The following is a 57,671-nucleotide window of genomic DNA, read 5'->3' on the forward strand; positions in this document are numbered from 1 at the left end:
ACGAGTCGGCCGTGTTCGGTGGCGACGCGTTGGAGTCCGCGGGTGATTTCGGCGAAGTAGGGGTCGGAGACGTCGTGGACGATGACGCCGACGGCAGAGCGGTGGTTGCGGGCGAGTAGTTGGGCGTGTGCGTTCGGGACGTATTGGAGTTCCTCGACCGCCGCCAGCACCCGGTCGCGCAGTTCGGGTGCGACCCGGCGGGAACTGCGGCTGACGATCCGGGACACGGTCGCGGGTGAGACCCCGGCGAGCCGGGCCACGTCGGCGAGGGTGGTCATCGGCGGCCTCCGTCCGGACCAGCTCCGGCACGCGTACGCGTTGACGGTCGTCAACGCCGGAGACTAGCGTCAGACGGGCCGCAGGAAAACCCTTTCCCATGAACGGTGGTCCCCATGACCGGCCAGTCAGCCCCGTATCCCCTGCCCCTGCCCGGTGGAGTCGGCGTCTCCCGGTTGTGCGTGTACGACAGCGTCGCCCCGGACGGCGCCGTCGGCGGTACGCCACACCTGCACCTGTGCTGCGCGGAGGCGTACGTGGTGGCGGCCGGGGCGGGGCTGGTGCAGACCCTGACCCTGGACGGGTACGCCGAGACGCCGCTGCGTCCGGGTGCGGTGGTCTGGTTCGCCCCGGGGACGATCCACCGCCTGGTCAACCACGGCGGGCTGGAGATTGTCGTACTGATGCAGAACAGCGGGCTGCCGGAGGCCGGGGACGCGGTACTGACCCTGCCACCGGAGGTGCTCGCCGACCCGGCCCGGTACGCCGCCGCCGTCGCCCTGCCCGGTGGCGGTGCGCCCGGCGGTGACCTGGCTGCCGCGTACCGCCGCCGTGACCTGGCGGTGCGCGGCTTCGAGGCGCTCCGCGACAGCGCGACCGGCGGTGATCTCGCGCCGTTGCGGGAGTTCCACGCCGCGGCGATCCGGCTGGTCCAGCCGCAGCTCGACGCCTGGCGGGGGCGTTGGCGCGATGGTGCCCTGCGGGCTGCCGAGCAGACCGGCCGGCAGTTGGACGCGTTGGCCCGGGGTGAGGCGCCGCACCTGGCGGACGCCGCCGTGTACGCGTTCGCCGAGCCGCGCGAGCAGGGCCGCCAGGGCATGTGCGGGTTGCTGAACACCTATCCGGTGCACTGACCACGGGGTGTGGTTCCCACCCCGCTCTTGCCGGGGAGCGGGGTGGGAACACACGTCTCAGGCCGGTCGCCGCCGACGACCCGGGGGCGGGTCGGGAATCCAGCCGAAGAAGCGGGCGTCCAACTGTCTGGTCGACAGCTCGGGCAGTTGCGTGGCCGCGCGGTCCTGGAAGTGGCGCAGGTAGACGCGCAGCTTCACCGGCTCCCGCCGGTAGAGCACCAGCAGGCGGCGCCGGATCACCGGGCAGGGCCACTCCCTGCGGCAGTCCACGCAGCGCCACCGCTCGTCGTTACGGTGCACGGCGGTCAGGTCGTCGCTGTCACTACAGGTGTGGGCGACGTCCACAGTCGACGGACTCGTCATCCACTGTCACCTCCCGATGCCCATACCAACATCGGGACGGGTGTGGGCGACGCACCCGAGGTGCGTCGCCCACGACGGAATCAGGCGAGCAGGGCGCGGAGCGCGTCGGCGTCGACGGGTACGCCCGACACCTGCCAGAAGTCGGTGCTCCCACCGGCATACGTCCCGCCGTACGCCTTGCTGCCGGGCTCGAAGCGACGGCCTTCGGCGAGCGGCCCGGCGTCGACGGTGTCGTAGCCGATCGCGTCGAAGAACGCGGTCACGGTCGCCTTCGCGGCCGGGTCGTCACCGGCGATGGCCAGTGCGCTGCGGTCGGCGGCGCCTACGGGCCGGGCCAGCTCGCGCAGGTGGGTGTAGAAGATGTTGTTGAAGCCCTTCACCACCTTGGCCGCCGGCAGGTGCTGTTGCAGCAGCTCGCTGCTGGTGGTCGAGCCGTTGTCGAGTTCCGGGAACTTCCCGTCGCGGTCCGGGTAGTAGTTGTTCGTGTCGATCACTACCTTGCCCGCCAGCGGTTCGACCGGCACGTTCCGGTACGCCTTCAGCGGGATGGTGACCACCACCAGGTCGCCGGCCTCGGCCGCCTCGGCCGGCGTCGCGGCACGGGCCGCCGGCCCGAGTTCGTCGACGAGTTCCCGGAGCGTTTCCGGCCCGCGCGAGTTGCTCAGCACCACGTCGTAGCCGGCGTCGACCGCCAGCCGGGCCACCGTGCCGCCGATAAGTCCGCTGCCGATAAGTCCAACAGTTGTCATGTCTTGGGCCAACCCCGGCCCCGGCGGCGACATTCCCCGAGGCGAGTGTCCCGCCCGTCGCTCCCAGTGCTGGACCCGGCACGCCCCCTCCGGCCCGAGCCCTCGGCATTGATAACGATCGCATCGATGATCGTTATGGGAAAGGCCTTGCCCAAAGCAGGACAAGCCTTCTACTGTCCCGAGAAAGCGCTTGCCCGCCCCGAGCGCCGACACCGCCCGTACACCCCACACCGCCCTCGTACAGCCCGACGGGACACCCGACCACCGAGGAGGAGTGCCCGTGTCCGACCGCACCCTGGACGACGGCATCGACGTGGCCGCCCCGGTCCAGCAGACCGGCGACGCCGCCAAGGTCGGTGCCGACCCGGCGGCCGAGCACCGGACCGGATCCGCCACCCGCACCGGCGCACAGTCACCGCCGGAACACCGTCCCCGCACCCGCCCCAGCCTCGGCAGCCGGCTCGCCCGGCTGGCCGACGCGCTCTGGCGCCCCGCCCTGCTGCTGGCCGCGCTGTTCGCCGTCTGGTGGTTCGTCGCCGCCCGCGAGTACGTGGCGAACTACCTGGTCCCGACGCCGGGTCAGGTCTGGACCACGATGGTCGACCAGTGGTCGTTCCTGCTCCGCAACACCTACGTCACGCTCTACGAGACGGTCATTGGCTTCGTCCTGGCCGCCCTGCTCGGGCTCGGCACCGCGATCCTGATCGCCTACTCCCGCACCATGGAGAAGGCGCTCTACCCGATCGTGCTCTTCGCCCAGGTCATCCCCAAGATCGCGATCGCTCCGCTGCTGGTGGTCTGGTTCGGGGTCGGCTTCACCCCGAAGATCGTGCTGGCCGTACTGATCGCGTTCTTCCCGGTGGTGATCTCCGGCGTGGCCGGTCTGCGCTCGACCGACCCGGAGCTGATCGACCTCGCCGCCACCATGGGCGCCGGACCGTGGAAGACGTTCCGCCGGATCCGCTTCCCGAACGCCCTGCCGCACCTGATGTCCGGACTCAAGGTCGCGGTGACGCTGGCCGTGGTCGGCGCGGTGGTCGGTGAGTTCGTCGGCGCCGACGAGGGCCTCGGGTACGTGCTGCTGCTGGCCAACGGCAACCTCGACTCGGCCCTGCTCTTCGCCGACCTGTTCCTGATGTCGCTGATCGGCATCGTGCTCTTCCTCGTGGTCGAGGTGGCCGAGGCGCTGCTCATCCCCTGGCACGCCAGCCGTCGCTCCGCCGTACCGCTGACCACGTCCTGACCCGCCCACGGACCACCCACCACCGCATCGCACCGTCCCGCGACCCGCACAGGAGGCGCACCACCATGAGACGTCTCGCGTTCACCGCCGCCGCGTTCCTGCTGCTCGGATCGGTAGCCGCCTGCGGCGGCGCCGACGACGACCAGCCCACCACCGCCGACGGCCGAAAGCAGGTCACGCTCACCCTGAACTGGGTGCCGTACGGCGAGCACGCGCCGTTCTACTACGGGCTGAAGAAGGGCTTCTACGAGGCCGAGGGGATCGAACTGGAGATCAAGCCCGGCGGCGGGTCGGGCAAGACCATCCAGGCGGTGGCCCAGCAGCAGACCGACTTCGGCTGGGCCGACACCCCGCCGATGCTCAAGGCGATCGCCACCGGCATGAAGGTGAAGAGCGTCGGGGTGTTCCTCCAGAAGGGACCGACCTCGATCGAGTTCCTGGCCGACAAGGGGATCAGCAAGCCGGCCGATCTGAAGGGCAAGACCGTCGGCGGCACGCCCGGCGACGCCATCTACGCCACCTTCCCGGCCTGGCTCAAGGCGAACGGGCTGGCCGAGAACGACGTCAAGGTGGTCAACCTGGACGCCGCCGGCAAGGTCGCGGCGCTGGCCGAGGGCCGGGTCGACGCGATCCAGGGCTTCTTCCACGACCAGGCCCCGACGATCGAGGCGAAGACCGGCAAGAAGGTCGACTACCTGCTCTACGCCGACTGGGGCATGAACATGCTCGGCACCGGGGTGGTGGTCAACGAGGCCACCCTGGGCAAGGACCCGGAGCTGGTCAAGGCATTCGTCCGGGCCACCCAGAAGTCGTGGGCCGAGGCGGCGAAGGACATCCCGGCGGCGACCGACGCGATGGTGGAACTGGCGGAGAACGAGCCGGCCAAGGACGTACTGGTCAAGCAGCTCACGCTGGCCGTACCGCTGCTGGAGCTGACCGGGGGCGCACCCGGGGTGAACCCGCCGGCCAAGTGGACCGAGACGATCGACCTGATGACCCGGTACGCCGAACTCAAGGACGCCGGTGGGCCGGAGAAGTACTGGGACAGCAGCTACACCAGCCAGGGATGAGCCGAGGATGACCAGCGCCCCGAGCACCACCGCCACCGGCACCGCGGTCGAGCTGACCGGGCTGACCGTACGGTTCCGGTCGAAGCGGTCGCAGACCACCGCGGTCGAGGACGTGACCCTGCGGGCGGAGCCCGGCGAGTTCGTCACCATCGTCGGCCCCTCCGGCTGTGGCAAGTCCACCCTGCTCAAGATCGTGGCCGGGTTGGTCCGGCCGACCAGCGGCTCGGTGTCGCTGCTCGGCCGGCCGGTGAGCAAGCCGCAGCGGGACATCGGCTTCGTGTTCCAGCGCGCGGCCCTGCTGGAGTGGCGCGGCGCCCGCCGCAACATCCTGCTCCAGGCCGAGATGCGCGGGCTGGACCGCAAACAGGCCGCCCGCCGGGCCGACGAGCTGATCGAGCTGACCGGGCTCACCGGCTTCGAGGACGCGCTGCCGCACGAACTCTCCGGCGGCATGCAGCAGCGGGTGGCGCTGTGCCGGGCGCTGCTGCACCAGCCCAGGGTGCTGCTGATGGACGAGCCGTTCGGTGCGCTCGACGCGCTCACCCGCGAGCAGCTCAACACCGAGCTGAACCGGATCTGGCGGGAGACCGGCACCACCATCCTGCTGGTCACCCACTCCATCGCCGAGGCGGTCTTCCTCGGCACCCGGGTCGAGGTGATGAGCCCCAGACCCGGCCGGATCGTCCGTACGCTGCCGGTCGACCTGCCGGCGGAACGCAACTACGCGGCGGTGATGTCCGACCCTCGGTTCGACCGGTTGTCGACCGAGATCCGGGAACTGCTGGGGGCGGGAGCCAACCACTGATCGCGCCGCTGGGCGGGCAGTCCGCCCAACTCGACCCGCCCCGGCGGTGGCCCGCCGCCGCCGGGGCCTGGCTGGGGCTGGGTGCCGCCCCGGCCGCCCTCATCCTGGGCGCGGGCATGGCCGACCGGCATCACGGTGCGGTGCCCGTACTGGCGTTCGTGGGTGGCGCGGCGCTGATGGCGTTGCTGCTGTTCGGGCAGGGCGCGCTCGGGGTCCGGCCGCCCTACGGGGAGGGCGGCACGCTGACCGAGGTGGCGCCGCGTTACCTGCCGCCGGCCGGGCGGACCGTGCTGAGCGTGGTGCTCGGGGTCGCCATGATCGGCTGGTTCGGCTTCAACGTCGGGTTGGGTGGGGCGTCGCTGTCCACCGTGCTCCGGCTGCCCGGACCGGTCGGCGCGCTGCTGCTGGCCGGGGCGGTGATGGCGGTGTCGTACGCCTCGCCCCGGCTGGGCAACCGGATCGCGGTGGCCACCACGCTGGCCGCCCTCGGCCTGGTCGCGGTCTGCGTGGCCCAACTGCGCCCGGCGTCCGCGCCGGTCACCCTGGCAGCCGGCGGTTGGGCGACCGCCGCCGACGTCGCCGCCATGACCGGGTACGTCTCCGTGTTCGCGCTGCGCGCACCGGACTTCAGCCGGGGGCTTGCCAGCCGGCGTGACCTGGGCTGGTGTGTGCTGCTGCTGGTGCTGCCCGCGGTGGCGGTCGGAGTGGCCGGGGCGGGCGTGTGGCTGCGTACCGGCTCGACCGACGTGGTGGCGGTGCTGGCCGGCACCTCCGGCGTGGCCGCGTACGGCAATCTCTTCGTCACCGCGGCGGTCTTCGCACCGGCGCTGACCACCACGTACTCCGGTGCCCTGGCACTGCGTGGCGGCTGGCCGGCGCTGTCGTCGACGGCCGGGATGCTCATCGTGGCGGTGCCCGGCGCGGTGCTCGCCGCCGCCCGGTTCGACCGGCTGCTGCTGCCCTGGCTGGCGGTGCTCGCTGCGACGCTGCCGCCGCTGATCGTGCCGATGGCCACCGAGGCGTGGCGGCGCCGACGGGGGCGTCCGCCGAGGACCGTGCCGGTCTGGACCTGGCTGCCGGCGGGCCTGGTCGCGACCGGGCTGACCGCCGCCGGGCTGACCATCGCCGCGGTCACCGGATTGGCGATCGCGGCGCTGGCCACCGCCGTGCACGTGGGAGCCGGCCGACCTCCGAGGCCATGATCGATTACGGCAATGCCAGAAAGGGCTTTCCCGTTTCTTTGCCGGTACGCGAAAACGCCCGGACCCGTTGCCAGACCTTTACACATTGACCATTTCGGATTGGTTACGTACGCTTGATCCGTCGGCGGCAGGAAAGCGCTTTCCATTTATCCGTCCCTATTACCGGGAGCGCCTGCATGAGACGCTTACGATCCATCCCCATCGCCCTGCTCGCGATCATCGCCCTCGTCCTGACCATTGCCCCGGCTCCCGCATCGGCAGCGGCCCGGTTCCGGGTACTGGTCTTCTCGAAGACCACGAACTTCTACCACGACTCGATCCCGGCCGGTGTCGCCGCGATCCAGCAACTCGGCCTCACCCACGACTTCGAGGTCGAGGCGACCACCGACGCGGCCGCGTTCACCGACGCGAACCTGGCCCGGTTCGACGCCCTGGTGTTCAACAACACCAACTCCACCCCGGAGGCCGGTAACCTGCTCAACGCCGCCCAGCGGACCGCCTTCCAGAACTTCGTACGGCAGGGCGGCGGCTGGGTCGGGCTGCACGCGGCGACCGCGAGCGAGCGCGACTGGACCTGGTACGAGGGCCTGGTCGGCACCATCTTCGACTACCACCCGGACTTCAGCTCCACCGGTGGCGTCTTCCCCGGTCGGATCAAGGTGCTGGACAAGGCGCACCCCTCCACCGCGTCCCTACCGGAACTCTGGGAACGCAGCGAGGAATGGTACAACTGGCGGACCAACCCCACCGGCAAGGTGCACACCCTCGCCCAGATCAAGGTCCGCGACGGGATCAACGGGTTGGACGAGGGTGTCGACCACGCCTATTCCTGGTGCCAGAACTATGACGGCGGTCGATCCTGGTACACCGCTGGCGGGCACGCCTCGTCGTCGTTCAGCGAGCCGAACTTCCTCAATCACCTGCGCGGCGGGATCGAATGGGCGGCCGGCGCGGTGCCCGGTGACTGCGGCGCCACCAAGAGCAGCAACTTCCAACGGGTGCCGCTGGTCAGCGCCGATCTCGCCGACCCGTTCGAACTGGCCGTGGCCGCGGACCGGCGGGTGTTCTACATCCAGCGCACCGGCGCGGTGAAGGTGATCAACCAGAGCACGCTCGGCGTCACCACCCTGGTCGACTTCGCCTACACCCCGGCCCAGACCAGCCAGTCCGACGGGTTGATCGGCATGACCCTGGACAACAACTTCGCCACCAACAACTGGATCTACCTGCTCTGGTCGGACAAGACGCTCAACCAGCTCAACCTGTCCCGGTTCACCGTCACCGGCAACACGATCGCCCTGACCAGCGAGAAACGGCTGCTCGTCATCCCCACGTACCGGGGTGAGGGGCGGGCGAACTCGCACATGGGCGGCTCGCTGACCATGGACCGCCAGGGCAACCTGTACGCGGCCACCGGCGACAACACCGACCCGTTCGACTCCAGCGGCTTCACCCCGATCGACGAGCGCAGCGGACGCCGGGCCTGGGACGCGCAGGCCACCGCCGGCAACACCAACGACCTGCGGGGCAAGATCCTGCGGATCAAACCGCAGGCCGACGGTACGTACACCGTGCCGACCGGCAACCTGTTCGCGCCCGGGACCGCCCGTACCCGCTCCGAGATCTACGCGATGGGCATGCGCAACCCGTTCCGGATCACCGTCGACCCGATCACCAACGCGGTACTGGTCGCCGACTACGGCCCGGACGCGACGGCCGCGAACCCGAACCGGGGGCCGGAGGGCACGGTCGAGTTCAACCGGATCACCTCCGCCGGCAACTACGGTTGGCCGTACTGCGTCGGCAACAACATCCCGTTCAACGACTACAACTTCGCCACCTCGACCTCCGGGGCGAAGTTCAACTGCTCCGCGCTGGTCAACAACTCGCCGAACAACACCGGCCTGACCAACCTGCCGGCCGCCCGCTCCGCGCTGGTCTGGTACGCGTACTCGGCGTCGGCGCAGTTCCCGGAGGTCGGCACCGGCGGCGGTGGGCCGATGGGCGGCCCGTCGTACGACTTCGACCCGGCCAACACCCGGACCACGAAGTTCCCGCAGTACTACGAGGGCAAGTGGATCGTCTACGAGCTGACCCGCAAGTGGTTCAAGACGCTCTCCACGCACACCACCGCGCAGACCTTCAGCAACTCCAGGTTCGGTCCGACCTCCGTCGGCGACCTCCAGTCGATCAACGGCGTACTCGGTGACTTCTCCTGGATCCAGCCCTTCGACGCCGAGTTCGGCCCGGACGGTTCGCTCTACGTGATCGACTTCGGCGCCGGTACCGGCAGCGGCCGGGGCGGCACCAACGAGGGCGCCGGCATCTACCGGATCGACTACGTGGCCAGCGGACGGCCGCCGGTGGCGAAGGCGAGCGTCAACCGGGACAGCGGCCCGGCGCCGCTGACCGTCAACTTCTCCAGCACGGGTTCGGCCTCCGGCGACGGAAACCCCATCAGCTACGCCTGGGACTTCGACGGCAACGGCAGCACCGACTCCACCGCCGCCAACCCGACGTACACGTACGCCACCCGGGGCAAGTTCACCGCCAGGCTGACGGTCACCGGCACGGGCGGTACGACCGCGGTGGCGACCACCGAGGTCACCGTCGGCAACACCCGGCCGGTGGTCACCCTGAGCGTGCCGAACGGCGGCTTCTTCGAGTTCGGGGACCGGGTGCCGTACACGGTGACGGTCACCGACCCGGAGGAGGGCACGATCGACTGCTCGCGGGTGATCGTGCAGACCCAACTCGGACACGACTCGCACGCCCACCCGCTGGACAACTACACCGGTTGCTCCGGGGTGGCGGTCACCGACAGCAGCGCCGGTGACGGGCACGGGCCGGGGCAGAACCTGTTCACCCTGCTCACCGCCCAGTACACCGACGGCGGCGCGACCGGCGGGGTGCCGGCACTGGTCGGCTCGACCCTGGTCGAATTGCAGGTGAAGCCCAAGGAGGCCGAGCACTTCGACGGTGCGCACGCCGGCATCCAGGTCCTCGACCGGGCGACCGCCCGCGCCGGCAAGCGCCTCGGCGACATCGACCACAACGAGTGGGTCAGCTACGGTCCGGTGAACCTCCAGGGGATCAGCTCGGTGACGGTCGGCGCCAGTTCCGGCAGCACCGGCGGGAACATCGAGTTCCGGTCCGGCTCGCCGACCGGGCCGCTACTCGGCACCGCCGCCATCCCCAGCACGGGCGGTTGGGACAATGTCATCTCCCCCACCGTCAACCTGACCAACCCCGGCGGGACCATCGACCTCTACGCCGTCTTCGTCAACCCGGCCCAGGTCGGCGGCACACCGGACCTGATGTCCGTGGACTGGTTGCGGTTCAACGGGGCCGGCGTCAAACAGGAGAGCGGTACGACGGTGAGCATCACCGCCACCCCGACCTCGGGAACCGCACCTCGGGCGGTCGCGTTCACCGGTAACGCGGTTGTCGCACCCGGTCGCACCATCAGCGACTACGCCTGGGACTTCGGCAACAACGCGGCGGTCGTGCACACCGCCAACGCCAGCCACACGTTCACCCGCAAGGGCAGCTACACCGCCCGGTTCACCGTGACCGACAGCAGCGGCGCCACCACATCGGCGCAGGTCGTCATCACCGTCACCTGACGCACCTGCGGTCGTGACGCCGGATCGGAACGGAGCAACCCGTCGAGATCCGGCGTCACCACCGCGAGCCGTCGGCCTCCCTTGATCGTCGGACGCCCAGTGGCCCGACACCGGGAACCGGGGCTGCCGAGGGTTTGATCATCGTGGCGGGGTCGACGGGTAGCACCCTTGCCGAGCGCCGCCCACGGCTGCGGGAGTGATAATTGTCGTTCCCTTCGCCGTGACCGACGCTTGACAAGCAGCCGGGTCCGGAGTGGACGATCAAGGCGTGAGAATTCTCGTGGTGGGTGGAAGTGGCCTGATCGGTGCCCATGTGGCGAACGTGCTGCGCGAGCGGGGCCACGTTGCGACAACGCTGGCGCGCACCGCCCAGCCGGGCATCGACCACCTGCTCGACCTCGACTCCGCGTCGATCGAGGACCTGCGACCACTGCTCGCCGGCCACGACGGTGTCGTCTACGCCACGCGTACGGACGAGCAGCGGCCGCTGCCCAAGCCGATCCACCCGGTGTTCCGCCGGGACATCGTCGAGCCCGTGGTGCGCCTGTTCACCGCCGCCCGCCTCGAAGGTCTCAGCCGTGGCGTGATCATGGGCTCGTACTACACCTACTTCGATCGGCTACACCCGCAGTGGCACCTCGCGGACCGGCACACCTACGTCCGATGCCGTTTGGAGCAGGCCCTGGAGGGGCGAGCGGCCGCTGGTCCGGACCTGCCGGTTGCCGTACTCGAACTGCCCTTCATCTTCGGTCGGGCCGGCGACCGGCTGCCGAACTGGGCCGGTCCGCTGGACCGCTGGGCAAAGTCCCGTTCGCCGCTGGTAGCGCCCGTCGGCGGGAGTGCGGCGGCGTCGGCGCGCAGCGTGGCCGAGATCGCGGTCGACGCCCTGGAGCAGGCCAGTGGCGCGGACATTCCGGTGGCCGACGAGAACCTCACCTGGAGCGACATGATCACGCGGATCGCCGAAGCGGTCGGTCGGCGCCGCCGGGTCGGTCGCCTGCCCGCCGGAGCCGTACGGGCGTTCCTGCGATTCGGCGGCCGGCTGCAGTCCCTCGGCGGCAAGGAGTCGGGCATCAACCCCAGCTACTTCGGCGACCTGCTGACCACCGAGCTGTTCATCGAACCGACGACCGGCCGCCCACTGGACCCGGCGCTCCGCGAAACCTTCTCCGAGACAGCGCCGGCGACGCAGCACGATCGGGTGCCCCCATCGGCCTAGACGTGTAATTTCTAACTTCCGCCGATGCCCGCACCACCGATTCCCTCGACGATCTTGCACTTGTGGCGCCCGGATCAGGGCACTCATCCGGATTTGTGTCCCACCAGAAGTGCAAGATCGTTGCGCCGCGCGGTTTGGGGTGTATGGGAGTGGTTCGATCTGCGGGTTTTGGGACTTTCGAGGGCGGCGTGTGCACGACCAGCCAGAGTTTAGGAATTACTCGTTTAGTGGCGCAACGGAAGCCCAGTGGCGGGCCATGACTGGGGCGCGATGTAGCGTCACCAGCCTCGGCCATTCCTCGGCAGTGCAACGCACCGGTTCGGCCCAGACTTAGTTCCGTGGCCGCCTGGGGGTCCCTCGTCCGATGCCTCGATCATCCGCAGGTAGATGCCTCGATCCGGAGCCGACAGTGATCCCGTTCAGGCTGATGTTGTCCCGCCGCCGAGGGCAACTGTCAAACGTTCCGACCCACCGTCATGGTTGAACGCCAGCGTCAGCGTGCGCGCCTCGTCCGGAGCGCCGGGTTCGAAGACCACGGTTTCCATGAACAGCCCTCCGCGCCGTTCTACGCTGCCGCTGCGGGACCGATACTGCGTTCCCGCATCGTCCCACCCGCGCCACCGCTTCAATCGGACATGCATGCTGTCCAGCGCACCCGGATCGCGGGCGTCGGTGCCGGCATACGCCAGCCTCACCACGAACATCGTCGACCAGCGTTCCAAGCTGATCAGATTGGCGGTCACCGCATCAGGCATTGGCGTGCGACCGGCCAGCGAGATCACCTCCCGCAACTGAGCAGGGTCAACAACCGGCTCCTGCCACTGCGCGCGTTCACGACCGTGCTGTAACACCAACTGTTGCCGGGCCTCGACCGACAGAGGCGCCCAATGAGCGGGCGATACGCGAGCCTCGGCCGACGTGCGCGTCTCTACGCGGATCAACCGGCCACGTCGCTCCAGCTCCTGATCCAGACCGGCGAGAATGCGTTCCATCTCCTCCTGAGCCAGGGCACCGGCCGCCACCAACCCGATCGCCACTCCGCGGACCTCCGAACGGTCCAACGTCAGGCGACGCCCTTCCGGCGGCTGACCATGGCCGGCCGCCAGTCGATCGGCAACGTACTTCTCCAGGTACGCTCGTCCCTCCATCCGCCCATCATTACGCGCATCCCAGCCGACTGGACACAGGGCACCTGGCCCAGCCCTTGGAAGGACGGGGACCACCACATCGGCCACGGCAGCCAGCACCACAGGGACCACAACCAACTGCCCGACCGACCGGTAGCGATATGAGCCACGCGTCTCGATCAATTCGCGGAGGGCGCCGGCGGCGGTCCCGGCATCGCAGGGAAGACAACCGCCTCAACCAACATCAGGCGCACACACATGTCGTGACCTGCGCGCATCCCTCCATCGCCGAACCGTGATCGCCGCGCCTACGGCGGTGCGCCACCCGTATTCACGCCACTGCCAGGATCGGCGCTGCGTAGAGTACGGGTCGTGCAAACCACGGCCGGCGTGCCGCCGATTCGCGACGCCGACGCCGACAACCGTCGCCCCACGGAACCGGGGCACGGCTACCGGGCACTGGCTCGGAACTCGGCGATCGCGGCCGGAGCCGTCATCGCCAACGGACTGCTGAGCGCGGTGATCCTGGCGCTGTGCGCGGCGTTCGGGCAGACGGACGAGATCGCGGCGTACACGGTGATGACCTCGGCCCTGTCGTTCGTACTCATCGTCGCCAGCGGCGGGTCGGCCCTGCTCTACCTCAACGGCACCGAGGAGCAGCGCACCCTCGTACGCAGCCAGTGGACGCTGGTGGTCGTACCCGGCATGTTGCTCGGCGCGGTGGTCATCGCCGAGTTCTACGCCCGCCGGGGCTACAGCGCGACCGCGCTGGCGGCGGCGGGTGTGGTGACACTCGGCAATGGCCTCGCCCAGCTCCAGATCGCCGACTTCAGTCGACGGATGCGGTTCCTTGCCACTGCCGTGCTGATGTCCGCCAGCAAGGCCGCGTCGCTGGTGATGGTGCTGTTCGGCGCTCCGCTCACCATCGCGCTCGCCAGCGCCGGCCTGGCGCAGCTTGTCGTCGGCGAAGTCGTCCTCGGCAGGAATGGTTCCTTGCGGCCCGCGCGGTTCCGGGAAATCTCGCTGCGGCGTGCCTTCGCGGGGTACCGCTCCAGCCGGCATCTCTTCGGCTTCGCCCTCGGCGACCTGTACGTGACCCGGCTCGCCACGCTCGTACTGTCGCTGTTCGCGACGCCAGCGGTGATGGGCAGCTACGGGGCGCTCGTCACCGCCTACCAGGCCATCGGCGGCGTCGTACAGTCGGCATTGCAGGTGCCCATGGTGGCGCGGACCCGCAGCCGGCTGGGCCTCGACGACTCGACACATCCGGCGCATTTCTCGGTGGTGGTCGCACTGGTCTGCGCGATTCCGATGGCGGCGGCCGTCGCCGTGCTCGCGCCCTGGCTCACCGGCACGGTGCTCTCCCTGCCGCACCCGGAGGCTGCCGGCTGGCTGGCGCTGTTCATGCTGGCGCTGCCGTTCATGGCGGTCAGTCGGGCACTGATGTTCGACTGGATCGGGGACGGCGACTACGGCCGGGCGACGAAGGCCATGGGCGTACTCGCGGTGCTGTTGAGCGTCGCCGTCGCGCTCGGCGTACCCCGGTTCGGCCCGCTCGGCGCGGCGTCCGCCACGGCGGTGGCGGAGGTGTCCGCCACCGTCTTGATTTTGCTGGTCAGTCGCCGTTTCAGGAGCCCGGGACCGCGCGATGTCGGGTGATTTCATGGCGGTGGTGCTCGACAGGTTCGGTGTCGTCGGCCAGGCGTCCGCGGCGCGGATCGAGTCCCGGTCCGGCGCCGGGGTCGGTGCCGTACGCACAGCCGACGGGCAGGACGCCTACCTCAAGGTCACCCCCGCCGCGCTGGGGCGGCAGGCACTGGCAGCAGCTCGGCGGGAACTCTCCTTCTACCGGTACGTCGCACCGGTAGCGCCGCTACGCACACCGAAACTCCTCGACTGGGTGGGGACCGGAGACGGTGTGGCCGTGCTGCTCGAGGCGGCCGGCGAGACCCGGGCGGCTGCATCATGGACTGAGGGCATGTGGGCAAATCTTGGTCGGGAGCTGGCCACCCTGCACAGCATGCCGCTACCGGAAGGGGCGGGCTGGAACCGCCCCGACGCGCTGCACGAAGCTCTGCTCGATCCGGACCTGGACGGGATCCACGCCTTCTGGGCCGGTGTGCTTCCGCAGCTTGCCGACCTGCTCGCCCGACGCGTCGAACTCGAAGAGCACATGGCAGCATTGCCGCCGGTCTTCGTCCACGGCGACTGCCACACCGACAACATCGTGCACTCCGCCGGCTCGCTGGTCTTCTGTGACTGGCAGGCGGCGGGTATCGGTCGGGCCGTATCCGACCTGGCCTTCCTCAACGTCCGTGCGACACCCGCCGGGGTGACCGTCCCGCAGTCCCTGGTCGACGCCTACCTGCAACATCGGCCGTACGAGCGGCACCCGTTGCAGCATGCGCTGTTGGCGGAGGAACTCGCCATCCTCGTCTTCCTGTGGCCGCCCTTCGCCGCCTTCAACAGCCTGTCGGGGATCAACCGGGTCCGCCGGAGAGCACGCGAGCTAGCGGAGCAGTGGTTCGAGACACTGGCTTGAGGAACCGACGCTGGCCCTCAGGCTCGTTGACGAGCCTCGTAGGCCTCGATGACCCTGGCCGTGGGGTCGGCGCTTTCCGGCGTACGCAGACGGTCGGTCAGCAGGAAGCCGGGCAAGGAAAAACCGGCAGCATGTTCACGCTCGGACAGTAGGAACGTCCCGCCCCGCAGGTCTGGCTGCCAGCCGTGTTCCAGCCCGTAGCTGATGATCGTCCGTACGTCGGCGGAGGTGGGATAGGAGCCGTCCGTCGCACACATGCTCCACGGTGACGGCCAGGCGTCCGACAGCAGATCCGCGTCGAGTGCCCGGCTGGTCTTGCCGGCGCCCCAGACTCGAACACGGATACATCGGTGGCAGTCACCAGCGCCCGGCACGTGATGGATCTGCGCCCGCCACACGTAGGTCCGTGCCCCGACTCGTATCTCCCGCAGTCGATTCCGCATGTGACTCACCCCCGACGGATCTTGCCCGATCCCCCTGTGCACCCGCCAACGTATTTACCGACGGCGCCGTGACCGGTCGTCGTAAAGACCGGCCCGAGCCCGGTCGAGTACGTCATCACCCACTCCATCGCGCGCCTGTCCCCCGGCTTCACCTACCAGATGCAGGCACCCACCGATGAGTGAGTTTTGAACGACCAGATCCCCGATCGACAACAACAGATCGCGGCGGACCTGCGTCCAGTACCTACGAGAACCCAAGAAGAGTCACAAGATCCTCCGTGCCCAACCCCACGCTCGTACTCCTACAGCGGTTCGACGCCCGGTGGCAGTGCGCCCTGTTCGGCGGCGGTACGCACGTAGTTGAGCAGGATTCCGCGCAGCGCCCGCGCGGCGTGCGTCGGTACGGCCTCCCGGCGCCGGGCCAGTGCGATGGTCCGGCGTACGCCGGGCGGGGCGAGTTGGGTGACCCGGATCCGGGGCCGTCGGGCGACCACGATCCCCGGCACCAGCGCCACCCCCAGTCCCGCCTCGACGAAGCTGAGCACGGCGTCCATCTCGCCCCCGTCCACGGCCAGGGTCGGTTCGAAGCCTGCGTCCCGGCACGCCTGGAGGGTGACGTCACGCAGGTCGTAGCCCTCGCGGAACATGACCAACGGGTAGTCGCGCAGGTCCGGTAGGCGCAGGGTGCCCATCGGGGTGGCCGCCGGCAGCGGGTCGAGGGAGGCGACGACCAGGCTTTCCCGCAGGATCGGTTCGACCCGTAGGGCGGGGTCGGGTCCGGGTGCCGGCTGGATGATCAGTGCCAGGTCGAGTTCGCCGCGCAGCAGGTCGCGTACCAGGTCCTGGGAGCCGCCCTCCTGGACCGACAGGTCGACGCCCGGGTGGGCGTCGCGGAATCGGCGCAGTATCTGCGGTGCCAGCGAGGTGACCAGGCTCGGCGTCGCGCCGAGCCGGACCCGACCCCGGCGTACGCCGACCAGCTCCTGCACCTCGCGGCCGGCGGTCTCGACGTCGGCCAGGATCCGCTTCGCGAGGGGCAGTAGCACCTCGCCGGCGGCGGTGAGAGTGATGTTTCCCCTAATCCGGTCGAACAGCGGGGCCCCTAGGTCAACTTCGAGGGCGTGAATTTGCTTACTCAACGAGGGCTGGCTGATGCCGACATTGTCGGCCGCATGGGTGAAATGCCGGGTTTCGGCGACCGCTACGAAGGACCGTAACTGGTGTAGCTGCACCTGCATAGCCTACCGCTATCGACACTGCGCCTTTGATGCATTGGACGACTAATCACAGCTCCTCCTAGCGTCGTCCAGGTGGCAGTAGAGACGCGTTCGCCGGTCCGTTCGTCGGTCGGCAAGAAGGCAGTGATGGCGGTGACGGGCATCCTCCTGGTGCTCTTCCTCATCGCGCACATGCTCGGCAACCTCAAGATCTTCTTCGGCGCGTCCTCGTTCGACCACTATGCGCACTGGTTGCGGACGATCGGTACGCCGCTGCTGCCCGAGGTCTGGTACCTCTGGCTCCAGCGCGGCGCCCTGACGATCGCCCTGGTGCTGCACATCTGGGCGGCGACCTCACTCGCCATCGCGGCCCGCAAGGCCCGCCCGGTCCGGTACGCCCACCGCAAGCCCGTACAGGCCAGCTACGCCGCCCGGACCATGCGCTGGGGCGGGGTGCTGATCCTGCTCTTCGTGATCTACCACCTGCTCGATTTGACCACCGGCACGGTCAACCCGATCGGCGACCCGCGCCGGCCGTACGCGAACGTGGTGGCCGACTTCGCCCCGGAACGCTGGTACGTGACGCTGTTCTACACCCTGGCCATCGTCGCGCTCGGCTTCCACCTGCGGCACGGCATGTTCAGCGCGTTCCGCAGCCTCGGTCAGCAGTCGCCCCGGGGCGAGCGCCGGGCCCGCGCCATCGCCCTCGTCTTCGCCGTCGCGCTCTGCGGCGGCTACCTGCTGGTCCCCTTCGCCGTACTAGCCGGATGGGTGTCATGACCATGGAGATGTTCAGCCTCGGCGAGCCGATCGCCGACCAGAAGGCACCGGAAGGGCCGATCGAGACCCGCTGGGAGCGGCGCCGGTTCGACGCCAAGCTGGTCAACCCGGCCAACCGCCGCAAACTGACCGTGCTGGTGGTCGGCACCGGGCTGGCCGGCGGTTCGGCCGCCGCCACGCTGGCCGAGCAGGGCTACCGGGTGAAGTCCTACTGCTACCAGGACAGCCCGCGCCGGGCGCACTCGATCGCCGCCCAGGGCGGTATCAACGCGGCGAAGAACTACCGCAACGACGGGGACTCCGTACACCGGTTGTTCTACGACACGGTCAAGGGCGGCGACTTCCGCGCCCGGGAGTCGAACGTGCACCGGCTCGCCGAGGTCTCGGTGAACATCATCGACCAGGCGGTGGCCCAGGGGGTGCCGTTCGCCCGCGAGTACGGCGGACTGCTCGACACCCGCTCGTTCGGCGGCGCGCAGGTGCAACGGACCTTCTACGCCCGGGGCCAGACGGGTCAGCAGCTCCTGCTCGGGGCGTACCAGGCGTTGGAGCGGCAGATCGCGCTCGGCCGGGTCGAGATGCACACCCGGCACGAGATGCTGGAGCTGATCGTGGTCGACGACCGGGCCCGGGGCATTGTGGTCCGCGACCTGGTCACCGGCGAGATAACCACCGAGTACGCCGACGCCGTGGTGCTCGCCTCCGGCGGGTACGGCAACGTCTTCTACCTCTCCACCAACGCCAAGGGCTGCAACGTCACCGCCACCTGGCGGGCGCACCGCAAGGGCGCGTACTTCGGCAACCCCTGCTACACGCAGATCCACCCGACCTGCATCCCGGTCTCCGGCGACCACCAGTCGAAGCTGACCCTGATGAGCGAGTCGTTGCGCAACGACGGCCGGGTCTGGGTGCCGAAGCAGGCCGGCGACGACCGGAACCCGGCCGACATCCCGGACGACGAGCGGGACTACTTCCTGGAGCGGATGTACCCGGCCTTCGGCAACCTGGTCCCCCGCGACATCGCCTCCCGGGCGGCGAAGAACGTCTGCGACTCGGGGCACGGCGTCGGCCCGACCGGGCTCGGCGTGTACCTCGACTTCGCCGACGCGATCAACCGGCTCGGCCGGCACACCGTCGAGGAGCGGTACGGCAACCTCTTCGAGATGTACGAGCGGATCACCGGCGAGGACCCGTACCGGGTGCCGATGCGGATCTACCCGGCGGTGCACTACACGATGGGCGGGCTCTGGGTCGACTACGACCTCCAGGCCACCATCCCCGGCCTGTTCGTCATCGGCGAGGCGAACTTCTCCGACCACGGCGCCAACCGGCTGGGTGCCTCGGCGCTGATGCAGGGCCTGGCCGACGGCTACTTCGTGCTGCCGAACACGATCGCCAACTACCTGGCCGCCGGCCCGTTCGGCCCGATCGACGACAACCACCCCGAGGTGGTCGCCGCCCGCGCCGACGTCGAGGACCGGCTGGCACGGCTGCTGGCGGTCAACGGGGACCGTACGGTCGACTCGTTCCACCGCGAGCTGGGTCAGATCATGTGGGAGCACTGCGGGATGGAACGCAGTGACGCGGGGCTGCGTAAGGCGATCGAGCAGATCCGGGCCCTGCGGGAGCAGTACTGGCGCCGGGTCAAGGTGTCCGGTGACGCCGACGGCATCAACCAGTCGCTGGAGAAGGCCGGCCGGGTCGCCGACTTCTTCGAGCTGGCCGAGCTGATGTGCATCGACGCGCTGCACCGTACCGAGTCCTGCGGCGGGCACTTCCGGGCCGAGAGCCAGACCCCGGAGGGTGAGGCGCAGCGCGACGACGAGCACTTCAGCTACGTCGCGGCGTGGGAGTTCACCGGCGCCGACCGCCCGCCGGTGCTGCACAAGGAAGACCTGAACTTCGAGTACGTCCACCCCAGCCAGCGGAGTTACAAGTGAATCTGACCCTGCGCATCTGGCGTCAGTCCGGTCCGACCGACCGTGGCCGGATGGTCTCCTACCAGGTCGCCGACGTTTCCCCCGACATGTCGTTCCTGGAGATGCTCGACGTACTCAACGAGCGGCTGATCCTCGACGGCGACGACCCGGTGGCGTTCGACCACGACTGTCGGGAGGGGATCTGCGGCGCCTGCGGCATGGTGGTCAACGGCGTACCGCACGGACCGGAGCGGGCGACCACCATCTGCCAGTTGCACATGCGGCACTTCTCCGACGGGCAGACGATCGACATCGAACCGTGGCGGGCGCGGGCCTTCCCGGTGATGAAGGACCTGGTGGTGAACCGGAGCGCGTTCGACCGGATCATCGCCGCGGGTGGTTACATCTCGGTGCCGACCGGCAGCGCCCCGGACGCGCACGCGCAACCGGTGCCGAAGGTGGACGCGGACGCGGCCTTCGAGTCGGCCGCCTGCATCGGCTGCGGTGCCTGCGTCGCGGCCTGCCCGAACGGATCGTCGATGCTGTTCACCGCCGCAAAGGTGACCCACCTGAGCATGCTGCCGCAGGGGCAGCCGGAGCGGGCCAGCCGGGTGCTCGACATGGTCGCCCAGCAGGACGCGGAGGGCTTCGGCGGCTGCACCAACATGGGCGAGTGCACCGCCGTCTGTCCGAAGGTGATCCCGCTGTCGACCATCGGGCGGCTGAACCGCGACTTCCTCAAGGCCGCCAGCACCCGCGGCGGCGCGCCGGGCACGGACTAGCCCACCGCGTACGCCGGAACTCCGCCGCGCGGGCGGAGCCGGCGCACGCGCAGCGGTTCGACGGGCTGGTCAGGACTCGGTACGCTGACCGGCGGATCAGGCGATCATGAGGTGACGGCGGGGGCGACGACATGCTCATCACGGCGGACCAGGTGGTACCCGAACACCTTGCCGAGGCGACGTGGCGGCTCTACAACAACGCGTTCGAGGAGTTGCGGGCCGCGGCCGTACAGCGACACGTGATGGTCCGCGACGAGTTCGACACGGTGCTCGCCGACCCTCGGGTGACGAAGTATCTCGGGCTCGACCCGCAGCGCCCGGACGACGTACTGGCGCTGGCGACGTTCACCAACGACCTGGACGCCGTACCGCTGATCTCGCCGGACTATTTCGCGCGCCGCTGGCCGGAGCTCTACGCCGAGCAGCGGATCTGGTACATCGGCTTCTTCGCGATCGACCCGGAGGTCCGCGGCGACGGGGTCTTCGAGACGGTGATCGAGCGGATGTGGGAGCGGGTGCTGGCCAGCCGGGGCATCGCCGCCCTGGACATCTGCCGACGTAACAACGACATCGGCCTGCCGAAGGCGATCCACCAGACCCTGGACCAGCTCACCACCGGGGTCCGGACCACCCCGCTCGACGAGCAGGTCTACTGGCTGTTCGAGCCGCCCGAGTCGGCCTGACCGGCGTCCGGCCCGCCGGTCAGCCGGGACCCGTCCGGGCCGACGGCCACACCTGACCCGTCCGGCGCGACGGCCAGTCCGGCGCCGTCCGGGCCGACGGCCAGGGCGGACCAGCGTTCGGCGAAGGGGTGTGGGCGTACCGGGCCGCCCCAGAGCCGGCCCTGGCCGAGCACCACGCCGAGGGTTTCCAGCACCCCGCGCTGGGTCGGGGTCTCGACGCCCTCGGCGACCACGGTCAGCCGCAGCGCGCTGCTCATCGCGACCACCGCCCGTACGATCTCCTCGTCCTCCGGGTTGCCGCCGAGGCCGGCGACGAACGCCCGGTCGACCTTCACCCCGGTGACCGGGTGCCGACGCAGGTAGCCCAGCGCGGAGTAGCCGGTGCCGAAGTCGTCGACCACGATCCGTACGCCCATCCGGCGCAGTTCGAAGAGCACCTGGTCGGTGCCGGCGGACGGGTCGACCATCACCGACTCGGTGATCTCCAGGACCACCACCCCGGTCGGTACGTCGTGCCGCAGCAGCGACTCGGCGATGCTGTCCGGCAGGCCGGGATCGCGCAGTTGCCGGGGCGAGACGTTGACCGAAATCCAGAACTCGTCGTCCACCACACCGTCGGCCCGCCAGTCGGCGAGTTGTCGCAGCGCCTCGTCCAGCACCCACCGGCCGATGGCGGCGATCAGACCGGTGTCCTCGGCGATGGAGATGAAGTCCAGTGGGGACACCGCACCCCGTACCGGGTGGTCCCAGCGCAGCAGCGCCTCGGCGCCGACCAGTCGCCCGCCGCGCAGTTCGACGATCGGCTGGTAGACCAGGTGGAGCTGTTCCTTGGCCAGGGCGTGCCGCAGTGCGAACTCGATCTCGACCCGGTCGCGTACCCGGTCGCGCATGGAGGTGTCGAACAGGGCCCACTTGCCCGGGCCCTCGGCCTTCGCGTGGTACATGGCGATGTCGGCGTCGCGCATCAACGACTCGGCGGTCACCGGTGCGGCGTCGTGCTGTTCGGCCGCTGCCGCGGTGGGCAGGCCGCCCCATCCGCCGCTGCTGCCGGTGGTTTCGTCCGGGTCGTACGCCAACCTGTCCGGGGTGCCGGTGGGCTCGCCCGTCGGCACCGCCACCGTGGTGCCGACCAGGCCGACCGACGTGCTGACCACCACCTCGATACCGCCGACCTGCAACGGTGCGGCGAACGAGCCGAGGATCCGTTCGGCGAGCGTGATCGCCTCCTCGCGGCTGCCGCTGAGTACGACCACGAACTCGTCCCCGCCGACCCGGGCGACCACCGCCGCCGCCGGCACCAGCGCCCGCAGCCGCTTGCCGACCTCGACGATGAGCTGGTCACCGGTGTCGTGGCCCCACGAGTCGTTGACCATCTTGAAGCCGTCGAGGTCGAGGAAGTACACCCAGATCCCGGTCGGTACGGCCGCCGCCCGGCGCAGCAGCCGGCCGACCTCACGCGACAGCGCCCGCCGGTTCGGCAGCCCGGTCAGCGGGTCGTGGGTGGCGTGGTGCTCATAGCGGCGTTGCGCGGTGGCGTAGCCCTGCACCGCCGACACCGCACGGACCAGCAGCAACGCCACCATGATCGCGCCGGCGAACGCCGGGACCAGCCGCTCCACCGACGTCGGCTGGTCGAGTACGGCGATCAGCACGAACGGCGCGGCCAGTGCCGGGCAGATCAGCAGCAGCCTCGGCCAGGACCAGGCCTGCACCGGCAGCGGCATGGCCCGGCCCAGGTAGACCACCGACGGGTGCAGCGCGGCGGCTCCGACCATGGCGAAGCCGAGCAGGAAGGGCAGGTCCAGGATCGGCGCGCCGGAGAGGGTGCCGAACAGCCCGACGATCGCGTACGCCAGGTCGCCGAGGAGCAGTGAGGTCATCATGCCGACCAGCAGCCAGTAGCTGGGGCGCCGGGCGGCGGTGGTGAAGGCGAGGTTGACCAGGAGCAGGAGCAGCACCACGTCGAACACCGGGTACGTGCCGGCGAGCGCCGACACCATCACCGGCCGCCCCTGGATCGACGCCGCCGGTACGGCGAGCAGCAGCAGCGAGACGCAGGCGGCGCCGAGGCAGACGATGAGACCGTCGATCACGGCGTGCCGTTCCAGCCCGCCCCTGGCCCGCAGCAGCCCGCCGACACCGATGATCATGAGCAGGTAGCCGGGGACGGTGAACGCGTCAGCGGCCAGGGCGGACAGTCCGCTCCGGTCCGCGGCCCAGGGCCGAACCAACGCTCCGACCAGGAACAACGTGCTGGCCGCGCTGAGCAGATACCAGGGGTGGCGGGGTACGGCTCGGTGCCACCAGGGCCCGAGCACCAGGACGACCGCCGTGCCGACGCCCACCGCGCCGAACAGGGCAGCACCGAGGTGGTCGGAGAGGTTGGCGGCGTACAACAGGGCCCCGACGACCCCGGCGGCGAGGAACGCCACCGAGCCGGACGCGGAGGCCCGGTCGACCGGGGTCGAGCGTCGCATCGAGATCGCCCCCAGCGAACCTTCCGTCTTCTGACCGACCAGCAGGCGCACCACGCTACCAACCGGATCATCCGACGTGCTGTGGATGATCGACTGGACTTGGTGAGCCGATCGGATGAGTAACGCACAGCCTGTGCGATCTCGCACGACAACTACCCCGATCACCGGGAGCGGAATCCCGTTCCGGCCCCGCCGGGCGATCTAGGGACAACGGAGCGATTTGGGGTGGTCTATGGTGTCCGGGTCGAGCCCACGGGGGGTTCGTAACGGCTCCGAACGGAGAACTGACTTGTCCACCACGGTGAATCGCAGGACCGCACTGGGTTTCGGCACGGCGGCAACGGCCGGCCTGGTTTTCGGCACCGGCAGCGGCGCATCGGCCGCGCCCACACCCGACCGGGGTGCGGCCACGGACGCCATCGGACCGGCGGAGCGCCGGGTCGGGAAGATCTACTACCGCGCTTCGACCGAGGCGGGCGGGACCTGGCGGGCCCGGATCAGTGTGAACGCCCCCGACGGCAGCGCGCTGACCGCGGTGGATCAGGGCTCGGACGACCGGGTCGAGGCGTACAGCGTGAACAAGGTGGCGGTGGCCGTCGCGGTGCTGGACAAGGTCGACCGGGGCCTGCTGCAACTGAACCAGACGGTCGAGGTGAGCGCCGCGATCGTGATCCCCGACGGTGACGGCATCTTCCGGCTCGACGGCGCGTACCCGAGCACGGTGACCGTCGGGCACGCGCTCGCCGCCCTGCTCACCGTCTCGGACGACACCTCGGTACGGCTCTGCGGCCTGGTCTGCCCCGCGCTGGAGATCAACCAGATCCTGGTCGCCAAGGGCTTCCCGAACACGCAGGTCGAGCCGGTCGCCAACCCCAACCGCTTCTTCCTCGGCGCCACCACCCCCCGGGAGACCCACGACCTGCTGCGGGCCCTGGTCGCGGGCACCCTGCTCTCCCCCGCCTCCACCGCGTTCCTGCTCGCCGCGCTCCGGTCGCCGATCGCCTACCCGGACGGCATCCGGCACGACATGTCCTCCGCCGATCGGGAGCGGGTGGCGACCAAGGCCGGCTGGTTCAACGGTGGCCGCAACGAGGCCGGCATCATGTTCGGCACCGACGGCACGCCCCGGCTCACCTACGCGATCTTCGCCGACGGCCAGGCCGACCCGGACAACTTCGGCCCGACCCACCCGGCCACCCACGCCCGGTCGGTGATGGGCCGGCGGTTCCTGGAGGCGATCACCGAGCCGGGCACCGCCGCGGCCACGTCCCGTGCCCGGTCGGCGTACCGGCCGAGCAACGGCGGCTGACGAATCCTTGCTCGATCCGGGGGCCGGCCACCCGCCGGCTCCCGGGACCGGCAAGGATGGACGGATGGGTAGGCCGAAGATCGTGGGCGAACCGGACCGGGGCGACGCCGACAGGTCACGGGCGCGACGCCGCCGACGCCGACGTGCCGGTGGTCTGCTCGCGCTGGCCGCCGTCGCCACCGCCGCCTGGGCCGTCCGGGACATCCCGTTCGCAATGGGTGCCCGCGCCGCCGGTGACCGGGCCGCCAGGCTGCGTTCCTCGCCGCAGTTCGAGGGCGACGGCTTCCGCAACCAGGCCAGCACCCGGACGGTGGTGGCCGAATCCGGACGCAACGTCCTGCTCCAGTTCCTCTTCGGCGGGCAGCGGCGCAAGCCCGCCGATCCGGTCCCGCTGGTCGACGCCGGCACGGCCGACCCGGCCGCGGCGCCCGCCGACGAACTGGCCGTCATCTGGTACGGACACGCCTCGGTGCTGGTCGAGATCGAGGGCCGACGGGTGCTGGTCGATCCGATGTGGAGTCAGCGGTGTTCGCCGTCGCGCCTGGTCGGGCCGCAGCGGCTGCACCCACCACCGGTGCCGCTGGAGCAACTGCCCACGGTCGACGCGATCCTGATCTCACACGACCACTACGACCACCTGGACCTGGCTACCGTACGGGCGTTGCTGCGGACCCAGTCGGCGCCGTTCCTGGTCCCGCTCGGTGTCGGCGCCCACCTGGCCCGGTGGGGTGTGCCGGAGGCGCGGATCGTCGAGCTGGACTGGACCGAGAGCGTCACCATCGCCGGGCTGCGGTTCACCGCGACCGCCGCGCAGCACTTCTCCGGGCGCGGCTTCACCCGTAACCGCACCCTCTGGGGCTCGTGGGTGATCAGGGGGAACACCCGGCGGGTGTTCTACTCCGGCGACTCCGGCTACTTCGCCGGCTACGCCGAGATCGGCCGGGAGCACGGCCCGTTCGACGTCACGCTGATCCAGGTCGGTGCGTACGCGCCCGCCTGGCCGGAGATCCACATGTTCCCGGAGGAGGCGATCACCGCCCACCTGGACCTGCGCGGGGAGTTGCTCGTCCCGGTGCACTGGGCGACGTTCAACCTCGCCGTGCACGCGTGGGCCGATCCGGTCGACCGGCTGTGGCGGGAGGCGAAGGCCCGCGACGTACGGCTGGCCGTGCCCCGACCCGGTGAGCGGGTGGTCGTCGACCTGCCGCCACCGGTCGACGGCTGGTGGCAGGACATCGTCTGACCCGGTGAGCGGGTCCGGCCCCGGTGGAACGGGGTCAGAGCACGAACGCGTCGGTCCAGAGCTGCCCGGAACGGCCGGAGAGGGCGTCGAGCAACGCCACCGCCTGACTGTCGGTCAGCGAGGCGACGAAGTCGATGATCGCCCGTCCGCGCGCCTTGCCGGCCCGGCCGGGCGTACGCGGGTGCAGTTCCGCCTCGGCGAGGTCGATCAGGTCGTGCAGCCTGCGCGGTAGCCGGGCCTCCTCGCGGGGGTCGAGGATCCAGTCGAGCAGGGCCTGCACCAGGGTGTCCAGCAGCCGGGCCTGTCCCCGCTGGTGCAGCGCCAGGTCGGGCCGGGCGAGCACGAACTGGTGGTGGACGAACTTGAGCACCTGCACCTCGTGCCACTGCGCCGGGGCGAGCAGGACGTGCCCGGCCCGTACCGGCGGATCGGGGACCACGGTGATCGCGTCCACCAGCCGGCGGGTCCACCGGGCGGAGAAACCCGACACACCCTGCTCGGCCTCGATCGAGCCGTCGAACGGCGCGGCGAGCAGCCCGTCGACCAGTTCCAGCCGTACGTGTTCGACCGCGGCGGCGAACGCCTCGTCGTCGCTGATCCAGGCGTCCTTGCGGTGCAGTTGCCGGCGCAGCCGCTCGATCGGGGCGCCCTGCCGGCGCAGCCCGTGTTCGAGGGCCGCGTCGGTCATCGACCGGTACCGGTCGCTGTCGCGCTGCCAGGCCAGCAACTCGGCCGCGACCGCGCCCTGGCGCAGCACCCCGACCCGGTGGAAGTCCTCCACGTCGTGGATGGCGTACGCGATGTCGTCGGCGGTATCCATGATCGACGCCTCGACGGTCTGCTGCCAGTCGGCGATCCGGCCGGCGAACGGCGCCCGAGCCTGCCGCAGGTCCTCCACCTCGGTGCTGTACGCGCCGAACTTCGCCGACCCGCTGTCCGGCTCGTCGGGCGGCGCGGTCGCCCCGCGCGGCGGCGGGTCGAACTGCCGGGGGTGCGGGTCGGGGTAACCGGACCGGGTCCACGGGTACTTCAGGATGGCGGCGCGGACCGCGGCGGTCAGGTCCAACCCGATGGTCGCCATGCCGCGGATCTCGGTGCTGGTGACGATCCGGTACGACTGGGCGTTGCCCTCGAACCCGTCCGGCAGCCCGAGCCGCTGCCGGGCGATCCGGTCGAGCACCTGCTCACCGAGGTGCCCGAACGGCGGGTGTCCCAGGTCGTGCGCGAGCGCCGCCGCCTCGACCACGTCCGGGTCGCAGCCGCCGAGGGAGTCCAGCAGGTCGCGGTAGCGCTCGTCGGCGGCGAGCCGCTCCGCCACCGCCCGCCCCACCTGGGCGACCTTCAGGCTGTGCGTCAACCGGTTGTGTACGAGCAGCCCGGAGCCGCCCGGGGAGATCACCTGGGTGACGCCGCCGAGCCGGGCGAAGAAGGGTGAGCTGACGATCCGGTCCCGGTCGGCCCGGAACGGGCTTCCGGCAAGGTCACCGAGGGCACCGGCGCTGCCGCCGAAGAGGCGTCTGGCCCGGGGATCCACCTTCGCCACGTTCGACGCCTCGTTCGCCGCCGGAGACTCCATGATCAGACGCTAGCCCAGCCGGACCCGGCAGGTGTGCGCAGCCCCGATCGATCACGCCTTGGCATCGGCCCTCGGTACGGCACCGACAGGCGGCGACGCCGGGACCGGTTCCCGGGTCCCGCCCCCGATGCCGGCGTAGACGTCCGGTTGCATCGACCTGAGGGCGATCCCCCGGAGCAGGCCGATCAGCACGGCGAGCACCGGCAGGGCGGGTAGCAGGGCCCGCAGGTAGGCGGGGGTCCCGGGGGCGAGCAACGTACCGAAGTCGGCCAGCACCACGACCAGGACCACGCTGAGTCCCATGGTGGCGAGCGTCGGCGCGATCAGCCGCTGCCAGCGCGACTCGACGGTGACCGTACGGCCGTTGAAGAAGCCCACCACGGCCACCGACGTCAGCGTCAGCAGCACCAGTACGCCGACCGCGCCGACCCCACTGAGCCAGGCGAACAGGTCGGTCAGCGGGTCCCGACCGGCAGCGGCGAAGCCGAGCAGCACCGCCAGCGCCAGCCCGGTCTGCACCAGTGAGCCGGCGACCGGCGCGCCGGTGCGTACGCCGACCCTGCCCAGCCTGGCCGGCAGCACCCGTTCGAAACCGAGCGCGTAGAGCTGGCGGGCGACGGTGTTGTGCCCGGCGAGCAGCGCGGCCAGTACCGCGGTGGCGAGCAGGGCCTGGGCGGCGACCGCCAGCGCCACCCCGCCGTGCCGGGCGAGCACGTCGGCGACCAGCCCCGGACCGGCGACGGCGGCCACGGTCGCGGTGTTGTCCGGACCGGTCGCGACGGCCAGCGCCCAGGCGCAGAGCGCGTAGCTGGCACCGACGCCGACGATGGCGAGGTACGTGGCGCGGGCGACGGTACGACCGGGGTCCCTGACCTGTCCACGGTAGGCCGGGCCCGACTCCACCCCGACGAACGCGGCGACGGCCAGGGCGAGCACGGCACCGAGACCGGCCACCGGGAGGTTCGCCGGGTCGAGCCCGGTGGCGCTGACCGAGGCGCCGGCCGGATTGTCGAGCGCGAGCGCCACCAGGGCGGTCAGGACGAGCAATTCCAGGACCAGCAACACCAGCAGCACGGTCCCGGAGAGATCCAACTTGCGCAGCCCGAGCACCCCGACCACCGCCCAGGCGAGCAGCGCCCAGATCCACCAGTCGAGTTCGACGGCGAATTCGTCCGCGGCGAACTCACCGAGAATCGCACCGATCAGTCCGTAGAGGCTGATCTGGATCGCGTTGTACGCGACCAATGCGACGAACGCGGCGCCGACCGCGCCGGCCCGTCCGAGCCCATTTGCGATGTACGAGTGCGACGATCCCGGGTTCGGCACGTACCGGCCCATCGCGGCGTAACCGACGGCGAAGACGCCCAGCACGACGGTCAGCACCAGAAAACAGAACGCGGCGCCGACGTTGCCGCTGACCGCGTACATGACCGGGATGGTGCCGCCGACCGCGGTCAGCGGACCGGCGGTCGCGGCGACGAAGAGGGCGAGCCGTCCGGTGCCGAATCGACCGGGGTGCAGTGGGATACCGGGGACGGGCGGCTCGGTTGGCATCGTGGATCGCTCCTGGCCGGTCGAAACATTGTCGATCGACAATCAGGAGAGGCTATGGCCGTTTCCGGCGGGCGACAAGTTCGTACGGAGATCCGACAGTTTCGCCCCGGTCGAGTCCATTGCCCGACGCAACGCCGAGAACGGGTTGAGCGCCGTGATTCCTTGCCGTAGCGTCCTGCATCAACACGCGGAGCAATCGAAGCGTCACGACGGTACCGGGCGGGGCCGGAGAGCCATGAACAACTTCCTGGGCGATACCGAACGACTCGCCGATGAGCTGTTCCTCATCGGACACGACGACTACAACGGCCGCCCACTGGCCGCCGCCAACCTGCTCGACCCGGCCCTGGCCGGTGCGATCCTCGCCGAACTGGCTCTGGCCGGGCGGATCACCATCACCCGTGGCGAGGTCTTCGTCGCCGACAACCGGGCCTGGCAGGACCCGGTCGCGGACCGGGCACTCGGCGAGATCGTCCGGCACGGCGACGGGTACGACGCCCGGGGCTGGCTGGAGTTCATCCGCCCCCAGGTGCACGAGCAGGTCGGGCTCCGGCTGGTCAGCGCGGGCGCGCTGCGGCGGGAGAGCCGTCGCGGGCTGAGCCTGCGGATGAAGGTGCGCTGGCCCGGCCGCGACCCGAACCGGGTGGCCGCACCCCGGGTCCGGCTCGCCGCCGTCCTCGAACGCTCGGACCAACCGCTGGACATCCGCAACGCGACTCTGGCCGCCCTGGTCCGGTCCGGTGGCATGATCGGCGTGCTCGGCCTGCCCGAGCACGCCGTGGCGCAGCGCATCTCGGCCGCCCGCCGGCTGCTGCCGCCCGCCCTGGCCGACCTGCTGAACGCGGTCGACGCGACGGTCGCCGCCGCCACCCTCAGCCCCCGCCGCTGAACAGCACCCTTCCTGGGCGCCGGCCGGGTGGCGCGACGCGGACGGGTGGCGGACGGCAGAATGCGTACGTAACCCACCCGGAAAAGGCGGACCAGGATCGTGACGACGTCTGTTCATCAGCGGATCGCCGAGGAGCTCGGCGTACGCGAGCGGCAGGTAACGGCCGCCGTCGAGTTGCTCGACGGCGGGGCCACCGTGCCCTTCATCGCCCGTTACCGCAAGGAAGTCACCGGCATGCTCGACGACGCGCAGTTGCGCACGCTCGAGGAGCGGCTGCGCTACCTGCGGGAGTTGGAGGAGCGGCGGGCGGCGATCCTGGAGTCCATCCGCAGTCAGGGCAAGCTGGACGACGCGCTAGAGGCGCAGATCATGGCGGCCGACTCGAAGGCCCGGCTGGAGGACATCTACCTGCCGTACAAGCCGAAGCGGCGGACGAAGGCGCAGATCGCCCGGGAGGCGGGGCTGGAGCCGCTGGCCGAGCAGCTCCTCGCCGACCCGACGCTGGATCCGCGTACGGCCGCGACCGCGTTCGTCGACGCCGACAAGGGTGTGGCGGATCCGACGGCGGCGCTCGACGGGGCGCGGGCGATCCTGGTCGAGCGGTTCGCCGAGGACGCGGACCTGATCGGGTCGCTGCGCGAGCAGATGTGGTCGCGGGGCCGGCTCGCCGCCCGGGTACGTGACGGCCAGCAGGACGCGGGCGCGAAGTTCTCCGACTACTTCGACTTCAGCGAGCCGTACACCCGGCTCGCCTCGCACCGGGTGCTGGCCATGTTCCGGGGCGAGAAGGAGGGTGTACTCGACCTCACCATGGAGCCCGAGGAGGCACCCGAGGCGGAGTCCGGCCCGGTCGGGCCGACCCGGTACGAGGCGGAGATCGGCGCCCGGTTCGACATCTACGACCGGGGACGGCCGGCGGACCGTTGGCTGACCGAGACGGTGCGCTGGGCGTGGCGTACCCGGATCCTGATCCACCTCGGCGCCGACCTGCGGATGCGGCTGTGGCAGGCGGCCGAGGACGAGTCCGTACGCGTCTTCGCGACGAACCTGCGTGACCTGCTGCTCGCCGCGCCGGCCGGCAGCCGGACCACGATGGGCCTCGACCCGGGCCTGCGTACGGGTGTGAAGGTGGCGGTGGTCGACGCGACCGGCAAGGTGCTGGCGACCGACACCATCTACCCGCACGAGCCGCGCCGGCAGTGGGACCAGTCCATCGACACGCTGTCGCGGCTGGCCCGGACGCACTCGGTCGACCTGATCGCGATCGGCAACGGCACCGCCTCGCGGGAGACCGACAAGCTCGCCGGTGACCTGATCAAGCTGCACCCGGACCTGAACCTGACCAAGGTGGTGGTCTCCGAGGCCGGCGCGTCGGTCTACTCCGCGTCCGCGTACGCCTCTCAGGAACTGCCCGGCATGGACGTGTCGCTGCGCGGCGCGGTCTCGATCGCGCGCCGGCTCCAGGATCCGCTGGCGGAACTGGTGAAGATCGAACCGCGCTCGATCGGGGTCGGCCAGTACCAGCACGACCTGTCCGAGGCGAAGCTCTCCCGTTCGTTGGACGCGGTGGTCGAGGACTGCGTGAACGGCGTCGGCGTGGACGTGAACACCGCGTCCGCACCCCTGCTCACCCGGGTTTCCGGGATCGGTGCCGGGCTCGCGGAGAACATCGTCATGCACCGGGACACGCACGGCCCGTTCCGTACCCGGCGGGCGTTGAAGGAGGTCCCCCGGTTGGGGCCGAAGGCGTTCGAGCAGTGCGCCGGCTTCCTGCGCATCCCGGGCGGCGAGGACCCGCTGGACGCCTCCGCGGTGCACCCGGAGTCGTACCCGGTGGTGCGGCGCATCCTCGCCTCCACCGGAACCGACCTCGGTTCGCTGATCGGCAAGAGCACGCTGCTGCGGGCGCTCAAGCCGACGGACTTCGTCGACGACACGTTCGGCCTGCCGACGGTCACCGACATCATCGGCGAGCTGGAGAAGCCGGGGCGTGACCCGCGCCCGGCGTTCCGTACCGCGACCTTCGCCGAGGGCGTCGAGAAGATCGGCGACCTGACCCCGGGCATGCTGCTGGAGGGTGTGGTCACCAACGTCGCCGCGTTCGGTGCGTTCGTCGACGTGGGTGTACACCAGGACGGGCTGGTGCACGTGTCGGCGATGTCGAACACGTTCGTGAAGGACCCCCGGGACGTGGTCAAGTCCGGTGACGTGGTGCGGGTGAAGGTGCTCGACGTGGACGTACCACGCAAGCGGATCTCGCTGACGCTGCGGCTGGAGGACGAGGCCACGCCGGGCGCTCCGCGTACCGGTGGTGGTGGTGAACGCCGCGACCGCCCGGCGGGCGGCGGCGAGCGCCGGGACCGGGGTGGCGCCGACCGGGGTGGGCAGCGCGGTGGCGGCGGCCAGCCCCGGCAGGGCCGGGGTTCGTCGCCGGCCCCCGCGGCCGGTGGGGCGATGGCCGACGCGCTGCGCCGCGCCGGACTCGACAAGGGTCTCGGCAAGTCCGGCCGCTGACACTCACCGCCCGCCGCGACGATCCCTCGTCGCGGCGGGCGGTCTCCCACACCCCGGGCGGTACGGTCTGCTGATGGTCGACGACGGGCGTGCCGCCTGGCGGGAACAGCACCGCCACGCGGTCGAGGTACGGGCCGAGGCGGAACGGCTGCGCCGCGCGGCGGAGACCGATCAGGCGCGGGAGCTGGTTGCCGAGTTCGTGGGCGAGGCGCAACGGCGTGGCCTGCCGGTGGTCGCGCTCACCGCCGTCGCCCCGACCGGTGCCCGCTACCGCACCGGCCTCACCGGCTGGTACGTGGACGTCAACCTGACCAGGGCGGTCACCACCGACGGCGAGTTCTACCTGTTGACCGTGCCGACGAGCCTGCGGGCCCGGTTGACCGGGGTGACGATCGAACCCCGGGAGCCGAAGCTGATCGTCGGCGAGGGCGGCCGCGATGGCGAGTCGATGCCGCTGCGCCAACTCCTCGATCGCCGCCTCGCCGCCGGCCCCACCTGGCCGTAACCCCCCGCGTGTGCCGCGGAGGTGCGCGAAGGGTTTGGCTCGTTTGCGCGAAGGGTTTGGCTCGCGCCAGCCGGCCGGACTCTTCCTGATCACGGAAACTGCGCCTCAGGTGGGAGGGGCGGGCGGTGGGGTGGGAGGGTGGGGGCGGGGTGTTGCTTCGGCGCGGCGGACCGCGAGGGTTACCCTGATCCGGCGTCGGGCCTCCCGGCGCCAACGCGCATCGTGGCTGGTCAGGTGACCGATGGCCGCGCTGCCCTGTAGCTGACGTACCGACATGCGGGCTACCGTAGGTGGCCGGGTGTGAAGAACCGATCAAGAAGCGGTTGCCTCACCGTGCGTCAAAGCGGACGTCCGGTGTCATATGGCTTCCGCATCCTGTCTTCACGATTACTTAACGGGTCACCGGTTGAATCCGTGCGACCGTTACCCGTCAGGATGGGGAGTCATGGGCGCGCGGATCCTGGTTGCCGAGGACGATCGTAAGCAGGCAAACCTCGTTCGGATCTACCTCGAACGCGAGGGACACAGCGTCCTGCTGGTCGGTGACGGCCGCGCCGCGCTCGACCAGGTACGCGCCCGCCGGCCCGACCTGGTGGTGCTCGACGTGATGATGCCGGTGGTCGACGGGCTGGACGTGTGCCGGGTGCTGCGGGCCGAGTCGGACCTGCCGATCCTGCTGCTGACCGCCCGTACCACCGAGGACGACATCCTGCTCGGCCTCGATCTGGGCGCGGACGACTACCTGACCAAGCCGTACAGCCCGCGTGAGCTGGCGGCACGCGTACGGGCGCTGCTGCGCCGGGCCGGTGTGGTCAGCGCGGGCGGCCAGGCGGTGCTGCGGGTCGGTGACCTGGAGATCGACGCCGGGCGGTTCGAGGTACGGATCGAGGGCCGGCCGATCACCCTGACCGCCAAGGAGTTCGGCATCCTGGAGGTGCTGGCCAGCGAGCCGGGCCGGGCGTTCACCCGGGCCCAGATCATCGACCGGGCGTTCGGGTTCGACCACTACGTCCTCGAACGCACGGTCGACGTACACGTGATGAACCTGCGCCGCAAGATCGAGGCCGACGCCACCGAACCCCGGTACGTCCAGACCGTCTTCGGCCGTGGCTACCGCCTCTCCGACCTCGCTGTCCCGGCGGCGGCCACGCCGTGAGTTTCCGGTTCCGGGTGCTGGGGCTGGTCATGCTCGTCGCGCTCAGCGCCACCGCCGCGACCGCCTGGCTGACCCTTCGGCAGGCCCGGCAGCAGCTCAGCGCCACGGCCAACGCGGACGAGGCCCAGGTCGACATGATCAGCTCCGAACTCAAGGCGTACGCCAGCCGGCAGGGCACCTGGGAGGGCGTACCCACGCTGGTCGAGCGGTTGCATCAGGACACCGGTCAGCGGATCCGCCTGGAGACGGACTTCGTGGTGCTGGTGGACTCCGACACCCAGGACAACCCAGCCAAGGCCACCCGGCCCCTCGGCCCGCTCACCGCCGTGGTCAACCCGCGACCGACCCTGTCACTGGCCAACGTGCCCACCGCGAGCCTGGCCTCCAGCACCGTCAAGGCGATCGGGAACTACCGCTCCGGGGTGCTCTTCGCGGCCTGCCTCACCCGGGAGGGGCTGGCGGTGACCAGCACCCCGGGCGCGCTCGGGATGCCCGTGTTCGGGGCCGGTCCGAACAACCCGCAGCCGGATCCGGTGGTGGTCGACAACTGCCGGGTGGGCACCGCCGAGGCCGGCCGGGACATCGCCGCCGACATCGCCAGGGCCGGTGACTGCGGCGCCCCGATGGACGCCCTGCTGCCACTCGTCCACGGCGAGTCGGGCGCGGAGACCGGGCGCCCCGTGACACCGACGAAGCCGCCGCAGGGATCGACCGACGGTGGCACCGGGACCACCGAGGACCAGGTGAGCTGCCTGACGCAGGTCTTCGACCTGCAGATCAACGACGTGGCACCGCAGCCGGTGCGGCTCTACCTCGGTGCGGCGAGCGACCCCGGGGCGGCGCTGACCAGTGGCCCGATGCTGGCCGGGGTGGCCGGGGTCGCCGGGGTCGCCATCCTCTGCACCGCCTTGCTGAGCCACCGGGTGCTCCGCCCGATCGGCCGACTCACCGCCGCCGCGCAGCGGCTCGGTCGGGGCGACCTCGGGGGCAGAGTGCCGGTGGAGGGTCGCGACGAGCTGGCCGAGCTGGGTCGCTCGTTCAACCAGATGGCCGACTCGTTGCAACGCGGCGAGGAGCGGCAGCGCCGGTTGGTGGCCGACGTCGCGCACGAGCTGCGCAGCCCGCTGGCGAACCTGCGCGGTTATCTGGAGGCGCTCAAGGACGGGGTGATCACGCCCGATCCGGAGCTGTTCGCCTCGTTGCACGAGGAGGCGGTACTCCAGCAGCGGATCGTCGACGACCTCCAGGAGTTGGCCCTGGCCGAGGCGGGCACGCTGGCGTACCACAGGGTCTACGTCGACCTGGCCGAGTTGCTGGAGACCTGCCGTACGGCGCACCTGGCGCTGGCCGAGGCGGCCGGGATCACGCTGCGGGTGGTCGCCGAGCCGGTGCTCGTCTACGCCGATCCCGACCGGTTGCGCCAGGTGGTGGGCAACCTGATCACGAACGCGCTGCGGGCCACCGCCGTGGGCGGCAACGTCACCCTGCACTGCGCCCGGACCGGTACGGCGGCTGCCCTGGTACGGGTGGCCGACGACGGTTCCGGGATCGCCCCGGACGCACTCCCGCACGTGTTCGACCGGTTCTGGCGGGCGGACTCGGCCCGCGGGCGCGGTACCGGCGGCAGCGGACTCGGGCTCGCCATCACCCGGCAGATCGTCACCGACCACGGCGGCACCATCGTGGTCACCAGCGAACTGGGCGCCGGTACGACCTTCCGGATCGTTCTGCCCTCCCCACTCGTCCCCGATGACCGAAAAGGATCCCTCCCTCGCTAATGGGTGGTAAAACCCTTTATAGCGATTTGATCCGCTTTCGACCGGTTGAGTGATCGGAACACGGATCCGAAACATCCGGCCGGGGCGACCGCCGGAAGGGGGACGGCGATGAAAAGTTCGACGGATCTGACCAGCACCGAATCCTGGGACCAACTGTGGAGCCAGCCCAGGTCGGGCGGGGTGGCGAGCCGGGTCAAGCAGCGGCTCAAGGCCACCCGGACCTGGCACCAGTTGCTGGCCGACCTGCTCGACAGCACCGGCCGTGAGGGCCCGGTCGACGTACTCGAACTGGGCTGCGCCCCCGGCAGCATGCTGCTGCAACTGCACCAACTGCGGCCGATGCACACCTACCACGGGCTCGACTTCGCTCCCGAGGGCCTGAAGACCGCGCGACGGCTCCTGCACGCGGCCGGCGTACCGGCGAACCTGCGACTCGGCGACGTGCGTACGGCCGAACTGCCGCCGGTCGACCTCGTCCTCTCCTTCGGCCTGGTCGAACACTTCGAAGAGCCCGGCGAGATCATGGCGCACCACCGGCGTTTCCTCCGCCCCGGCGGGGTCGCCGCGGTGACGGTCCCCAACTACGCGCACCCCGCACTGGTCGCGCTCCTGCGCCGGTTCAGCCCGGAGACGCTCGCCACCCACAACCTGCGGGTGATGTCGGAGGACTCGCTGCGTACAGCGTTCGCGAGCGCGGGTCTGGTCGATATCGTGACCGGGGTGAGCGGCGGACCGACGATGCCGAACTCCCGGGTCCGGCCGGACCTGTCCGGCAGTTCGTACCGGTTCGCCGCCCGCACCTGGAACGCCTGCAGTGGACTACTGCCGGACGGGTGGCCGTGGTCGGCGAACATCTGGGCCACCGGCGTACAACCCGGATGATCCTCGACGGCCCCGCGGCCAGCACCGCGACCCCCGCCAGCGCCCCGCCCGTCACCGGCCGTGCCGGTACGGTCGCCGGGCGTTCCAGTGCCGTCGCCGGGCAGATCAGTTGGAGCCTGCTCGGCATCCTGGTCGCCTCCCTGGCCCAGTGGGTGGTGATCGTCGTCCTGGCCAGGTACGGCAACCCGGCCATGGTCGGCCAGTACGCACTCGGCCTGGCCGTGGCGGCACCGGTCCTCCTGGTCGCCAGCCTCGCCCTGCGGACCGTGCAGGTGACCGACGCGCGGTCGCGCTTCGGCTTCGTCGACTACCTACGGCTGCGCGTCCTCGGCATGGTCGTGGCCACCGTGGTGATCGCGATCATCGCCGCCTTCGTCGGCTCGGGCGGTGCCGTGGTGGTGGTGCTGGTCGGCATCGCCAAGGCACTCGACGGCATCGGGGACATCTACCTCGGCCTCTTCCAGCGGCACGGCCGGATGCGCAGCATCAGCCTCTCGATGATCCTCAACGGGGTCGCCACGGTGCTCGCCGTGACGACGCTGCTCCTGCTCACCGGCAGTGTGGCGTGGGCGGTGCTGGGCTCGGTCGCCGGATCCGCGCTCGGCGCGGTCGGTTACTGCCTGGTCGCCGCGCGCCCGCTGCGCCGGAGCGTCGACCCGGCCGGCGACAGTGCCTCCGAGCGTGGGCCGGGCGGGCGGCTGGTGAGCCTGGCGGCGCTCGCCCTTCCCCTCGGCATCGCCTCCGGCCTCGCCTCGTTCACCATCAACCTGCCGCGCTACCTGGTCGGACACGAACTGGGGACGGCCGCGCTGGGCATCTTCGCCGCGATCGGGTACGTCGTACTCGCCGCCAACGCCATCTTCGCCGCGGTCGCCCAGACCATGCTGCCCCGGATGTCCAACCTGTACGCGGACGGCCAGGTCACCGCGCTCACCCGGCTCGTCAAGCGACTGGTCCTGGCCACGCTCGCCATCGGCGGACTCGCCGTCGGCGCGGCCGCGATGCTCGGCCGACCCGCCCTCGACCTGGTCTACGGCGCCGAGTACGCACGACACGCGTCGGTGTTGACCCTGCTCACCGTGGTGGCCGCCCTCAGCGGGGCGGTCTTCGTCGTCGGCACCGCCCTGTCGGCGCTGCACCGGTTCGGCAACCAGTTCACCGCGAGCGTCGCCACCCTGCTGCTGACCGTGCTCGCCGCGTACCTGCTGATTCCCCGCTACGGGCTCGACGGCGCCGCCTGGACCGTGGTGCTGACGGTGGCCGGCGACGGCACGCTCAAGGCGCTGATGCTGCGCCGTGCCCTGAAAGGACGGCCGTGGACCTGAACAGCACCACGGTGATCTGGGCCTGTGTCGCGGGAGCCGTAGCGGTTCCCGTCCTGTTACTGCTGCGATCCGGGCGCCGGGACGTGCTGCCGTACCTGGCCGGCTACTTCGCCTTCTTCGGCCTCGGCCCGGCGCTCAACCACGTACTCGGTCGGGAGATCTATCCGGGCATCGCGATCGACAAGATCGGCGCGGCGTCGTTCGGTCTGCTGCTCGCCTTCCTCGCCATGCTGGTGGTGGGGGTCGTCGTTCCTGTCCGCCGGGGCGCGCTGGACCGGACCCGGATCGACCAACCCGAGCACCGCCTCCCGCTGCTCGTGCCGTTCCTGCTCGCGCTGGCGCTCTACGCCCTGACGATCGTGGCCCTGCACGGTCCGGCGATGCTCGCCGGCAACAAGTTGGACCGGATCACCCTCGCCGGTCCCTGGCACTACGACTACCTGCTGTTGCAGACCATGGCCTGTTCGCTCTACTTCGCCGCCCGGTCGACCCGGCTCGGCACCGTCGCGTACGCGGTGAACGTCGCCTGCTACGTCGGCTACTGCCTGGCCACGAACGAGCGGGACTTCCTCTTCGCGCTGTTCAGCGTCCTGCTGCACGTCCAACTGTTCCGCCGCCGCGCCATGTCGCTGCGCTTGGCGCTGATCGGTGTCGCCGGCGTCGTCCTCGCCACGTTCCTGGCCAGCATCCGCAGCCCCGGCGTCGGGATCGGCACCACCCGGGCGCTGAACGAGGGCACGGTGATGTTCCCGGACACGTACGTGATGAGCCTGGTGCCGCACCAGTTGCCGTTCGCGCACGGCGGGACGTACTGGGACGCGGTGCAGGGTGTGCTGCCCATCGGTCCCCAGTACGCACTCGCCCAGTGGCTGGTCGACTCGTACGCCCCCGGCTCCCCCGGCGGCTACGGCTTCTCGCTCACCGCGGAGGCGTACCTCAACTTCGGCCTGGTCGGCATTCCCGTCGTCTTCGCCGCGTTGACCGCCGTGCAACGCTTCCTCGTCAACCGGGCCGTCCGGGGCGGCTTCTACACGTACGCGAGCGTGCTGTTCACGGTCACCTGGATGTACAACTTCCGGGGCGAGAGCTTCGCGCTGGTGAAGACGCTGGTGTACGGCGCCGTGCTCTACGGGGTGCTGCACCTGTCCGGCAAGGTGCTGCGGACGTACGCTCCCGGTCGTCGTAGCCCGGCGCGCGCCACCGGGCCGGCCCGCAGGATCGGTGCCAGCCCGGGCAGGATCGGTGGTAACCGGCCCGCCGCCGTGCTCGCCCGAGCGAAACGGGCGACCGGAGGTGCGTCCTAGTGGAGCACCCGCAGGTCGACCCTGGCGTGTGCCGCCCGACCGGAACTCCGCTTCGGTCCGGTGCCGGCCACCCGCCCGGGCACGGTGAAGGCGAGCAGCACCACCACCGCCAGCGGCACGAACCGGCCGAGCAGGAAGACCACGATGTTGTCCAGGTCGCTGCTGAGCACCAGCACGCTGGCGATGCCGAGCGACGGGGCGAGCAGTTTCGGCACCAGGTCCGGTTGGTCCCGGGCCCGCCGGTACAGCCGCCGGGACCAGCGGACCAGCAGCGCGAGCGGGACGAACGACAACACCGCCCCGGCCGGACCGAAGTTGAGCATCGCCTCGCCGGCGATGCCGTAGATCCGGGTGGCCCACTGGCCGTTGTCCCGGTCGTAGCTGCCCGGCCCGAGCAGGACCTCGGTGCCGATGACCAGCTTGGTGGTCGGGCGCTCCGGCAGCAGCCAACCCGGCACCATCAGCGTGACCGCACCGAGGTACGTCACGCCGTACCCCAGTTCGCCGTCACCGTGCCGCTTGCGTTCCAGCAGCACCGCCTGCATGTCGGCTCGGGCAAGGTCGTTGAGGAGCACTTTCGGCAGGTCACGCCCTGTTTCCGAGGAGATCTCCTCGATGCTGCGGTCACCGCGTACGACGTCGACGACCTCGACACCGGCGCTCTTGTAGAGGCCGTACAGGTACATGAACAGCACGAAGATCAGGCCACAGACCAGCAGCGCCTTGCGCGAGATGGTGAAGACGATCAGGTGCACCAGGATCAGGGCGAGCAGCATCGGCCACACGGTGTTGCTCCGGCTGCCGCGCAGACCACCGACCATGAACTGGACCAGGGCCAGACCGATCAGCAGCCAGACCACCAGGGAACGCCGTCGGGCCAGCACCTCCCGCCACCGGACGAGGACCAGGGCGAAGCCGATCAGCGGGAACGACTCGGCCAGCATCAGCAGCCAGCCCATGCCGCTGAGCGCGTCACGACCCTGCGTCATCACGGCGAGGAATCCGCTCAGGCCGCCGAACACCACGATCTCGAAGCCGAACGCGAGCACCCCGGCGGCCACGGCCAGCGAGCCGACCAGGTAGAACCGGGACAGGTTGAGCTGGGGCCCCCAGGCGGTGTGCCGGCCGCGGACCGGGAACGACAGCAGCCACCGGTAGATCAGCAGGCCGATCAGGTTGAGGATCGCCATCGCCCCGAGCGCGTCGCGCCACTCGGTCGGCGGGTTGACGAACAGTCCCCAGTGGTCGAGCGTCACGTGCAGGATCGGGGCCAGGTAGAAGAAGTGCAGCCCGAGCAGGCCGAGCAGGGCCTGCGGGTCGAAGACGTCGAGCTGGCGGCGGACGCAGCCGACCACGTCGAGGGCGATCAGCGCACCGCAGGCGGTGACCGGGAGCACGAACCAGTGCCGCATCCCGTCGTCGATGATCACCAGCACCAGGCTGACCGCGCACACCAGCCCACCGGCCAGCGCCCAGGTCACGGTGTCCGGGCCGGTACGGCCCGACCGCCGGCCGCGGCCGGTGGGACGGGTCCGGCCCGCCGGCCCGGTCCGGCCCGCCGAGCGCGGGGCCTCGACGGTACGGGTCGAGCCCGCCCGCTCGACCGTGGCGTCGTCGGTGCCCTCCCCTGGCCCGTCACCGTCGGAAACGATCCGCGCCGACATCATCGGCGACCGACCGTCCACAGCCTCCGCCACTGGGCGACGGCGTTGGCCAGCAGGAACGGCGACGAATGCAGGCTCGCGCGGATCTCCTCGCGGGCGACCGGGCCGAGCTGGATCTGGGCCGCCACCGCGTCCGCCCACCGGTACGGGCCGTCGGCGAGCGGCAGCAGCGCGAGCCCGCGTACGCGGGGTTGCACCTCGCGCAGGCACGGCAGGTCGGTCGCGACCACCGGAACCCCGGCGGCCAGTGCCTCCAGCACCACACCCGGCAGCCCCTCCCGCCGCGAGGGCAGCAGCAGCACGTCGCTCGCGGCGAGCACCGAGGCGATCTCGTCGGTCTCACCGGCGAGCACGACCAGTGGATCGTCGACGATCTCCGGGTACGCCCGGACCAGGTCGTCGGGACCGCCCGGACCGACCACGAACAGCCGGGCGTCCGGCCACCGGGCGCGTACGGCTCGGTGCACCTCGATCAGGAACGGCCGGTTCTTCTCCGGTGCCGACCGCCCCAGGTACGCCAGCACCGGCACGTCCGTCGGCAACTGCCAGCGGGACCGGGCCGCTGACCGTTCCCAGCCCCTTACCCGGGCCGGGTCGACGCTGTTGTAGAGCACTCGGTAGCGGGCGTCCCCGGTCGGCGGGCCGGCGAAGGCGAGCGCCGCCGTGGTCACGCCCAGCACGTCGGTGGCGACCCGAGGCAGCAGCCGGCGCAGCAGGGCCCGCCGGATCCGGCGGTAACGGGTGTCGGGTCGACCGTCGCCCTCGCTCCAGAACCTGGCGATCCGTACCGGCACCCCGGCGAGGCGGGCCACCAGCAGGATCACCGCGCTGGTGAGGCTGACGTGCGAGACGACCACGTCGGGTCGCATCTGCCGCAGGCAGCGCCACAGCCGCGGGCCGAACGTGGGCAGCGGGGAGACCGGGCACTGTGCCACCTCGGCCCCGGCGCCCCGGAAGTCGTCGGCCAGCTTGCCTTCACGCCCGTTGAGCGTGACGAAGGTCTGCCGTACGTCGTCCGGCGGGATCGCGCGGCAGAGGTCCAGTGACACGGTTTCGGCCCCGCCCCGGTCCAGCCAGCCGATCACGTGTGCCACCCGTACGGTCGGGTCGGCCACGGCCGGCTGTGGGCGCTGCCGCTGCCGGATCGGTTTGAGGCCACGCCGGGTCTGCGCCGCTCGGGAACTCGTCACGCGCGACCACCCACCGGTGTCCGGCTCGTGGCCGCGTCCCGTACGCCACGGTAGAACAGGTCCCGGCGCGGGCGCAGCGAGGCGAGCGAGTAGTCCCGGGCCCGGCTCAGGTTGCGGGCCGATGCGGCGCTGAGCCGTCCGGGCTGGGTGAGGAACCGGAGAATCGCCTCGGCGAGGGCGTCCGGGTCGTCGGGTGGCACCATGTCGACGTCGGCGAGCAGTTCGGGGATGCCGCCGACGGTGGAACCGACCGCCGGCAGGCCTCGCGCCATCGCCTCGATCAACGCCCGGGGCAGACCCTCGGTACGCGACGGCATGACCACCAGGTCCGCCGCGTCGAGGTGGGCGCGGACCGCCGCACCGGCCGGTACGGTGCCGACGAAGCTGACCCGGTCGGCCACCCCCGCCCGCGCCGCGAACTGTTCGAGGCGGGGGCGGAACCGCCCGTCGCCGAGGTGCACCAACCGGGGGGCGACGCCGGTGCCGGCGAGCCGGGCGAGCGCCTCGATCACGGTGTCGATGCCCTTGTAGAGCTGGTCCAGCGAACCGATCGAGATCAGCGTCCCCGGCTCCGGCGGTTGCTCGACCTGCCGGGGACCGGGCACGAACGCGTCCTCGGGCAGGTCCACGCTGGAGTACGCGGTGCTGACCGCACCGGGCCGACTCGGGTACCGGGACTGGAGATGGCGCTCGGTGACGTAGGCGACCGCTCCCGCGGAACGGCACAGGTGGCGCAGCCGGGTGGTGCCCCACTGCCGCAGGAACGGCCGCAGCGGATGGTCCACCACACCGGGGGCGAACACGTCGTACGGGTCACCGACGACCTCGACCGCGTACGGCAGCCGTTGCCGCTCCCGCCAGCCGGCCAGCATCGAACCGGTCGGCGACGGTACGCGCAGGATCACCGCGTCGGTGGGCTGGGCGGCGGCGCAGACCGCCTGCCGGATCGACCGCCAGCGGGCCAGGTACTGGCGCGGGCCGACGTAGTGCGGCACCGGCCAGAGTTCGACACCGGGACCGTCGACCCGGTGAGCGTCGGCGGGTGGTTCGTCGACGTGCTGGAGTCGGGCCACCACCCGTACGGTGTCGAACGCCGCGAGGTAGCGGCTGAAGAACGGGTACGCGGGACCGTCCGGGGTCCAGACCGAGCCGTCCGGCGTACGGGAGAACCGGGTCTCGGTGGTCACCACCACTCTCATCGCGATCGCACCCCGTTCGCGGTCCGTTCCACGATGTCGGCGATCATCTCGGCCGCCGGTTGGTGGTCGAAGAACTTGACCATGCGTTCGCGGGCGGCGTCGCCCCGGCGGGTCAGCACCCCGGCGTCGAACTCCCGGTACGCGGCCCCCAGCGCCGCCTCCAGCGGCCCGGCCTGCCCTGCCGGCACCACCCAGCCGCTGGTCTCGTCGACCACCTCGGGCAGCCCGCCGGCATCGCTGACGATGCTGGGCAGGCTCATCGCGCCCGCCTCGACCGGGGCGCCGTGCCCCTCGGACAGGGACGGGCTGACGCTCAGGTCGGCCGCGTTGTAGTACGGCCGTACCTCGGTCACCGATTCGAGCCAGGTGATGCTCGGGTCCGCGTCGACCCCGAACCGGCGGACCAGTTCCCGGCGGTGCGTCTCCCCGGTCGCGGAGAACCCGCCACCGATCAGCAGCAGGTGGGCGCGGGGGTGCCGGGCCTGGAACGCCTGCCACGCGGGGAGCAGGATGTCGTGGCCCTTGATCCCCCGCCCGTGGTACGTCAACCGCTTGGGTGCGTACACGTAGGCGACCATGACCACGACGAAGGCGTCCTCGGCGATGCCCAGCTCGGCCCGGATCTTGGCCCGCAGTTCGGCCGCGGTCGGCCCCTCGGGTGCGGGCCCGGCCGTGCCGGGGCGCTGCCCGCCGGTCCGCTGCTGCGCGACCACGTGCTGCCCGGCAGCCACGACCCGCTGATCGGTCTCCGTCTGCGAGGTGGTGGCGGACGGGCGAGCCCGGAAGCGCTGCTCGGCGACGAAGCGCTCCCGGCTGAAGTGGCCGGTGTCGATGCCGGGGGTGGTCGACGGGCGGCGTTCCGGCGGGGCGCCGAGGGCGCCGTACTGGCGGGAGGTGTAGTCGGTGCCGCAGATGATGACGTCGTCCGCGCGCCAGAGCCAGCGTTCGACCGTACGGATGAGGCGGGATTCGAGGAACAGCGGGCCGACGACCACGTGCACCCGGCCCAGCCGGAGCCCGACCGAGGTGAACCGGGCCGCGAGGGCGGAGGCGTACAGGTGGTATTTGAGGATGTCGAGGCGCAGGTCGCGCAGCAGCCGGCGCAGCCGCCACAGCCCGCGCAGGGTCGCCAGGTTGGGCCGGAAGCGGAAGTCGAACGGCGATTCGACCACCTCGAAACCACGCCGGGCCAGCTCCGCCGGCAGCGGTCCCGGGCCCGGTGGCAGCACCACCATCACCTGGTGGTCGCGGCGGCGCAACTCCTCCAACTGCGGAAGGATCCACCGGCCGCTCTGCCGGTGCTTGTACAGGATGGCTATGCGCAGTCCTGCCACTGTCGGTCCTCTCCGGAACGAGGGTCGGGGACGGGGTGGAGGGTCGGGACGGGGTGGCGAGCCGGTCAGGTACGGGCGGCGGGGTCGAGGTGTCGGGCCGGTTTGGCAGCGCCCGGTTGGGCGGGCAGCGGCGGGGTCGGGCCGCAGGCGCGCTCGACGTACTCCGGGGCGTCCGGGAGGGCGTCGAACTCCGGGCGCAGGATCGCTACCCGGGTCAGGTCGTGCCAGCGGCCCCGGCGGAAGACCGCCTCCCGGTCGCGGCCCTCGACCTGCCAACCGCACCGCCGCACGTACGCGCCGAGGCTGGCGGCGTTGAAGTCGAGAATGGTGCTGTGCAGCCGGCGCAGGCCGACGTCGTAGAAGCTCCACGCCATCGTCAGCATGATCGAGTCGCTGCCGGCGCCCTTCGGCGCCGCACCGGGCATCAGCTTGACCGCGGTGAGCGCGGAGCGGTTGTGCCAGTCGATCTCCCACAGCCCGGTCAGGCCGACCGGTTCGCCGCTGCCCAGGCCGACCACGGTGAGCCGACGATTGCGGGGGTCGCGGGAGGCGCCCTGGAACCAGTCCCGTTGGGCGTCGCGGGCCACCGGCCAGTCCCAGCCCACCACGTTGCCGCGGACCTGTGGCGCGTTGGCCAGGTCGGTGAGGAAGTCGAGGTCGTCGGCCTGCATCGGGCGCAGGCCGACCAGTCGGCCGGTCAGCATGGTTCTCCTCTTCCGCCGCTGGTCGGGACGGTTCCGCCACCGCTCGGGACGCCGCCACCGCTGGTACGGACCGCGTTCGCCGCGGTTGCCGGGTGGATCTCGCGTACCAGTTCCGCCACCTGGGCCAGGTCGGAGCCGGTACAGCGGTAGTCGGTGTGCAGGAAGAGCATCCGGCGGGAGAAACCGACCCGCTCGTCCATGGTCAGCTCGACCGGTGCCCGTTCGTCGCCTGCCGGGTCGGGGCCGAGCCGCCAGAGCACCGCCGGGTAGACGCGCCGGTCGATCAGCGCGTGCCGTACCGCCTCGCGTCGCCGGTGCGAGTCGAACTCCAGCACCACGCCGAGGGTGTGCGCGCGGGCGCGCAGCCCGGACAGCCCGGACAGCCCGGCGGCGAGCAGGGCGGCGTTCTCGATCCGGCGGCGGCGGAGCCGGTCGGTCGGCAGCACCCGCAGCATCTGGCGGGAGAACTCCGAGATGCCGCTGACGCCGCTGTCCCGGAACAGGTCCTCCCCGGCCGCGTACCGGGCCAGGTACTGCTGCTTGTCCACCGGCCCACCGGCCAGGTAGGCCGCCTTGAGGTACATCGCGGACAGGACCCGGTCGACCAGACCCAGGTGGCGGGCGGTCGGCGGGCCGGCGGGCGGCACCGGGCGGCCGGTGTCCGACCAGAGCGCCCCGCCGTCGGGCAGCGGCAGCGTCTTGCGCAGCGAGGCGAAGACGTAGTCGGCGCGTACCGAGGCGAGCCAGGGCGCGCGGGGGTCGTGGGTGGCGTCGACGACCAGGGTCGCGGCGGACGCCGCCGGCACCACCGGCGGCGCCCCGAAGTACGAGACCGCCACCACCGCCTCGGTCGGCGCGGCGACCGGTGCCACCCCACCGGTCGGCCCGACCGGGTAGCGCCGGACCGGCAGTACGTCGGCCACCTCGTCCACCACGTCGTCGCAGTAGTACGCGGGCAGGTGCAGCGTGGTCCAGCCGTACTCGCGCCGGCCGAACTCGACCAGGGCGCGCAGTGCCTGGCGGCCGGAGCCGAACAGCTCGCCGTACTGCGGGGCGGCGGACGGCGGGTCGGGGTGTCCGGGCGTACGGGCCCAGTCCGGCTCGGCCGGCAGGTGCAGCGGGAAGCTGGAACCGACCTCCCAGCGTCGTCCAAGCAGCGCGGGGCCGATGTCGCGGCGGTCGTCGGCCATCGGTCAGCTCCGGCCCAGCCGGTAGCCGGGGAAGTAACCCGACAGGCGGAGTTCGTCGACGCCGCGGCCGAGCGTACGGGCGTGCTCGTCGAGCAGGCTCGCGTAGCGCCGCTCGTCCAGCACCACCGACCCGGTCCAGAACTGGGTACGCCGACCGCCGAAGGAACGCTTGAACTGGAACAGCCCGTCGTCGGGGCGTACGCCGCCGCCGAGGTGCACCCGGGTGCAGCCGTTCTCCGCGGCCCATTCCAGGATGGTCCAGACCAGCAGGTTGTTCGCGCCGTCGCGGACGGTCCTCGGGTCGGAGCCGGCGAGGTGGTAGTGGGCCCGGTCGCGGTGGCGCAGGACGAGCGCGGAGGCGACCACGGCACCGCCGGGTTCGCGTACCTCGGCGATCAGCAGTGCCTTGCCGAGACCGTCGACCAGGTTCCGGTAGTACTCCTGCGCGAAGAGGTAGCCGGGGGCGCTGCCGACCCGGAGCATCGTCTGCTCGTACAGCCGGCGGAAGGGTGAGCCGGCAACCACGTCGTCGGGGCCGGCGGCGCGGATGGTGCCGCCGAGGCCGGCGTTGCGGGCCTTGCGGATCGCGGTACGCGACCGGCCCTCCATCCCGGCCCAGATCGCGGTGCTGCCGAGGTTGACCGGGACGGTGACGGTGTCCGCGCGGCGGGTCAGCTCGATCGTGCCGAGTTCCTGTACGGCCGCGATCGAGGCGAGGTCGAGCGGGGAGAACCGGAGGAACAGGGTGACCACCCCGGTGTCCCGCCAGTGGTCGAGCGCCCCGCGCCAGAACCCGGCGAGTTCGGCCGGCGCGCAGCCGGCCTGGACGTGGATCCCGGAGTAGCCGTACGGGCTGACCGCGTCGGAGGTGGTGTCGTCGAGCCGGCGGACCACGTACGGCAGCAGGATCCGGTCCGCCCGGTGGGCGAGTTGCCAGGTGCCGGGCTCGGTGCCGGCCGCGGCCCGGCCGTAGCCGGCGGTGAAGTAGACGTCCGGGCAGTCCGGCCCGAGCAGGGGTCCGGCGGTGTCGGCGTCGACCACCGCCAGGTCCGCGTTCACCGGTCGGCCAGGAACTGCTCGATGGCGTGGAAGACCCGGCCCGTCTGGATCTCGTCCAGCGCCGAACCGCTGGGCAGGGTGAGCCCGTCCTCGAAAAGCCGCTGGGCGGCGCCGGTGAGCACCGCGTGGGCCTGACCGAAGATCGGTTGCAGGTGCATGGGTTTCCACACCGGTCGGGTTTCGATGTCCTGGGCGGCGAGGTGGGCGCCGAGTTCCCCGGCCCGCCAGCCGGCCCGGTCGGGGTCGACGACGATGGTGGTGAGCCAGCAGTTCGCGCCGCGTGCGCCGGCACCGTCGGCGGCGATCCGGACCCCGGCCGGGATGCCGTCGCCGCCGGGTCCGCCGCCGTCACCCTCACCGAGCAGCCGTACGCCGGGCACGGCGGCGAACAGTTTCGCGTACCGTTCGCGCAGTTCACGGCGGCGGGCGAGCATCTCGTCCAGCCGGCTGAGCTGGGCCCGGCCGAGGGCGGCGAGCAGGTTGCTGAGCCGGTAGTTGTAGCCGATGTCCTGGTGTTCGTAGTGCGGCACGGGTTGCCGGGCCTGGGTCGCCAGGTGCCGACAGCGGGCGATGATCCCGGCGTCGTCGGAGACGAGCATGCCGCCACCCGAGGTGGTGATGATCTTGTTGCCGTTGAAGGAGAACGCGGTGACCCGGCCGAACGACCCGGCCGCGCGACCCCGGTACGTGGCACCCAGCGACTCGGCCGCGTCGACCAGCACCGGAACCCGGGTGGCGGCACAGACCGGCAGGAGTTCGTCGTAGTCGGCGCAGGCGCCGAACATGTCCACCGGCACCACCGCGGCGACCCGCCGGCTGGCGGCACGCAGCCGGTGCAGCAGGTCGGCCAGCAGGTTGACGTCGATGTTGCCGGTACCCGGTTCGCAGTCCACGAAGACCGGTTCCGCGCCGGTGTAGACCACGGCGTTGGCGGTGGCGACGAAGGTCAGCGTGGGTACCACCACCACCTGGCCAGGTCCGGCGCCGAGGGCGAGCAGGGCGAGGTGCAGCGCGGCGGTGCCGGAGCTGACCGCGACCGCGTACGCGGCACCGACCCGGTCGGCGACCTCGCGTTCGAACGCGTCCACCTCGGGGCCGACCGGCGCCACCCAGCCCGAGCGCAACGCCCGGACCAGGTACGACTCTTCGAGCGGCCCGACGTCGGGCGGGGACAGGTAGACCCGGCCGGTCATCGTGCTGGCGGCGGGTCGGGGACGGCGGGACGCCGCCCGGAGTTGCCAGGACGAAGCTTCACAGGCACGGCCTCCGACCCCAAACACGCTCAAAGTATCCAAAGGGTTTGTATCAGTTCGAGCCTCGTACAAGGGTGCGTTTTGGCTATTCTGGTCAGATTCAATAATCTGCCGGACAAGGCGGTACAGCATGGAGAACGCGGGAACGGGCACGCAGGTCGCGGGTCGACGCCCACGATCTCCGGTGGCCTTCCTGACCGGGTCCAGCCTCGCCCAGTCGGCCAGCTACGCGCTCAGCGCCGTACTGGCCAGCGCCCTGCTCGGGCCGCACCAGCGCGGGCTGATGGTGCTCGGCGTCACCACCGGCAGCATCGCCGGGCTGCTCTCCGGCCTCGGTACGGGTTCGGCCCTGCGCTCCCGCCTGCCCGCCGTGAGCGGCACGCCCGCCGGTCAGCGCCTGCTCGCCTCGTACACCTGGTGGTCGGTGGTCTCCGCGGTGCTCGGGTGCGCGCTCGCCGTAGGGCTGTCGATCCTCTCCGCGCCGCTGATCGACCCCGGGCTGGCCGAGCCGCCGTTCCTGGGCGCGGTAGCGGTGATCACGATCGGCTACGTGGCACTGACCCAGTTCCCCGACGTCTGGTACGCCGCCGGCCGGTTCCGCGCCGGCAGCGCCTGGGCGGCGATGGTCGCCGCCGGTGGCCTGGTCGGCGTGCTGCTCGGAGCGCTGCTCAGCAGCAGCGCGTGGGCGCTGCTGCTGGCACAGGGGCTCGGCATGGTGACGGTCGCGGCTGTCCAGTGTGCCCGGCTGCGGATGGCCGGTCTGGTCCCGCTGGACTCCCCCGGCCGCCCGGAACTGGTCGACCTGCTCCGGCACGGCTGCCGGGCGCTCGGCCTGACCATGGGGCTGGCCCTGGCCCTGCGCGCCGACCGGTACGTGCTGGGCGCGGTGGCGGGCGCGGCCACGGTCGGCATCTACTCCGTCGCGGCCACCCTGAGCGAGGGCCCGCGGGTGGTGCCGGCCGCCCTGGGGCAGCTCGTCAACCGGGAGGTGGCGCTCGGCGGCGGACTGTCCCAGGTGGCCCGAGCCCGGCGTACGGCCCTGCTGGCGGCGGCGCTGATGGGCCTGCTGGTGGCGGTCGGCGGCTGGTTCCTGATCGTCCCGGTGTTCGGGCCGGAGTTCGCCGACGCCCGCCCACTGCTGCTGGTGCTGCTGGTGGCCGAGATCGCCTTCGCGCCGTTCGCGGTGGCGAGTCGCGCCCTGCTCGGCGGTGGCTGGATGACCACCGCCGGACTGCTCGGCGCGGGTGGCAGTGTCGCCGCGCTGATCCTGTTCGCGCTGGCCGTACCGCTCTGGGGCGGGTACGGGGCCGCGATCGCCTGCATCCTGACGTACGCCGGGCTGTCGGTCGCCTCCTGGCGGCTGCTGCGCCGCCGGCTCGGCCGCAACGTGGCGCCCCGTCCACGCGAGACGGTCTCACCACCGATCCGGATCGGACGGTCCACGTGAGGGCCGCGCACAGTTGATCCAGAGGTCGTCAAGCGGACGTGGGGGCTGACGGGGCGGGGCCGACCCGCACGACGCCGACCTGACACCGGGTCCGGCGAGCCTGCTGGTGCACCGGCACGACGACAAACTCGCCAACCTCGACAACGCGCTCGTCCGGGGCCGGTTGGCGCACGGCAGCGACGGCTGGTTGCTGGTGCCGGAACGGGTCGTCGAGTCCTCCCCCGGCAATGACGCGCGTTCGGCGCTGCGGACGCTGCGGGTCACCCGCCGAGCCACCCGCTCCTATCTTGACCGCCGCGGCCTTGTCCGGCCACGGGTGGAATGGGACCAGTTCCGGAAACTTGCCGACGGCTGACGCGTCCGGGTCACGAATTGCTTTCGGCTGCCATTCGGGGCCCGGTACGACCTTTCTGCCAGCGATCCGGTCAGGCATACTCCGGCATAGAAAAGAGTCAATTGGAGGAGTCGGGGGCGTAGGCGAGGAGACCGGTGGTTGGACACGGATGTGCGCAGTGACCCGGGACCCTCGATGGTCGGAAGAATGGCGCGGTACGGCGGCCACGTGCTCCGGGAACAACTCACCCGCCGCCGGGCCACCGTACCGACGGACATACCCGTACGGCCGGGCGAGGTCACCCGCGAATGGCTGACCGCCGTACTCTGCGTCGGGTTTCCCGGGGCGGCGGTGCAGACGTACGAGGTCGCCGAAGTGAGCATTGGCACCTCGACCCGGTGGCGCGCCACGGTCGGTTACAACGACGCGGGTCGGGACGCGGCCCTGCCGACGGAACTGTTCGCCAAGACCACGCCGCGCTGGACCCAACGCCTGTTGTTGGGACTGGCCGACGTCCTCACCGGCGAGCCGGGCTTCTACCGGCACCTGCGCCCGCACCTGGAGATCGAGGCGCCGTACGGCTATCACGGGGCGGCCGACCCCTCCTCGGGTCGCTCGATCGTGTTGACCGAAGACGTCACCGCCACCCGACAGGCCACCTTCTGTACGCCACAGACCCCGATCTCCCGCGCCGAGATGGAGGACCTGCTCGCCGCGATGGCCGCCTGGCACGGGCGGTACTGGGACGATCCCGAGCTGGCACAGCACCCGTTCCTGCACCAGACGCCGCGTACGTTCGTCGGCAACCTCGCCCGGTTCGCCCAGCTACGCAGACGCGGGCGGGTCGGCGTCCAGCGGGCCAGGACGGTGATTCCCGATCCGGTCGTGGCGCGTTACCAGGATCTCTACCTGGCCCTGTGGCGGTCGCTGGAACTGACCACCGAGGGACCGCTGACACTGCTGCACGGCGACCCGCACATCGGCAACGTCTACCGGACCGGCGCCGGGCGGATGGGATTCGCCGACTGGCAGGTGGTGATGCGCGGCAGTTGGGCGTACGACGTGGCGTACACGATAGTGACCGGGTTGAGCATCGACGACCGCCGCGGCTGGGAACGTGACCTGCTCGGCTTCTACCTGGGCCGGTTGAACGCGGCCGGCGGCACGGCACCCGACTTCGACGACGCCTGGCTGGCCTACCGGCAGCAGACGCTCTGGCCGTACTTCGGCTGGTTGCTCTCCACCGGGCGCAGCGCCATCCAGCCGAAATTCCAACCGGCCTCGACCAATTTCGGAATGCTCGAACGCACCTCGAACGCCATCCTGGACCTCGACGCGCTCGGCGCGGTCAGGAGCGCGATCCGACGGGAGCGGTGAGTGGACTACCGGCGGGAGGCGTAGACGTAGTAGCGCACCCATGGCCGGGGATCCTCGGGACGGGTACGGATGCTGTACCCGGCTGCCCGCAGCAGCTCGACGACCGGGGCAAAGGTCCGTTGCCAGGCCCGGTCCGTACCGTCGGCGTACGGGGGTTCGGACAGGAAGTCGTGGCAGGAGACGACGAGGTTCTCCACGATCGCGAACTGCTGGAACGACTTCTCCAGTACCGACAGCTCCGCGCCCTCGATGTTCATCTTGAGCAGGTCGATCCGCTCCACCCCGAGCGAGGCGACAATCTCGTCGAGGGTACGACCGGCGACCTCGATCCCGTCGCCGGCTCCACCGGTCAGCCGGTTGCTGATGTGGTCGACCCGGTCGTCGGTGAGGTGGACCGGGCCGGGGTCGCCGACCACGGCACACTTCAGCGGGGTCACGTTGGACAGCCCGTTCAGTTCGACCGTACGGCGCAGGCAGGCGAAGGTCCGGGGGTGCGCCTCGATGCTCACCACCCGCCCGGCGAGCCCGACCAGGCGGGACAGGAGCCTGACCTCGCCGCCCACACCGGCTCCGATGTCGAAGATGGTGTCACCCGGTTGTGGCTGGTAGTCGAAGAGGAAGATGTCCTGGGTCGCCTGGTCCTGGGCGCGGGCGGAGAGCCCGCCGAGCGTGGTGTTGACCACGACCCCGGTCGGGTACCGGTGCACCCAGTGGCCCTCGGCGTAACGCACCCGGCAGCGGGACTGCGAGCGGGCGGAGAGGAACAGCGACCCGAGCCCGGCGACCACGCGCCGGTCGACCCGCTCGTCCAGGGTGTCGAAGAGCCGTTTCCTGAGACTTGTCGACATGCGTCGTGCTCCGATCTCTGCGCCGGGCGGCGGGGACTGGTCAGCGGGTGGGACTGGTGAGCGGGGCCGGCTGCCGGGGCACGGCTCCGATCCCGTCCGGCCCGGTCCCGTCCGGCCCGGCGGCGGTGCCCGTACGGTCCAGCCGGTCGCGGTACCACTCGAAGGTGCGGCGTACGCCCTCGGCCAGTGGCACGGTCGGTTCGAACCCGGTGAGCCGGCGGAGTTTGCCCAGGTCGGGACAGCGTCGGGTGACCGAGCCGGGTGGTGCCGGCAGCCGCTCGATGGACGGGCTGACGCCGGCCAGGTCCAGCACGAGGTGCGCCAGGTCGGCGATGTTGGTCTCGGCGGTGTCGTCGCCGATGTGTACGACCTCACCGGTCACCTGCGGGCAGGCCATCAGCCGCAGCATCGCCTCGACCGCGTCGTCCACGTGGCAGAACGCGCGGTACTGGTCAGCGCCCCAGACCCGGAACGGGTCCTCGCCGCCCAGCGCCCGCAGCGCCATCTCCGGGATGACGTGGTCGGTGCCCATCCTCGGGCCGTAGACGTTGTGGAACCGGCCGACGACCGCGGTGCAGTCCTTGGCGGCGGCGCCGTGGATGAAGGCCGCCTCGCCGAGCAGTTTGCTGATCGCGTACGCGAACCGGGGCGAGGTCACGTCGGCCACCATCACCGGCACGTCCTCGGCGGTGGGTACCGCCACGATGCCGGCGCCGACGCCTCCGGCGTACACCTCGCTGGTGGAGCTGAAGAAGATTCGTTCGCCGGGGTGGACCCAGTCCAGCAGGTGCAGGGCGGTGAGCGTGTTGACCCTGATCACCCGCGCCGGGTCCGCCTCGACGTTGCGTACGCCGACCACCGCGGCGAGCAGGTAGATCTGGTCGTAGCCGTGGGGCAGTTCGGCCCACGCCCGCGTGCTGGTGAGGTCGGCCGAGCGGACGTCGACCGCGGGATGCGCGCGCAGCGCGCCGATCCGCTCGTCGTCACGGCCCCGGGAGAAGTCGTCCACGATGGTGACCGTGTGCCCGTCGGCCACCAGCCGGTCGGCGAGGTGCAGGCCGACGAAGCCGGCACCGCCGAGGATGAGTGCGCGCATCAGGCACCTCTCGCCGGGGTGGGTGCGGGTGGAGCCGGTGACGCCGCCGGTGCGGGCGTACGCGGGAGCGGCAGGTAGCCGATGCCGGCGTAGCGGACACCTGCGGCGGTGATGGCCCGCTCGTCCAGGATCCGCCACGAGTCGTAGACCAGGGCGGGTCGCGGACCGGCCCCGGCGAGCAGGGTGTCGACCCGGATCGCCCGGTAGTCGGGGTGGTCGTTGACCACGAGTACCGCGTCGGCGTCGCTGAACGCCTTGTCGATGCTGGTCGGCTCGCCACCGTAGCGGTGGATCACCTCGTCCGGCACCATCGGGTCGTGGCCGACGACGGTCAGTCCGGCGGACCGGAACACCGGCATCATGCTGGCGATCGGGGTGCCGCGCATGTCGTCGGTAGGCGGCCACCCCTTGTACGCCCACCCGAGTACGGCCAGCCGCGCGCCGATCGTGCCGCCGCGTACCTGGCGGAGCAGTTCCACCACCCGGTTGGCGACATGCACCGGCAGGTACTCGTTGAGCTGTCGGGCCGCGCCGACCAGGAACGGTCCGGGTTCGCCGCCGGCACTGTCGATCATGATGTACGGGTCCTTGGACAGGCAGCCGCCGCCGACGTACCCGGGCTTGCTCAGGTCCGGCCGGGGGTAGTCCAGGTTGGCCGCGCCGATCACCTCGAGCGGGTCGAGCCCGTGCCGTTCGGCGATCAGGGCCAGCTCGTTGCCGAAGGAGTAGATCAGGTCGGTGTGGCAGTTGTTGGAGAGCTTGACCAGTTCGGCCGCCTCCAGGCTGGACACCGGCACCACCTGGGTGGCGAGCCCGCCGAAGAACTCGGTTCCGGCCCGCCGACTCTCCTCGTCCAGCCCGCCGACCACCTGCGGCAGCTCGACCAGTTCGCGCAGCGCCTGGCCCTGGATGGTGCGCTCCGGTGCCATCACCAGCCGGGCGCTGCCCCACGCGGCCAGCAGTGCCGGCAGCACCACCCGCCGGCTGGTGCCGACCGGTACGGTGCTGCGGACCACCACCAGCGTGTCCGGCCCGCACCGGGACGCGACCTGCTCGGCGGCGGCGGCGAGGTTGGTCAGATCGGGTTGCCGGGTGCGGTCGTCCACCGGCGTGGAGACCGAGATGACCGCCACGTCGACGTCGGCCGGCAGTTCGGTGTGTACGAAGACGGTCTTGCCGACGGCTTCGGCGAACACCTCCTCGATGCCGGGTTCGAAGAGGTGCACCCGCCCCTGGCGCAGCGCGTCCCGGACGGCGGGTGAGGTGTCCACGCCGTGCACCTCGTAGCCCTTGCGCGCGAGCGCCGCGGCCAGGGTCAGGCCGACATAGCCGAGTCCGACAACGCCGATCTTTCGGTACAACTCAGGCCTCCTGAGGTAAGAACACATCGGAAAGGGCAGGTCGCCGTCGAGTCAGGCGGGTACTCCGCTGGCCAGTGGGGTGCGATCGGGGTCGGGTCCGATGCCGGTGGCGGCGGCGACCGCCGCGTCCCACAGGTCGCGGACCGAATCGACCAGGTCGTGGGCGGGCGCCCAGCCGAGCACCCGCAGCGCGAGCGAGTTGTCCCCGCACATCCAGGGCACGTTCGCCGTCCGGGCGGCCGAGGCCGCCGGCGCCTCCTCGCGGATGGTGCCGGTGAACCCCGCGGTCCGGGCCAGCATCCGGACCGCGTGCCGGGTGGCGACCGCGTGGCCGCTGGAGATGTTGAAGACGAACTGCGGCGGCTCGGGCACGCCGATCGCCGCCCGGACCGCGAACGCGACGTCGCGGACGTCGACAAAATCGCGGTACGCGCCGAGCGAGCCCAGCCCGATCTCCGGTGTTCCGGTCTCGGCCGCCGCCAGCAGCAGCGCCGCCGCCCGGCCGAGCACGTTCTCGGTGGACAGTCCGGGGCCGATCGGGTTGAACACCCGCAGCACCACCGCGTCGATCCGCCCGGCGGACCGGGCCAGCTCGACCAGTTGGGTGCCGGCGAGGTGGCTGAGGCCGTACTCGCTGACCGGGGCGGCGGGTTCGTCCTCGGCGACCGGCGCACCGAACGGGACCGGGCCGTACTCGCCGGCCGAGCCGAGCCGGACCAGCCGGGCCCTCGGGGCTGCCACCGCGATCGCCTCGATCAGCTTGGCGGTGACCAGGGTGTGCGCGCGGATCATCGTGTCCGCGCCACCGGTGAGCTGCCCGGTGCAGTTGACCACGGCGTCCGGCCGGGCCGCGTGGACAAGTTCGGCCAGCTCGGCGACCTCGGCGGCGAGCAGGTCGCACTCCGCCCGGCCGGGGCAGGTCAGCTCGGTGTCGGGTTCGAGTACGGCACGTACCCGCCCGCCGACGAAACCGGACGCGCCGAACAGCAGCACCCGGCTCACACCGGCTCCCGTACCCCGGTGGGGAGCAGGGTCGACCGGAGGTCGTCGAAGGTCCGGTTCGCCTCGTCGTAGTCCTCGGGGCGGCCGATGTCGAGCCAGTAGCCGTCGAACGGGTAGCTGGCCGGCAGCCGTCCCGCCCGGAGCAGGTCGATCATGAGCTGGTCGAAACCGAACGGCAGTCCGGCCGGGTACGCCGAGATGGTGTCCCGGGACAGGCCGTAGAGCCCCATGCTGACCTCGTAGTCGAGGGTGGGTTTCTCGGTGAACTCGACCACCCGGTCACCCCGGCTGACCAGCACCCCGAAGTCGATCTTGACGCTGCGCCGGAAGGTCGCCACGGTCAGCGGGGCGCCCGAGACGCTGTGCGCGCTGAGCAGGTCGGCATAGTCGAGGTCGGTGAGGATGTCGCCGTTCATCACCAGGAAGTGCTCGGGCAGCCGGTCCCGGAGCCCGAACAGCGGGCCGACGGTGGAGAGCGGTACGCGTTCCTCCACGTAGTCCACCCGCAGGCCGTAGCGGGAGCCGTCGCCCACGAAGGCGCGGATCAACGAACCCATGTGGTTGATCGCCAGGGTCGCGTGGGTGAAGCCGCAGTCCGCCAACTGGAGCAGGACGATCTCCAGGATCGCGTGGCTGTCACCGATCGGTACCAGTGGCTTCGGCAGCGACGTCGTGTACGGGCGCAGCCGGACTCCCTTGCCGCCGGCCATGATCACCACGTGCATCTCGTCCTCCACGCGACTCCCCACCTGCCTGGCCCGGTCCTTCTGTCGTCAACGACGGCACCACCGACGAGTCACGCAAACGGGCCGAGCGCGCAAATAAAGTGAATGTGATGCCAAATAAAGTGAAACGACCCACCTAACGCGAAAAGAGCGACTAAGTGTTTGTTACCTGACAGCACCGCAGCAGCCGCATGTGCAGGCGCGGCGACGCCCGACCCGGATCAGGGAGCCACCCCATGCCACTCGCCGCAGTCCCCGCCCCCCACCTGCACCCCGTACGCCGACGACCGGGCGCCCGGCGTCGCACGGTGGCGCTGCTCGGCGTCGACACGGCCGCCTGGATCACCGGCTTCCTCACCGCGGCCTGGACCCGGTACGAGTTCGACCTGAGTGCCCAACTGGTGGGCCGGGTCCTCGTCGCCGCCCTGGTCGCCAGCGTGATCTTCACCGGTCTGACCACGCTGCACCGCCTCTAC

At 71.1% G+C, this 57,671-nt stretch carries 49 protein-coding genes (1 of these 49 running past the window's edge); 27 read left to right on the top strand and 22 right to left on the bottom strand.

Annotated features, from left to right (window positions below; all coding sequences use genetic code 11):
* The coding region (locus AB0J90_RS25230; protein ID WP_363599756.1) for a LacI family DNA-binding transcriptional regulator at positions 1–278 on the bottom strand (278 nt) is incomplete at its 3' end.
* 114 nt (positions 279–392) lie between these two features.
* Between AB0J90_RS25230 and AB0J90_RS25235 the strand changes: the two genes are divergently transcribed.
* Positions 393–1,130 carry a cupin domain-containing protein gene (locus AB0J90_RS25235; protein WP_363599758.1) on the top strand — a complete coding sequence of 246 codons (738 nt, stop codon included), beginning with the start codon at positions 393–395 and terminating at the stop codon, positions 1,128–1,130.
* 57 nt (positions 1,131–1,187) lie between these two features.
* Here the strand turns inward: AB0J90_RS25235 and AB0J90_RS25240 are convergent, their stop codons facing one another.
* Together AB0J90_RS25240 and AB0J90_RS25245 are read right to left on the bottom strand one after the other, a co-directional pair.
* The gene (locus tag AB0J90_RS25240) at positions 1,188–1,493 is read right to left on the bottom strand and encodes a hypothetical protein (protein ID WP_363599760.1); all 306 of its coding nucleotides are present in this window, start codon (positions 1,491–1,493) and stop codon (positions 1,188–1,190) included.
* An 80-nt stretch (positions 1,494–1,573) separates the two neighbouring features.
* The gene (locus tag AB0J90_RS25245) at positions 1,574–2,242 is read right to left on the bottom strand and encodes an NAD(P)-binding domain-containing protein (protein WP_363599762.1); all 669 of its coding nucleotides are present in this window, start codon (positions 2,240–2,242) and stop codon (positions 1,574–1,576) included.
* Between the two features lie 280 nt (positions 2,243–2,522).
* On the opposite strand from AB0J90_RS25245, the gene AB0J90_RS25250 reads away from it, so the two are divergent.
* The 6 genes from AB0J90_RS25250 (at position 2,523) to AB0J90_RS25275 (ending at position 11,407) form a co-directional block, all read left to right on the top strand.
* Positions 2,523–3,485 carry an ABC transporter permease gene (locus tag AB0J90_RS25250; protein WP_363599764.1) on the top strand — a complete coding sequence of 321 codons (963 nt, stop codon included), beginning with the start codon at positions 2,523–2,525 and terminating at the stop codon, positions 3,483–3,485.
* A gap of 65 nt (positions 3,486–3,550) precedes the next feature.
* Positions 3,551–4,555, top strand: a complete 1,005-nt coding sequence (locus AB0J90_RS25255; protein WP_363599766.1) for an ABC transporter substrate-binding protein — start codon at positions 3,551–3,553, stop codon at positions 4,553–4,555.
* 7 nt (positions 4,556–4,562) lie between these two features.
* Positions 4,563–5,360, top strand: coding sequence for an ABC transporter ATP-binding protein (locus AB0J90_RS25260; protein WP_363599768.1), 798 nt, complete (start codon positions 4,563–4,565; stop codon positions 5,358–5,360).
* A 116-nt stretch (positions 5,361–5,476) separates the two neighbouring features.
* Positions 5,477–6,562, top strand: coding sequence for a hypothetical protein (locus tag AB0J90_RS25265; protein ID WP_363599770.1), 1,086 nt, complete (start codon positions 5,477–5,479; stop codon positions 6,560–6,562).
* A gap of 176 nt (positions 6,563–6,738) precedes the next feature.
* On the top strand, positions 6,739–10,188 hold the full coding sequence (locus tag AB0J90_RS25270) for a ThuA domain-containing protein (protein ID WP_363599772.1): 3,450 nt from the start codon (positions 6,739–6,741) through the stop codon (positions 10,186–10,188).
* Positions 10,189–10,456: 268 nt separating this feature from the next.
* Positions 10,457–11,407: an NAD(P)-dependent oxidoreductase gene (locus tag AB0J90_RS25275; RefSeq protein ID WP_363599774.1), complete on the top strand. Its 951-nt coding sequence runs from the start codon at positions 10,457–10,459 to the stop codon at positions 11,405–11,407.
* Positions 11,408–11,826: 419 nt separating this feature from the next.
* Here the strand turns inward: AB0J90_RS25275 and AB0J90_RS25280 are convergent, their stop codons facing one another.
* On the bottom strand, positions 11,827–12,555 hold the full coding sequence (locus AB0J90_RS25280; protein ID WP_363599776.1) for a hypothetical protein: 729 nt from the start codon (positions 12,553–12,555) through the stop codon (positions 11,827–11,829).
* 351 nt (positions 12,556–12,906) lie between these two features.
* Here AB0J90_RS25280 and AB0J90_RS25285 point away from each other — a divergent pair, with 351 nt between their 5' ends.
* Positions 12,907–14,193 carry a lipopolysaccharide biosynthesis protein gene (locus tag AB0J90_RS25285; protein ID WP_363599778.1) on the top strand — a complete coding sequence of 429 codons (1,287 nt, stop codon included), beginning with the start codon at positions 12,907–12,909 and terminating at the stop codon, positions 14,191–14,193.
* Positions 14,183–15,076: an aminoglycoside phosphotransferase family protein gene (locus AB0J90_RS25290; protein WP_363599780.1), complete on the top strand. Its 894-nt coding sequence runs from the start codon at positions 14,183–14,185 to the stop codon at positions 15,074–15,076. The genes AB0J90_RS25285 and AB0J90_RS25290 overlap by 11 nt, the downstream gene beginning before the upstream one ends.
* Positions 15,077–15,093: 17 nt before the next feature.
* Here the strand turns inward: AB0J90_RS25290 and AB0J90_RS25295 are convergent, their stop codons facing one another.
* On the bottom strand, positions 15,094–15,519 hold the full coding sequence (locus AB0J90_RS25295) for an integrase (protein WP_363599782.1): 426 nt from the start codon (positions 15,517–15,519) through the stop codon (positions 15,094–15,096).
* 302 nt (positions 15,520–15,821) lie between these two features.
* Entirely contained in the window at positions 15,822–16,757 is a 936-nt protein-coding gene (locus tag AB0J90_RS25300; RefSeq protein ID WP_363599784.1) for a LysR family transcriptional regulator, read from the bottom strand.
* 72 nt (positions 16,758–16,829) lie between these two features.
* On the opposite strand from AB0J90_RS25300, the gene AB0J90_RS25305 reads away from it, so the two are divergent.
* From AB0J90_RS25305 to AB0J90_RS25320, 4 genes are all read left to right on the top strand, one after another.
* Positions 16,830–17,516, top strand: coding sequence for a succinate dehydrogenase cytochrome b subunit (locus AB0J90_RS25305; RefSeq protein ID WP_363599786.1), 687 nt, complete (start codon positions 16,830–16,832; stop codon positions 17,514–17,516).
* 2 nt (positions 17,517–17,518) lie between these two features.
* On the top strand, positions 17,519–19,456 hold the full coding sequence (locus AB0J90_RS25310) for a fumarate reductase/succinate dehydrogenase flavoprotein subunit (RefSeq protein WP_363600028.1): 1,938 nt from the start codon (positions 17,519–17,521) through the stop codon (positions 19,454–19,456).
* Positions 19,453–20,217, top strand: coding sequence for a succinate dehydrogenase/fumarate reductase iron-sulfur subunit (locus AB0J90_RS25315; protein ID WP_363599788.1), 765 nt, complete (start codon positions 19,453–19,455; stop codon positions 20,215–20,217). The genes AB0J90_RS25310 and AB0J90_RS25315 overlap by 4 nt, the downstream gene beginning before the upstream one ends.
* A 131-nt stretch (positions 20,218–20,348) precedes the next feature.
* Positions 20,349–20,900 (top strand): hypothetical protein, encoded by a 552-nt coding sequence (locus tag AB0J90_RS25320; protein ID WP_363599790.1) that lies wholly within the window; start codon positions 20,349–20,351, stop codon positions 20,898–20,900.
* On the opposite strand, the gene AB0J90_RS25325 is transcribed toward AB0J90_RS25320, so the two are convergent.
* Positions 20,867–23,431: an EAL domain-containing protein gene (locus tag AB0J90_RS25325; protein WP_363599792.1), complete on the bottom strand. Its 2,565-nt coding sequence runs from the start codon at positions 23,429–23,431 to the stop codon at positions 20,867–20,869. The genes AB0J90_RS25320 and AB0J90_RS25325 overlap by 34 nt on opposite strands.
* Positions 23,432–23,666: 235 nt before the next feature.
* Between AB0J90_RS25325 and AB0J90_RS25330 the strand changes: the two genes are divergently transcribed.
* Entirely contained in the window at positions 23,667–24,686 is a 1,020-nt protein-coding gene (locus AB0J90_RS25330; RefSeq protein WP_363599794.1) for a serine hydrolase, read from the top strand.
* Positions 24,687–24,840: 154 nt separating this feature from the next.
* A complete protein-coding gene (locus AB0J90_RS25335) occupies positions 24,841–25,929 on the top strand; it encodes an MBL fold metallo-hydrolase (protein WP_363600030.1) in 1,089 nt (362 codons plus the stop codon).
* Positions 25,930–25,963: 34 nt separating this feature from the next.
* On the opposite strand, the gene dgt is transcribed toward AB0J90_RS25335, so the two are convergent.
* Both dgt and AB0J90_RS25345 read right to left on the bottom strand, forming a co-directional pair.
* The gene (gene dgt, locus AB0J90_RS25340) at positions 25,964–27,505 is read right to left on the bottom strand and encodes a dGTP triphosphohydrolase (RefSeq protein WP_363599796.1); all 1,542 of its coding nucleotides are present in this window, start codon (positions 27,503–27,505) and stop codon (positions 25,964–25,966) included.
* 51 nt (positions 27,506–27,556) lie between these two features.
* Entirely contained in the window at positions 27,557–29,059 is a 1,503-nt protein-coding gene (locus tag AB0J90_RS25345; protein WP_363599798.1) for an APC family permease, read from the bottom strand.
* A gap of 235 nt (positions 29,060–29,294) precedes the next feature.
* Here AB0J90_RS25345 and AB0J90_RS25350 point away from each other — a divergent pair, with 235 nt between their 5' ends.
* From AB0J90_RS25350 to wzy, 8 genes are all read left to right on the top strand, one after another.
* Positions 29,295–29,948 carry a GPP34 family phosphoprotein gene (locus tag AB0J90_RS25350; protein ID WP_363599800.1) on the top strand — a complete coding sequence of 218 codons (654 nt, stop codon included), beginning with the start codon at positions 29,295–29,297 and terminating at the stop codon, positions 29,946–29,948.
* 99 nt (positions 29,949–30,047) lie between these two features.
* Complete coding sequence (locus tag AB0J90_RS25355) at positions 30,048–32,462, top strand: Tex family protein (RefSeq protein ID WP_363599802.1); 2,415 nt, start codon at positions 30,048–30,050, stop codon at positions 32,460–32,462.
* A gap of 73 nt (positions 32,463–32,535) precedes the next feature.
* A complete protein-coding gene (locus AB0J90_RS25360; protein ID WP_363599804.1) occupies positions 32,536–32,967 on the top strand; it encodes a hypothetical protein in 432 nt (143 codons plus the stop codon).
* Between the two features lie 445 nt (positions 32,968–33,412).
* Entirely contained in the window at positions 33,413–34,123 is a 711-nt protein-coding gene (locus tag AB0J90_RS25365) for a response regulator transcription factor (protein ID WP_363599806.1), read from the top strand.
* Positions 34,120–35,901 (top strand): ATP-binding protein, encoded by a 1,782-nt coding sequence (locus tag AB0J90_RS25370; protein WP_363599808.1) that lies wholly within the window; start codon positions 34,120–34,122, stop codon positions 35,899–35,901. The genes AB0J90_RS25365 and AB0J90_RS25370 overlap by 4 nt, the downstream gene beginning before the upstream one ends.
* 108 nt (positions 35,902–36,009) lie before the next feature.
* Entirely contained in the window at positions 36,010–36,783 is a 774-nt protein-coding gene (locus AB0J90_RS25375; RefSeq protein ID WP_363599810.1) for a class I SAM-dependent methyltransferase, read from the top strand.
* On the top strand, positions 36,780–38,108 hold the full coding sequence (locus tag AB0J90_RS25380; protein WP_363599811.1) for an oligosaccharide flippase family protein: 1,329 nt from the start codon (positions 36,780–36,782) through the stop codon (positions 38,106–38,108). Before AB0J90_RS25375 ends, AB0J90_RS25380 begins: the two co-directional genes overlap by 4 nt.
* Positions 38,099–39,412 (top strand): O-antigen polysaccharide polymerase Wzy, encoded by a 1,314-nt coding sequence (wzy, locus tag AB0J90_RS25385; protein ID WP_363599813.1) that lies wholly within the window; start codon positions 38,099–38,101, stop codon positions 39,410–39,412. Before AB0J90_RS25380 ends, wzy begins: the two co-directional genes overlap by 10 nt.
* Here wzy and AB0J90_RS25390 read toward each other — a convergent pair.
* From AB0J90_RS25390 to AB0J90_RS25425, 8 genes are all read right to left on the bottom strand, one after another.
* The gene (locus tag AB0J90_RS25390; RefSeq protein ID WP_363599815.1) at positions 39,409–41,109 is read right to left on the bottom strand and encodes a hypothetical protein; all 1,701 of its coding nucleotides are present in this window, start codon (positions 41,107–41,109) and stop codon (positions 39,409–39,411) included. The genes wzy and AB0J90_RS25390 overlap by 4 nt on opposite strands.
* Positions 41,076–42,266 (bottom strand): glycosyltransferase, encoded by a 1,191-nt coding sequence (locus AB0J90_RS25395; RefSeq protein ID WP_363599817.1) that lies wholly within the window; start codon positions 42,264–42,266, stop codon positions 41,076–41,078. The genes AB0J90_RS25390 and AB0J90_RS25395 overlap by 34 nt, the downstream gene beginning before the upstream one ends.
* On the bottom strand, positions 42,263–43,465 hold the full coding sequence (locus AB0J90_RS25400; RefSeq protein WP_363599819.1) for a glycosyltransferase family 4 protein: 1,203 nt from the start codon (positions 43,463–43,465) through the stop codon (positions 42,263–42,265). Before AB0J90_RS25400 ends, AB0J90_RS25395 begins: the two co-directional genes overlap by 4 nt.
* Complete coding sequence (locus tag AB0J90_RS25405; protein WP_363599821.1) at positions 43,462–44,799, bottom strand: glycosyltransferase family 4 protein; 1,338 nt, start codon at positions 44,797–44,799, stop codon at positions 43,462–43,464. Before AB0J90_RS25405 ends, AB0J90_RS25400 begins: the two co-directional genes overlap by 4 nt.
* A 65-nt stretch (positions 44,800–44,864) precedes the next feature.
* The gene (locus AB0J90_RS25410; protein ID WP_363599823.1) at positions 44,865–45,503 is read right to left on the bottom strand and encodes a GNAT family protein; all 639 of its coding nucleotides are present in this window, start codon (positions 45,501–45,503) and stop codon (positions 44,865–44,867) included.
* A complete protein-coding gene (locus AB0J90_RS25415; RefSeq protein WP_363599825.1) occupies positions 45,497–46,693 on the bottom strand; it encodes a hypothetical protein in 1,197 nt (398 codons plus the stop codon). The genes AB0J90_RS25410 and AB0J90_RS25415 overlap by 7 nt, the downstream gene beginning before the upstream one ends.
* Before the next feature lie 3 nt (positions 46,694–46,696).
* Positions 46,697–47,752: a GNAT family N-acetyltransferase gene (locus AB0J90_RS25420; protein ID WP_363599827.1), complete on the bottom strand. Its 1,056-nt coding sequence runs from the start codon at positions 47,750–47,752 to the stop codon at positions 46,697–46,699.
* The gene (locus AB0J90_RS25425; protein WP_363600032.1) at positions 47,749–48,945 is read right to left on the bottom strand and encodes an aminotransferase class I/II-fold pyridoxal phosphate-dependent enzyme; all 1,197 of its coding nucleotides are present in this window, start codon (positions 48,943–48,945) and stop codon (positions 47,749–47,751) included. Before AB0J90_RS25425 ends, AB0J90_RS25420 begins: the two co-directional genes overlap by 4 nt.
* Before the next feature lie 244 nt (positions 48,946–49,189).
* Between AB0J90_RS25425 and AB0J90_RS25430 the strand changes: the two genes are divergently transcribed.
* The 3 genes from AB0J90_RS25430 to AB0J90_RS25440 all read left to right on the top strand — a co-directional run bounded on the left by AB0J90_RS25430 (position 49,190) and on the right by AB0J90_RS25440 (position 52,163).
* Positions 49,190–50,452 (top strand): oligosaccharide flippase family protein, encoded by a 1,263-nt coding sequence (locus AB0J90_RS25430; protein ID WP_363599829.1) that lies wholly within the window; start codon positions 49,190–49,192, stop codon positions 50,450–50,452.
* 106 nt (positions 50,453–50,558) lie between these two features.
* On the top strand, positions 50,559–50,807 hold the full coding sequence (locus tag AB0J90_RS25435) for a hypothetical protein (protein ID WP_363599831.1): 249 nt from the start codon (positions 50,559–50,561) through the stop codon (positions 50,805–50,807).
* A gap of 186 nt (positions 50,808–50,993) precedes the next feature.
* Positions 50,994–52,163: a phosphotransferase gene (locus AB0J90_RS25440; protein ID WP_363599833.1), complete on the top strand. Its 1,170-nt coding sequence runs from the start codon at positions 50,994–50,996 to the stop codon at positions 52,161–52,163.
* A 5-nt stretch (positions 52,164–52,168) separates the two neighbouring features.
* Here AB0J90_RS25440 and AB0J90_RS25445 read toward each other — a convergent pair whose 3' ends face one another.
* The 5 genes from AB0J90_RS25445 to AB0J90_RS25465 are packed head-to-tail and all read right to left on the bottom strand — an operon-like array spanning position 52,169 to position 57,207.
* A complete protein-coding gene (locus AB0J90_RS25445; RefSeq protein ID WP_363599835.1) occupies positions 52,169–53,011 on the bottom strand; it encodes an FkbM family methyltransferase in 843 nt (280 codons plus the stop codon).
* Positions 53,012–53,051: 40 nt separating this feature from the next.
* Positions 53,052–54,107 (bottom strand): NAD-dependent epimerase/dehydratase family protein, encoded by a 1,056-nt coding sequence (locus AB0J90_RS25450; RefSeq protein ID WP_363599837.1) that lies wholly within the window; start codon positions 54,105–54,107, stop codon positions 53,052–53,054.
* The gene (locus tag AB0J90_RS25455; RefSeq protein ID WP_363599839.1) at positions 54,107–55,468 is read right to left on the bottom strand and encodes a nucleotide sugar dehydrogenase; all 1,362 of its coding nucleotides are present in this window, start codon (positions 55,466–55,468) and stop codon (positions 54,107–54,109) included. Before AB0J90_RS25455 ends, AB0J90_RS25450 begins: the two co-directional genes overlap by 1 nt.
* Before the next feature lie 51 nt (positions 55,469–55,519).
* A complete protein-coding gene (locus AB0J90_RS25460; RefSeq protein WP_363599841.1) occupies positions 55,520–56,470 on the bottom strand; it encodes an NAD-dependent epimerase/dehydratase family protein in 951 nt (316 codons plus the stop codon).
* Entirely contained in the window at positions 56,467–57,207 is a 741-nt protein-coding gene (locus AB0J90_RS25465; protein ID WP_363599843.1) for a sugar phosphate nucleotidyltransferase, read from the bottom strand. The genes AB0J90_RS25460 and AB0J90_RS25465 overlap by 4 nt, the downstream gene beginning before the upstream one ends.
* Positions 57,208–57,431: 224 nt before the next feature.
* Here AB0J90_RS25465 and AB0J90_RS25470 point away from each other — a divergent pair, with 224 nt between their 5' ends.
* Positions 57,432–57,671, top strand: partial view of a polysaccharide biosynthesis protein gene (locus tag AB0J90_RS25470; protein WP_363599845.1) — the 5' portion only. Its footprint extends 1,665 nt past the window's final position; only the first 240 of its 1,905 coding nucleotides appear in the window; it begins with the start codon at positions 57,432–57,434; the stop codon falls past the right edge of the window.

The sequence above is a fragment of the Micromonospora sp. NPDC049523 genome, from assembly GCF_040676775.1.
GTDB lineage: Bacteria > Actinomycetota > Actinomycetes > Mycobacteriales > Micromonosporaceae > Micromonospora_G.

Excerpts from the sequence above, each read along its gene's own strand:
- AB0J90_RS25235 (WP_363599758.1), top strand. The coding sequence starts at position 393 with ATGACCGGCCAGTCAGCCCCGTATCCCCTGCCCCTGCCCGGTGGAGTC.
- AB0J90_RS25240 (WP_363599760.1), bottom strand. The coding sequence starts at position 1,493 with ATGACGAGTCCGTCGACTGTGGACGTCGCCCACACCTGTAGTGACAGC.
- AB0J90_RS25245 (WP_363599762.1), bottom strand. The coding sequence starts at position 2,242 with ATGACAACTGTTGGACTTATCGGCAGCGGACTTATCGGCGGCACGGTG.
- AB0J90_RS25255 (WP_363599766.1), top strand. The coding sequence starts at position 3,551 with ATGAGACGTCTCGCGTTCACCGCCGCCGCGTTCCTGCTGCTCGGATCG.
- AB0J90_RS25260 (WP_363599768.1), top strand. The coding sequence starts at position 4,563 with ATGACCAGCGCCCCGAGCACCACCGCCACCGGCACCGCGGTCGAGCTG.
- AB0J90_RS25265 (WP_363599770.1), top strand. The coding sequence starts at position 5,477 with ATGGCCGACCGGCATCACGGTGCGGTGCCCGTACTGGCGTTCGTGGGT.
- AB0J90_RS25270 (WP_363599772.1), top strand. The coding sequence starts at position 6,739 with ATGAGACGCTTACGATCCATCCCCATCGCCCTGCTCGCGATCATCGCC.
- AB0J90_RS25280 (WP_363599776.1), bottom strand. The coding sequence starts at position 12,555 with ATGGAGGGACGAGCGTACCTGGAGAAGTACGTTGCCGATCGACTGGCG.
- AB0J90_RS25290 (WP_363599780.1), top strand. The coding sequence starts at position 14,183 with ATGTCGGGTGATTTCATGGCGGTGGTGCTCGACAGGTTCGGTGTCGTC.
- AB0J90_RS25295 (WP_363599782.1), bottom strand. The coding sequence starts at position 15,519 with ATGCGGAATCGACTGCGGGAGATACGAGTCGGGGCACGGACCTACGTG.
- AB0J90_RS25300 (WP_363599784.1), bottom strand. The coding sequence starts at position 16,757 with ATGCAGGTGCAGCTACACCAGTTACGGTCCTTCGTAGCGGTCGCCGAA.
- AB0J90_RS25310 (WP_363600028.1), top strand. The coding sequence starts at position 17,519 with ATGGAGATGTTCAGCCTCGGCGAGCCGATCGCCGACCAGAAGGCACCG.
- AB0J90_RS25320 (WP_363599790.1), top strand. The coding sequence starts at position 20,349 with ATGCTCATCACGGCGGACCAGGTGGTACCCGAACACCTTGCCGAGGCG.
- dgt (WP_363599796.1), bottom strand. The coding sequence starts at position 27,505 with ATGGAGTCTCCGGCGGCGAACGAGGCGTCGAACGTGGCGAAGGTGGAT.
- AB0J90_RS25345 (WP_363599798.1), bottom strand. The coding sequence starts at position 29,059 with ATGCCAACCGAGCCGCCCGTCCCCGGTATCCCACTGCACCCCGGTCGA.
- AB0J90_RS25350 (WP_363599800.1), top strand. The coding sequence starts at position 29,295 with ATGAACAACTTCCTGGGCGATACCGAACGACTCGCCGATGAGCTGTTC.
- AB0J90_RS25360 (WP_363599804.1), top strand. The coding sequence starts at position 32,536 with ATGGTCGACGACGGGCGTGCCGCCTGGCGGGAACAGCACCGCCACGCG.
- AB0J90_RS25365 (WP_363599806.1), top strand. The coding sequence starts at position 33,413 with ATGGGCGCGCGGATCCTGGTTGCCGAGGACGATCGTAAGCAGGCAAAC.
- AB0J90_RS25375 (WP_363599810.1), top strand. The coding sequence starts at position 36,010 with ATGAAAAGTTCGACGGATCTGACCAGCACCGAATCCTGGGACCAACTG.
- AB0J90_RS25380 (WP_363599811.1), top strand. The coding sequence starts at position 36,780 with ATGATCCTCGACGGCCCCGCGGCCAGCACCGCGACCCCCGCCAGCGCC.
- AB0J90_RS25400 (WP_363599819.1), bottom strand. The coding sequence starts at position 43,465 with ATGAGAGTGGTGGTGACCACCGAGACCCGGTTCTCCCGTACGCCGGAC.
- AB0J90_RS25410 (WP_363599823.1), bottom strand. The coding sequence starts at position 45,503 with ATGCTGACCGGCCGACTGGTCGGCCTGCGCCCGATGCAGGCCGACGAC.
- AB0J90_RS25415 (WP_363599825.1), bottom strand. The coding sequence starts at position 46,693 with ATGGCCGACGACCGCCGCGACATCGGCCCCGCGCTGCTTGGACGACGC.
- AB0J90_RS25425 (WP_363600032.1), bottom strand. The coding sequence starts at position 48,945 with ATGACCGGCCGGGTCTACCTGTCCCCGCCCGACGTCGGGCCGCTCGAA.
- AB0J90_RS25440 (WP_363599833.1), top strand. The coding sequence starts at position 50,994 with ATGGCGCGGTACGGCGGCCACGTGCTCCGGGAACAACTCACCCGCCGC.
- AB0J90_RS25445 (WP_363599835.1), bottom strand. The coding sequence starts at position 53,011 with ATGTCGACAAGTCTCAGGAAACGGCTCTTCGACACCCTGGACGAGCGG.
- AB0J90_RS25450 (WP_363599837.1), bottom strand. The coding sequence starts at position 54,107 with ATGCGCGCACTCATCCTCGGCGGTGCCGGCTTCGTCGGCCTGCACCTC.